Below are 57,671 nucleotides of genomic sequence, written 5' to 3' on the forward strand. Positions count from 1 at the left end.
CGGAGGGGAACCACCCGTTCCCATCCCGAACACGGAAGTTAAGCCCTCCAGCGCCGATGGTACTAGGGAGTATTCCCTGGGAGAGCAGGTCACTGCCAGAATTAATTTTTAAGTCCAGTTACAAGAGTAGCTGGACTTTTTGAATTTAAACGTGTTAAGTTATAATTTAAAAGTTATGTGAACTGAGTCATCTTTATAGATACTGTAAATCGATTTTACTTATTTTAATGAGTTATTTAGAAAAAAAAGAAAATAATAAATTTAATTTAAGAAAATTATATGGTAAAATCTAAAGAACAAAAGCTGTATAGGAGATTTATTATGAAAATAGCAGTTGTAGATGGTCAAGGTGGGGGTATTGGAAAAATTATTACAGAAAAGATTAGACAAGAATTTGGAGATTTAATTGAAATAATTGCTTTAGGTACAAATGCATTGGCAACTTCTCAGATGCTAAGGGCTGGTGCAAACGATGGTGCTTCAGGTGAAAATGCAATTGTTTTAAATGTCCATAAGGTTGAAATAATTATAGGGTCAGTAGCTATTTTAGCAGCTAATTCTATGTTAGGTGAATTAACCCCTAATATAGCAAAGGCGATTGGGGAGAGTAGTGCCCACAAATTATTATTACCTATAAATAGATGTAATATTGATATAGTTGGCGTAGTTGCTGAACCTTTACCTCATCAAATAGAGCAACTAATAGAGAAATTAAAGAAAATTGTATTAAATCCAAAGTAATATTGGAGGGTGTAATGGATTATTTAAAAATAACTAACACAATTGTTTCTTGGATTAAGGAAAAAGTTGAAAAGGCAAAAGCAGAAGGTGTTTTAGTAGGATTATCCGGCGGTATTGATTCTGCTGTGGTCATGGCCTTATGTCAAAAAGCATTTCCGAATAATTGTATAGGAATTATTATGCCATGCTATAGTAACCCGAAGGATGAAATGGATGCCAAAATTTTGGCTGAACATCTTCAGGTTCCTTACCAAATTATTAATTTGGGAAAAGTATACGATAGTTTGTTGCAAGAAGTAACAAAAGCTGACAAATTGAAAAATGTAATGGCTTTAGCAAATATTAAACCAAGATTAAGGATGACGACTCTCTATTACGAGGCTGCGTTGAGAAATTATTTAGTTGCTGGCACGGGGAATAAAAGTGAAATTGAAATTGGTTATTATACAAAATATGGTGATGGAGGAGTTGATTTTGAGCCAATTGGCGAATTGGTAAAAACTCAGGTTCGTGAACTAGCAAAGTATTTGCAAATTCCTGGTGAAATTATTAATAAAGCTCCGTCAGCAGGACTTTGGACAAATCAAACTGATGAATCAGAAATGGGATTTACTTATGAAGAATTAGATAATTATATCTTAACTGGTCAAGCTGAACCTAATATAAAAGTTAAGATTGAAAATCTGAAAAAAATAAGCGAACATAAAAGACATTTGCCGCCTTGTGCTACATTAAATTAAAAATAAAATCTCAATATGGCAAATAACATAAAGATATGCTTAAATGGCAGAGGATTTAATATGGGAAGGGTGTTATTATGTCTGGACATTCAAAATGGGCAAATATTAAACATAAAAAAGCTAAAATGGACGAAAAAAAGGGCAAGATATTTACAAAGATTGGCCGTGAAATTATTGTTGCAGTTAAGCACGGTGGGTCTGACCCTAATACAAATTTACTGTTGAAGAATATTATTCAAAAGGCTAAAGAAAATAACATGCCAAACGATAATATTCAGAGAGTTATCCAAAAGGCCTCTGGAAACTTGGACGGACAAAATTATGAAGAATTAGTTTATGAGGGATATGGTCCAGCCGGAACAGCTATTTTGTTAGATATTATGACGGATAATCGTAATCGAACGGCTGGTGAAATTAGACATATATTTTCGAAAAACGGGGGCAGCTTAGGTGAAACTGGCTGTGTAGCCTGGATGTTTGAAGCTAAAGGTTTATTTGTTGTTGATATTACTCAATTTGCTAAAGATGAAGACGAACTTATGTTATTGGCAATTGAAGCCGGAGCTGAAGATGTCACTGTTGAGGGGGAAGAAATGCTGATATACACTGCTAAAGTGGACTTTGATATGGTAAAGGATAACATGCTAAGCTTCGGCATAACTTTTAGTTCAGCAGAAATTACAAAAATACCCAAGAATTCAGTTGTTATTAGTGATTTGGAACAAGCACAAAAAATCATAAAATTAATAGATTTACTTGAGGATAATGATGATGTGCAGGCAGTATATTCAAATTTTGAAATAGATGATTCTATAGCTGACCAAATATAAAAGAATAATAAGTATATAATCTCTCTTTTTTGGAAATATTAGACAATTAGAAGTAAATGGAGGGATTATATATATGAAATTAAAAAAATATAAGCAATTATATGTTTTTTTGGGGTTGGTATTTTTTACTAGTTTTTTACTCGTTTATTTGATTACTTCAGTTTTTCAAGGACTTGATTTGAAAAGACAAAAGTCTACTCAGGCGAAAGCTGAGGCCAATAACCTAATTGCTGAAGTTGAAGTTTTTAAAAATTATTTGCTATGTAATCATGTCGTTAAAGAAAATGAATTTCCATTAAGAATTGATGATGCTAACATGGCTCTTTTAAGCAAGCAATATCCAGTTAAACAAGGATGGAAAATAAATGTTGAAAAAAGTAACAAAATAAATATTACACAGGATTTAAAAAAACTTTGCCCGGAAGATGAGGAAAAAAGGTATTTGGCCGTACATAATAATTATTTAGCAATTTATAAGGGCCCTATGGGCTATGGAACCCTAGAAAAAATCACAGAAATTAAAGTTACTACTTTGCCAAAAGAATGGCAGGAAAAAGCTTACAGAGGTGAGCTTGTGTTTGCAAATGAAGCTGAGTTATTAGAAGCATTAGATAGCTTAGACGAATATGAATAAGCTGTGGCCACAGTTGGTTACAGCTTTTTATTATGCTAGTTACGACATTAAAAGGTTATGCCTAAAAGCAGGTATCCTGTTTAATGCGTCGAATAGGTTTGACGAAAGGGGCTGCTATATTATGTTGATTATAGGTATTGATCCAGGAACAGCCATAATAGGTTTCGGAATAATTGAATTAACTGGTAACCATTTTGAAGTTGTGCATTATGGCAGTATTCAAACTAGTAAAAAGGAATCTTTAGCAAATAGACTGCAAAAATTGTATGTTGATTTAGAGAAACTAATTATAGAGTATAAACCTGATCATCTAGCTGTAGAAGAACTTTTTTTTAATAAAAATAGCAAAACAGTACTTGCTGTTGGACAGGCAAGAGGCGTGGTATTATTGGCAGGAGCAAATTATGGTTTAACAATTGGTGAGTATACTCCGTTGCAAGTGAAGCAGTCAGTTGTGGGTTATGGAAGAGCGGAAAAGAGGCAAGTGCAGGAAATGGTGCGGGTAGTATTAAATTTGCCTAATATTCCTAAACCAGACGATGTAGCTGATGCACTTGCAGTAGCTATTTGTCATGGACATTCTTTTAAAATACAAAAGCTATTGCGGGAAAAAGGTGAAATAAATTGATTGCTTTTGTAATTGGAGAAATTTACGCTGTTCAGCAAGATATAGTTTATGTTAATGTTAATGGTATTGGCTACAAAATATTTATCCCTGCTAATGCGCTGTCAAAGCTTCCTCCGCTCGGAGAAAAAGTTTTTTTGCACACTGTATTTTACTTACGTGAAGATCAAGTGCAACTTTATGGCTTTTTAGATGTAGAGGATAAAGAATTATTTCAAATACTTATCGAGGTTAGCGGAATAGGTCCAAAGCTGGCTTTAGGTATTTTGTCGGCTACTTCTAGAATTGACTTAGTCAACGCTATATTAAATGAAAAAATCAGTGTTCTAACTTCATTACCAGGAGTAGGTAAAAAAACTGCACAAAGATTAATATACGAACTAAAAGATAAGTTAGAAAAACTTAATCTAAATGGCAGTCTATTATGTACAAATATTGAACCAGGGATAGGCGGCGGCGAATATGAAGAAGCATTGGAAGCTTTGGTAAGTCTGGGTTACAACCGCAAGGAAATTGAACAAATTCTTTATAAAGTATACAATGAATTAGAAAAAAGATCTTCTAGTGAAGAATTAATTAAAATAGTTTTAAAGAAAATGAGCAAGTAATAAGGGTGTTTGAAATGGATGAAGAAAGATTGTTATCAAGTAGCATTAGAGTCGAGGATTGTGAGATCGAGGGTAGTTTACGGCCACATACACTTAAAGAGTATATTGGACAGTCTAAAATTAAAGAGAATTTAATGGTTTTTATCGAAGCAGCTAAACAACGACATGAAGCGTTAGACCATATATTGCTATATGGTCCTCCTGGCTTAGGGAAAACGACATTGGCCGGTATTATCGCTGCTGAATTAGGCGTACAAATCAGGATTACATCGGGCCCAGCCATTGAAAGAGCCGGGGATTTGGCAGCTATTTTGACTAATTTACAGCAAAATGATGTATTGTTCATTGATGAAATTCATAGATTAAATAGAAGTGTTGAAGAAGTACTATACCCTGCTATGGAAGATTTTGCTTTAGATATTTTAATTGGTAAGGGACCTAGCGCTCGTTCTATTCGTTTAGATTTACCTAAGTTTACATTAATTGGTGCAACTACTAGGGCAGGTTTGCTGACTTCGCCCTTGAGGGATAGGTTCGGAGTCATAAGCAGATTAGAGTATTATCAAAATAGTGAGTTGCTAAAGATCGTGCAGAGAACAGCTGGTATTTTACGTGTGCCCATTGCTGAAGATGGAGCCAGGGAAATTGCTTCAAGATCAAGGGGAACCCCCCGAATTGCTAATCGTTTACTTAAACGAGTTAGGGATTTTGCACAGGTAAAAGGACAAGGAATAATAGATTTAGATATAGCGGAAAGTGCCCTAAACTTACTGGAGGTTGATTCTCTCGGCTTGGATGGTACAGACCGAAAAATGCTTTTAGCTCTCATCCAAAAATTTGGTGGCGGACCTGTTGGTATCGAAACCTTGGCTGCAGCAATCGGCGAGGAACCAGGAACTATTGAGGATGTCTATGAACCGTACTTACTTCAGATAGGTTTTTTAAATCGAACACCTAGAGGACGAATAGCCACAGAGTTTGCCTATAAGCATTTTGGGATACAATACCATTCAGAGTAACAGTTTCTACTAAGCAAAAAAGGGTGATAGTATGGATTTTGGTGGTATGGGAAAAACAATAATTATTATGGGAGTGGTTTTAGTTTTTATTGGCCTTTTGCTAATTGGAGCAGGGAAAATTCCTTTTTTGGGAAAACTACCTGGAGATTTTTTCTGGCATAAAGGTAGTTATACTTTTTATTTTCCTTTAGCTACTTCAATTCTAATCAGCCTTTTACTAACTATTCTGTTGAACATATTTTTTAGAAAATGATCATAAAATGGGCCAGCCCTGCCGAGCAGGATTTTATCTTTAAAATGTCGAAATTAGATTAAGTTTTGCAAAAAAGAGGGTGTAGCTTTTGAAAAGAATATCTTTATTAGTTAGTTTTAGCTTTTTATTTGTTTTCTTATTAATTAACTGTGCTTTCGCCGAGGAAGGTACGAAAATTAAAGTAGGGCTGGCAAGTAGTTTAAATCAAGCCGAATTTAAAGTGGTAGAGGGAAATTACCAACTGATTGATGTAGCTACAGGGTTGGTCATTGCTCGCCCTAATGCCGGTGAAAAGTGGGTGGTTTCCAAAGAAGGACTTGGGCTTAAGGTTTTGAAAGATAATGTAGCTTTCGAAATGCCTTATCAGGGCCCTCTTTTATTAAATCCTGAGAATACTAAACAAAAAAATGTTTTTTTATTTAAAAAAGTGCAATATAGTGATCAATTATTTTTACAAAGCGAAGATAAAGGTATTTTAGCCGTAAATATACTTGACATTGAGAAGTATTTATATGGAGTTGTAGGAATGGAAATAGGGAATTCAGCTCCTTTAGAAGCCTTAAAAGCCCAGGCAGTTGTATCTCGGACTTATGCCTTAGCACAGAAGGGAAAAAGTACGAGGTACGATGTAGGTATTGATACTGCTACACAGGTTTACGGTGGATATAGTGCCCAAAGCGGGTCAGGATGGAGTAGGGTAAAAGAAGCCGTTGACGATACAAAAGGTTTAGTGATTTACTACAATTCAAGTATAATAAAAGCTTTTTTTCACGCCAATTCCGGTGGCTATACGGAAAATTGTGAAAATGTTTTTGTGGAAAATTTGCCTTATTTAAAAGGCGTGCCAGCCCCTGAGGATGAGTATGCTTTGAGTTATGCGCATCAATCAAACGGTTGGCCTGCTAGTACTTATAAGTGGGAAAAAACAATTTCAAGAACTGATCTAAAAAAACAAGTCGATGCTTGGAATAATAAATCCTCAAATAAAATAAATGTTGGAGAAATAATTGATTTTACGCTTTCGCGAACACAACAAAATAGTACAGCCAAAACAGTATCTAATAGGGTAACGCAATTTGACTTTGTTGGAACAAATGGCACTAAATCATTTTATAAAGATAGTATTCGCAGCGTTTTAGGTCTTAAAAGCACTTTGTTTGATTTGCAGCTTGATTCTACTATTACAGTTCTTGATGGTAATGGTAAAAAGAAAACATATAATTACGCAAACAACTTACAAACTGTTAGTGCTAATGGTACTACTGCATTTATTAACGAAGCAGAAAATTATTATTGGGTTCAAGGTAGCCAAGCTCAGAAAAATATTCCAAAAGTTTTCCAAACAGTAGTTATTAATGGTAAAGGTTATGGGCACGGTCTAGGAATGAGCCAATGGGGAGCTTGGGGTCTAGCAAGTCAAGGGTATAATTATATTTCTATCATAAAACACTATTATAACCAGGATAAAAATGACGGACATTTGACCATTGCTCAGTATCGTTAAGGAGATTTGTGATGAGAGTAGAAGATTTTGACTACCAATTGCCGCAAGAATTGATTGCACAGATTCCTGCTGAACCAAGAGATTCATCTAGGTTAATGATTATCAGCAAAAAGGATGCTGCAATAGAACACAGTAACTTTAAAAATGTCTTAGACTATTTAAACCCAGGCGATGTCTTGGTATTGAACAATACCAAGGTTTTACCAGCAAGATTATTTGGAGAAAAAATGAATACTGGAGCGCGTATCGAAATTGTACTATTAAAGCGTTTGAATTATACGCAATGGGAAGTCCTAGCTAAGCCAGGGAAAAGGATAAAGCCTGGGGCAATTATAAATTTTGGCAATGGTGCTTTAGAAGCAAAAGTTGTGCAAGAAACTGAAGCTGGAGGGAAAATTTTAGACTTTAGATTTCAAGGTATATTTGAGGAAATTTTACAGCGTTTAGGGAAAATGCCACTGCCCCCTTATATTAAAGCAGAGTTGTCTGATCAAGAGCGATACCAAACAGTTTATGCTGAACACGATGGGTCAGCAGCAGCTCCCACAGCAGGACTACACTTTACTGAAGATTTGTTAAAACAAATTGCAAGAAAAGGTGTAAAAATTTGTTACATTACTTTACATGTAGGGTTAGGAACTTTTAGACCTGTACAAGTAGATATAATTGAAAATCATAAAATGCATGCCGAATATTACGAGATAACTCAAGACACTGCACAAATCCTAGATAAAGCCTTAAAGGAAGATCAAAGAATTATAGCAGTGGGAACAACTTCGGTACGTACTTTAGAAACAGTGGCTTCTAAATTTGGTAGAATAGTGCCAACTAGTGGCTGGACTGATATCTTTATATATCCAGGTTATGAGTTTAAAGTTGTCCAAGGTTTATTGACGAATTTTCATTTGCCAAAGTCAACTTTAATTATGTTAGTAAGTGCGTTGCTTGGTACTGACTTAACATTGCATGCCTACAAGGTTGCTGTGCAGGAGAAATACAGATTTTTTAGTTTTGGTGATGCTATGCTTATATTGCCATAAATATTTTTGGCAAATTAGGAGTGATTTTTATTGAGTATCAGTTTCGAAGTGGTTAAAGAGAGTTCGAAAAATAAAGCCCGACTAGGTAAGCTTACTACAATTCACGGTACTATAGAAACTCCAATTTTTATGCCCGTAGGTACCCAAGCTACAGTAAAGACTATGTCTGCTCAAGAACTTTTAAATATAAATGCGCAAATTATTTTAAGCAATACCTACCATTTATATTTAAGACCTGGACACGACTTAATTGCTGAAGCCGGAGGATTACATAGTTTTATGAATTGGCCGAAACCCATCTTAACTGATAGTGGCGGTTTCCAGGTATTTAGCCTTGCTAATTTACGCGAAATAACTGATGATGGCGTTGCTTTTAGATCCCATCTTGATGGATCCAAGCATTTCTTCAACCCTGAAAAATCTATGGAAATTCAAATGGCTCTGGGTTCCGATATTGCTATGGCTTTTGATGAATGTGCTCCATATCCCTGTTCTTATGAAGAAGCTGATAAAGCTTTGGAAAGAACAACACGTTGGGCAGAAAGATGTAAACAATTTCACAACCATCCTTATCAAGTAGTTTTTGGAATAGTGCAAGGAAGTGTATTTGCCGATTTGAGAAAAAAGAGCGCTCAGCAAATAACTGAATTAGATTTCCCAGGTTACGCCATTGGTGGGTTAAGTGTTGGTGAACCAAAGCCTGTTATGTATGATATGCTGGAACACACTATCCCTTACTTACCTAATAATAAGCCAAGATATTTAATGGGAGTCGGTTCTCCTGATTGTCTAATAGAAGGAGTGCTGAGAGGAGTTGATATGTTCGATTGTGTTCTACCTACTAGAATCGCTAGAAATGGCACAGTTATGACGAGTCATGGAAAGTTAGTAATTAGAAATGCACAATACGCTAGAGATTTTTCTCCTCTTGATCCAGAGTGTGATTGTCATGCTTGCCGTAATTATTCTAGAGCATATATTAGGCACTTATTAAAAGCTGAAGAAATATTAGGCATTAGGTTAACCACAATTCATAATTTAACATTTCTAATAAATTTAATGAAACAGATTAGACAAGCTATTAGTGTTGACAACCTAGAAGATTTTGCGGCGGAATTCTATGCAAAGTATAATTCTTAGAAAGGGTTTTACAGGAAATGTGTAGAATAGGCATTCAACAATACTATATGAAAGGCGAGTGGAACATATGCAACAATATACGACTCTAATTATTTATGTTGTTTTTATTTTTGGTTTATTTTATTTTTTAATGTACAAGCCTCAGCAAAAACAAAAAAAGGCGCGTCAAGAGTTAATGCAAAATCTAAAGGTAAACGCACACGTTGTAACAATTGGTGGATTGCATGGCAAAATTATGAAAATAAAAGATAGAAGTGTTATTCTAAGGATAGCTGATAAAGTTGAAGTCGAATTTGAAAAATCAGCTATTTCCTATATTGCAGGCAAAGAAAGCTAAAGCTCGCCATTGCGAGCTTTTTTTATGGCACAAAATTATGAAAATTGTTGTTAATTGCAATTTAAAATAAAGAGGTTTATAATTTATTAGTATGTATGTAGTAAATAAAGGAGGAGAAAAAATGAGATGGGGGAACATATTTAAACTGCTTCTAGTACTCGTAATTATTATTGCTGGAAGCATTTTGGCTTTTAACCCACTGCTTAAAAAGATAGATTTAGGTCTAGATTTGCAGGGTGGGGTTCATGTGTTAATGGAGGCCCAAGAAACGGCTGCACATAAGGTTACTGATGATGATATGAAGCAACTGGAATCAGTTATGAGGCAGCGTGTAGATGAGCTAGGTGTTAGCGAACCTATTATTCAAAGAATAGGCGGCAAAAGGTTAGCAGTTGAATTGGCAGGAATTAAAAATCCTGAAGAAGCAGTTGAAATTATTGGAAAAACAGCTTTGCTAGAATTTAAGACTGCAGACGGTAAAACTGTTCTAACTGGTAAAGATTTAAAAGATGCCAAAGCTACTATGGATAATACTTCTGGGGAACCAGAAATAGGGCTACAATTTAACGACGCGGGAGCTAAAACTTTTGCCAATATTACTGGGCAATTAGCAAGTTTTCCACAGGGTGATCCCCAAAGAAGAATTGCTATTTACCTGGATAATGAGTTACTTACTGCCCCCGAAGTTTCCGGACCAATTCCCAATGGGCAAGCAAGAATTACAGGTGGGTTCAAATCATATGATGATGCAGCTAATACTGCGGCATTGTTAAGAGGAGGTTCATTGCCTGTAAGTACTAAAATTATTGAAAAAAGAACTGTTGGACCAACTTTAGGTTTGGATTCTTTAGAAAAAAGTAAACAAGCTGTTATAATTGGCCTACTTGCCGTAGCTATTTTTATGCTGGTAGTATATAGGCTTCCTGGTATAATCGCTGATATTTCTTTACTGGTATTTATTATATTAATACTTTGTGGCTTAATTAGTGTCAAGGCTGTTTTGACGTTACCTGGTATTGCAGCACTCCTTCTAACAGTTGGTATGGCCGCCGATGCAAACATAATTATTTATGAAAGAATCAAAGACGAATTGCGTAATGGTAAAACTACTAGAGCTGCCGTAGAAGCAGGTTTTAAAAGAGCTTTTGGGACAATTTTTGACTCCAATTTAACTACAATTATTACTGCGGTAGTGCTTTTTTACCTAGGCATAGGATCAGTGAGAGGATTTGCTTTGAACCTAATTATTGGTATTTTACTTAATATGTTTACGGCTCTTACGTTGACCAGGTTCCTCTTAAGATTATTTATTAAAATTCCTGGCTTAAATAATAAGAAACTATATGGAGTAAGGGGGGGAGCCAAGTGAAATTTGATTTTATTCGTAGAAGAAAGATTTGGTATATAATATCTTTATTAATTATTATTCCTGGGATCATTTCCTTTTTTACTAGAGGTTTAAACTTGGGAATTGACTTCAAGGGTGGCAATATTCTTGATGTTCATTTTACTCAAAACGTCACTATTGCTCAGTTGCGTTCAACTTTAGATGAATTAAAAATAGAAGGTTTGCCGCAAGAAGCTGGAAAAAATAATTTTATCATCCGTACTAGTGAATTGTCTGAAGAACAAAACAAATCTTTGATTAAGAATTTATCTGATAAACTTGGGGAAATGAAGGTTAATAGAAACGAAAAAGTCAGTGGTACAGTAGGAAAGGAACTGACTCAAAAAGCTATTTACTCTATAATTATCGCTTCAATTTTAATGGTTGTTTATATTACCTTTAGGTTTGAATTTTACTTTGGTCTTGCTGCTGTACTTGCGCTCATTCACGATGTGTTAGTAGTTGTAGGTGTTTTCTCTTTATTTCAAATTGAAGTCGATGGTACATTTGTTGCCGCTTTATTAACTATTATTGGTTATTCAATTAATGATACCATTGTTATTTTTGATAGAATTAGAGAAAATTTACGTTTTTATAAAAAAGAATCAAACATTGACGTTGCCAACATGAGTATAAACCAAACACTCTTTCGCTCTATTTCAACTGTCTTAACTGTTATAATGTGTTTGGTAGCAATTCTTGTGTTCGGCGGTGAAACAACCCGGATCTTTGCTCTAGCTATGCTAATAGGAACGATTACTGGATGTTATTCATCTATATTTAATGCAAGTCCATTATGGATTGATTTTAAAAGCTTATCCCAAAAAAAACATAAAAATCCAGTGGCAGCCAATAAATAAGCCAAAAATAAAGCTAGTTTTGTGCATAGCAGCTATTACTTTAACACATAAGGTAATAGCTGCTTTCTTAATTTGCCCGGCATTTTTGCTGAGCCGATGGGCTGAAAGAAACCCTATCGCCTAACCGGCAGGAAAATAACTCGTATGCAAGGGCGTCACTGGTAACTGCGGGGTCTGAAGGAAGCCGAAGGAAAAAGTGGGAAAGACCAAAAGCCGGATAAACTGATTAGTTAGGACGGATGCGTTCAAGTTCAGGTAAGGAAACCTAACCGGGGAAGCACGAAAATATCAAGACATTGCTGCCAAAATACTGAAAACGAACTCAAACTAACCGTTAACAAAGACAAAACCCACCTTACAGAAGTAAGTAAGGATGTATCCTATCCGGGCTTCATTATCTACAGGAAAATAGTCGCAGTCCCCCCTAAGAAAATAAAGAGACTTAAGGAAAAAATAAGGCAATTGACACCACGGAACAAAGGTAACTCGATTTGGTTTCTATTTGCTAGTAATTTTCGTTTATTAACGACTTAAAAATTTTTCATTGGAAAAGATATTTATATTACGATTACGCCTGGTAAACGGGGTGGTTTAATGGAAATATTTTTTAATACATTGCTACTTATAATTGGACTATTAATAACCTTATTGATAGGAGTTAAGGGTTTTATGATAAATTCATTATTATTGTTGGTAATTATACTTTCAAATAATAATTTTGTACCATTGGTATTTATATTAAATTTTTTTATATTAGTATTAGCTGCAATTATATCTTTGGCATTAGATAAGTACAGTAGAAGAAAATTTGATCCGTTGCCTATACGAGAAATTATTATCGGCAGTTCTGCCTTGGGAATAACGATTGGTATGCTATTTTCACCAATCTGGCTTGGAGAAATTTTTGCTCTATTTATGGGTACGCCACTGTTACGTAGATATGCACTTCTAGGTCGGAAAGCTATATTATTAACATGTGCAGGTTGGTTAATTAGAAATTTTACAATATGGGTTCTAACTATTTGGCATATAGTTGAATTAATTTAAATCGATTAACCCATAAAAAATGGAATTCCTTTTAAAAAGAGGGTTCCTTTTTTTGTTTCAATTTTTTTTTGCAGGAAAGATGCGATTAAAGTCGAAATAAAATCAGTCAGATATAGTTTATTTTTAATCTAAAAACAATAGGGGAGAGGCTTAATGTTTTTGATCCCTAAAGAATGGGAATTTGTTGAGCCAGATGGGGATTTATGCAAGCATTTGAGCCACGAACTCAATATACCAAGCATAGTTGCCCAAATATTAATCAATAGAGGAATAAAAACAATTGCAGAAGCACAAAAACTTTTTTATCCTGCTTTTACAGACTTAACAACTCCCGATCAGCTACCGGATATGCAAAAAGCTGTTAAAAGAATAAATACTGCAATAAAACAAAGAAAAAGAATTATAGTCTATGGGGACTACGATGTAGACGGAATTACCAGTACAGCCTTAATGGTTACTACTTTACATAGCTTGGGGGGAAATGTTGATTATTATATTCCAAATCGCCTAAAGGAAGGATACGGATTAAATACAACTGCTTTACAAAAAATTAAGAATGCAAAAGCTGATTTAGTTATAACAGTGGATTGCGGAATAACTTCAATTGATGAAGTGGATTTTGCTAAAAAAATTGGTTTAGATATTATAATAACTGATCACCACGAGCCAGGCTCTGAAATACCTTCAGCTTTTGCAGTAATAAATCCGAAGCTAAGCAATGTGGACTCTATTCAGCATTTAGCGGGAGTAGGTGTTGCATTTAAATTATCCCAAGCACTTTACATGTCTGTAGATTTATCGCCAAATGTTAATTCAGATTGTTTTGCTGAGAGTATTTTGGATCTTGCAACTTTAGGTACCATAGCAGATTTAGTACCTTTAACTGGTGATAATAGAATTATAGTAAAATATGGTTTACCTCTTTTATCTTCGTCTAAAAGGCCGGGGTTAAGGGCTTTGATTGAAGTAGTTGGTTTGATAGGAAAAAAAATAACTACAAATCAGGTAGCATTTAATTTAGCTCCTAAACTCAATGCTGCGGGGCGCTTAGGAAGTGCAGAACCAGCTCTTGAACTATTACTTACGGAATCGGAGCAAAGAGCCAAAGAACTAGCAGTAAAACTAAATCGAAAAAATGAAGAAAGACAGTTAATAGAGTCCCAAATTTATAATGAAGCATGTTCTAAAATTGAAGAGGAAGTTGATTTTTCTAAACATAAAGTTATTGTTTTAGCATCTCCTTTTTGGCATCAAGGTATTATTGGTATAGTTGCTTCAAAAATTGTTGAGCGTTTTTACAGGCCTGTTATTTTATTAAGTATTGAAGGTGATAAAGCTAGGGGCTCCGGCCGGAGTATTAAGGGTTTTGACCTTTATAATGCGCTTAAATTCTGCGAAGATTTTTTGTTAAAATATGGTGGTCATAACCAAGCAGCTGGCATGTCTTTGATGGTTAGGGATATAAGGGCTTTTACAAATGCAATTAATAAGTATGCAGAAGAAAAAATTACAGAGGAAATGCTTCAACCAATTTTAAAAATAGATAGTTCAATAAGCTTAGAAGATATTGATTATGGGTTATTTGAACACCTGGAAAAACTAGCGCCATTTGGCTTTGGCAATCCTGAACCTGTATTATGTTGTAGTCAGGTGCAACTTGGAAACTGGAAAAGAGTAGGGAAAAACAATAATCATTTAAAAACTAAAGTTTTTCAAAATAACAAGGAATTTGATGCTATTGGGTTTAATCTTGCAGCTAAAATAAACAACTTTGATTCCCATATTAAAATGTCAACAGATATTGCCTTCGTCTTAGAACAAAACGAATGGAATGGGAATATAAATTTACAGTTAAATTTAAAAGATTTAGAGATAATTAACAATAATTGTGGATTTTATTCAATATTAGGGAGAAATTATCAAAATCTACTTGATAGATTGCTTAAAAGTATGCAAAATAGTGATTTTTTTATTATAAAAACGCCTCTAAGGAGAATGAACACGGGGTATTATGATTTCTTTGAAAGCTTTTTGCAAAATAAGGGTCTTCTTACTATGAGTATTGATAGTAGGCATTTTAGTTTAGAACATGACTATTCAAAATATAAGGTTATCTTTATGACTAATGTTTTCTGGCAAAAATATGGGGCTTATTTTTACAACTCAAATTCAAGGATTATTGATCTAAATGATATATTAGAGTGTGATCTTAAGGCAGCAAATGTTATTGATAGTAGGGGCATAAATAAATTAACAATGTTGGAAAAACTATTTTTAACAGGGCGTAGTCTGATAGTTTATCTTAATTATAAAAAGAATGCGCTGGAATTAGAAAATTATTTTACACAAAGATACCCTAGTTTTAAGGGACAAGTAAAAGTACTATTTAAAATAGATGAAGGCACGGATCTAAATTTACTGGATAATAATTTTAAACTAATAATAACTAACCAATTCTTGGATTTTTGTCATTGGTCTCAGAAGTGGGATAAGGTGATATATGAACCGCCATTTAGTCCGGATGAACTAAAATTTAGAGTTGCTCATAGTGAAAACATGAATGTATATTTATTATGGAATGAGCAGGATTTAAAAGTAAATGATGATATGTTGAAAATTATGTTTCCGAATAAGTTGTTTTTAGAAGGGCTTATGAATAGAATTTATGGATTTTCGCCCCATCAGAGGATAGATTATAAAGAGCTGATGGGAGATTTAAATTTAGCTGCAGAAAGCGCTTCCATAAATAAGCTTAAAATAGGTTTGGATATACTTAGGGAACTAAAAGTAGTATACTTTAAAAATGGGGCATTTTTTTTAAATACACATGACTCCAAAGTAGATCTTGAAAATTCTGCTTGCTTTAAAGAAGGACAATTAGAACTAAGTGCTCAACTACAATTTAAAAAATTTGTATCTATTGCTGATTTTGAAAGTGAGGTAGGGTAATGGATTTAGCAGCCAAGGTAAGGGTAATACCTGATTTTCCGAAAAAAGGGATTAGTTTTAAGGATATCACGACATTATTAAGAGATGGTGAAGCTTTTAAATATGCTATTGATAAGCTTGCAGATAAATGTAAAGAAAAAAGAATAGATTTAATCGTTGGTCCCGAAGCTAGGGGATTTATGATAGGAGCTCCTTTAGCTTATGCTTTAGGGGTAGGATTTATTCCTATCCGTAAGCCAGGTAAATTGCCGGGAGAAACTTTGTATGGAGAATATGAATTAGAGTATGGGACTGATAGACTAGAAATGCATATTGACGCTATAAAGCATGGTCATAATGTTTTAATTGTTGATGACTTACTAGCTACAGGAGGCACTATCTCAACTACTTTGAAACTAATTGAAAAATCTGGTGGGAAAGTAGTTGGTGCTGCATTTTTAATTGAACTAACAGAGCTTAAAGGTCGAAGCCTTTTAGAAGGTTACGATGTAATTTCTTTAATACAGTATCCATATTAATAATATTATTAGGTTTGTGTCTAAAAGCAGATTTTTTAAGAGGTGAAATTATGACCTTGGAGGATTTAGAAAACGAGGTATTATCTTATTACCCGTCTGTAAACATTAATTTAATAAGAAAAGCCTTTTATTATGCTTCCAAGGCACATGAAGGCCAAAAGCGTAAATCTGGCGAGGCATATATTATTCACCCCTTAGCAGTAGCTATTATCTTAGCTCAGCTTCATTTAGATGTGTCTACAATTATAGCTGGTCTTCTACATGATGTGGTAGAGGATACAAATGCTACCCTTGCAGAAATATCTGATACTTTTGGGCCAGAGATTGCTATGCTAGTCGATGGTGTGACTAAGTTGTCGAGAATAGAATATAAATCTAAAGAAGAGCAGCAAGTAGAAAGTTTACGCAAAATGTTTTTAGCTATGGCTAAAGATATTAGAGTGATTCTTATTAAATTGGCTGACCGTTTGCATAATATGCGGACATTAAAACATCAGGCAGAAGCAAAACAAAAAGAAATAGCTGAAGAAACACTGGAGATATTTGCTCCTTTGGCTCATCGATTAGGTATATTTAGGCTTAAATGGGAGCTGGAAGACTTAGCTTTACGTTATTTAGCCCCGGAAAAATATTATGAGCTTGTTCAAAATATATCAATGAAGCGCCAGGAAAGAGAAGCCTACATTAATCAGGTAATTAAAATACTTGAAGATAAACTTAAAGTAATGGGAATTAAGGTTGATATTCAAGGACGCCCTAAACATTTTTATAGTATCTATAATAAAATGGTAAAACAAGGTAAGGAACTTAGTGAAATATACGATTTGATTGCCGTTAGAGTAATTGTTGATAATGTGAAAGATTGTTATGGTGTCCTAGGAATTGTGCATACACTTTGGAAGCCAATCCCTGGCAGGTTTAAAGATTACATTGCAATGCCAAAGCCAAACATGTATCAGTCCCTGCATACAACTGTCATTGGGCCTATGGGTGAACCTTTTGAAGTTCAAATTCGTACTTGGGAAATGCATCGAACATCTGAGTATGGAATTGCAGCTCACTGGAGATATAAGGAAGGTAAAACAGGCGATAAGGATTTTGATCAAAAACTTTCTTGGCTTAGACAACTTTTAGAGTGGCAAAGAGATTTGGGAGATGCTAGGGAATTTGTTGATACATTAAAAACAGACCTTTTTTCAGATAGAGTATATGTGTTCACTCCCAAGGGAGATGTTGTAGAGTTGCCTGCCGGGTCAATACCAATTGATTTTGCTTATCGGGTACACACTGCTGTAGGCCATAATTGTGTAGGTGCTAAAATCAATGGAAGGATAGTGCCCTTAGATTATCAGCTGAAAACTGGAGATATTATTGAAATATTAACCTCAAAAAGTAGTCGGCCAAGCAGAGACTGGCTTAAGCTAGTTCAAACTTCTCAAGCTAAAAATCGTATTCGCCAATGGTTTAAAAAAGAAAATAGAGAGGAAAATATTGCTAAGGGACGTGAATTATTAGAGAAAGAAGCAAAAAAACAAGGTTTAGATGTGGAACTGTTAAAGCAAAGCAATTTACAAGAAGTTGCAAAGAAGTTTAATTTAAACATAGATGATTTATATGCTTCTTTATGTGATACCGGTGGTCCTACATCCTTACAAGTTATTACTAAATTAAAAGAACTATCGTTAAATAAAAGCGAAAAAGAAAAGGGACAAGAGCAATTAGCAATTGCAGTAAAGGATTGGCAAGGATACAGTAAACCTTCTCAAGGGATAAGGGTTAAGGGCGTAGAAAATATTATGGTTCGTTTATCAAAGTGTTGTAATCCTTTACCTGGTGATCCTATTTTTGGTTATATTACTAGAGGCAGAGGTGTATCCATTCACCGCCAAGATTGCCCTAATATTGTACACCATCAAGAAAATGAACATGAGCGAATTATTGAGGTTGCCTGGGATACGGAAACAGAAGCAGTATACCAAGTACAAATAGAGGCCGTAGCTATTGATCGCCCGAGATTAACTATGGATATAATTGCCACAATCGCAGATACTAAAACAAAAATCAACGCCGTTAATGCTAGATCCACAAAGAATAATTTAGCTACAATTAATTTAAAAATTCAAATCAGGAGTTTGGATCATCTTTATTTCATAATGGATAAGGTGAAAAAAGTAGCAGATGTTCTAGAAGTAAAAAGGATTACACCTCATAGCCAATAGGGGGTTGATAATATGCGCGCTGTAATTCAAAGGGTTACTAAAGGAAAGGTAAGTGTACAAGACGAAATCGTTGGTCAAATTGGGAAAGGATATGTTATTCTCCTGGGAATAGAAAGTTCAGATTCAGTTGATGATGTAGTGTATTTAACTAATAAGGTTGTTAATTTACGTATTTTTTCGGATCAGGAAGGTAAAATGAATCTATCCATACGCGATGTTCAAGGTGAAATACTGGTCATTTCCCAATTTACTCTTCTTGGCGATTGTAGGAAAGGTCGCAGACCCAGCTTCGGACAAGCAGCTCCGCCTCAGATGGCAGACGAATTATATCGGCATTTTGTACAATCTTTGAAAAGCGAAAGCTTAAAAGTTGAGACAGGTTGTTTTCAAACGGATATGTTAGTGGAAATATATAATGATGGACCTGTTACAATGCTTTTGGATAGCAAAAAGGTATTTTGATTTTTAAAATTGACGGGAGGGTTATAATTGTTTTTTAAATCTATTAAGGTTGGGCCCATCGCGACCAATTGTTACATACTTGGCTGTCAGGTTACCAAGGAAGCAGCAGTAATAGATCCTGGTTTTGACAGCGATGTTATCTTACAATGCATAGATGAAGAAGATTTGCACGTGAAGTATATAATTAATACTCATGGTCATGCCGATCACGTAGGTGCTAATGCAGAAATAAAGAAAGTTACAGGAGCTGAAATTTTAATTTACGAGGATGACCGAAGTTTTTTGCTTGATCCCAGCAAGAATCTTTCCATATATATGGGAATGGAAATTACAGGCCCCCCTGCGGACAAAATACTGCAAGAGGGAGATATCATTAATATAGGAAAAACTATTAATTTAGAAGTATTGCACACACCTGGTCATACCCCTGGAGGTATAAGTCTTAAAGGAGATACCTTTATTATGACAGGAGATACCCTTTTTGCTGGTTCTATTGGAAGAACAGATTTGCCTGGTGGTTCTTATGAGAGCCTCTTGGAAGGAATTAAGAATAAACTTTTGCCACTGAAGGAAGATTATATTATTTACCCTGGTCATGGTCAAAGCACAACTTTACAGAAAGAAAGAACCAGCAATCAATTTATATTTGATTTACTATAATTTTATTTAGTTTAGGGGGTAGAAAATGCTTACCACACGTCCTAGAGGAACAAATGATATTTTACCTGGTGATGTTGAGCATTGGCGTTACCTAGAAAGTGTTGTCCATAATTTATGCAGTATGTATAACTATCATGAAATTAGAACTCCAATATTTGAGCATACGGAGCTTTTTGCTCGGGGAGTTGGAAATACAACTGATATTGTAGAAAAAGAGATGTATAGTTTTCAGGATCGTGGAGAAAGGAATATTACTTTAAGACCGGAAGGAACTGCTCCAACTGTGAGGGCATTTTTAGAAAATAAAATTTATTCCGGCCCACAACCAACTAAATTCTATTACATGGGTCCAATGTTTCGTTATGGACGTCCTCAAGCCGGTAGATTTAGACAATTCCACCAATTTGGTGTGGAAGTTCTTGGCTCTCAGGATCCTAGTCTAGATGCAGAAGTTATTGCTTTAGCTATGGATTATTACAAACGTTTAGAATTAAAAGGTTTGGAGTTACATATAAATAGCGTTGGCTGTCCAGAATGTAGATCTGTACATAAAGAAAAGTTAAAAGAATTTTTACAACCAAACATTGATCTTTTATGCTCTACATGTCGACAGCGCTATGAAAAAAATCCATTAAGAATTTTTGACTGTAAAAGCGAAGACTGTCAAAAATTAATTGACAAAGCCCCGACTATTACAGATTGCTTATGCGAAGACTGTTCTGAGCATTTTTTTAAGCTGCAAAGTTATTTAAAAGCATTAAATATAGATTTTATTCTAGACTCAAGGTTGGTTAGGGGGCTGGATTATTATACTAAAACTGCCTTTGAAGTAATGGTACAAGGAATTGGAGCCCAAAGTTCCATTGGAGGCGGTGGTAGGTATGATCATTTAGTAGAAATATGTGGCGGTTCGCCTACTCCGGGGATTGGTTTTGCTGTTGGTTTAGAAAGAATACTACTTACTATGGAACAGCAAGGATTACTAAACCATTCTGTTAAAAAGAAAGGTACTTTTATTGCAACAACAGCTTCAGGTCAAGAAATTGTGGCAGTGAAATTATTGCACCAATTAAGAAATTTAGGTATTAGTGCTGAAAAAGATTACTTAGGGCGCAGTTTAAAAGCACAATTAAAATATGCTTATAAGTTAGACTATGAATTTGTTCTTATCTTGGGCGAAGAAGAGCTTACAAGAGGTTGTGTAGTGCTTAAAACAATGGAAACAGGTCAGCAAAAGGAAATCAAGTTGGAAAATGTAAGTACTTATATAGTGAATGTTAATGGGGGAAACGAGAATGCTTAATAAAGTTGAACCAATGAATGAAATAACTAGAACCCATCGATGTGGTCAATTAAATCTAAAAAATATAAATGAAGAAGTTGTGATAATGGGTTGGGTCCATAAGCGTCGTGATCATGGTGGCCTGATTTTTATAGATTTAAGAGACCGTTATGGAGTTGTACAAGTAGTTGTAAATCCGGAATTATCTATCGAAGCTTTTAAAAAGGCAGAAGAAGTTCGCAGCGAGTATGTATTGGCCGTTCGTGGAAAAGTATTTTCTCGGCCGGAAGGAACAATTAATCAAAACTTAGTTACTGGTGAGATAGAAATATATGCTGAAGAACTTAGAATTTTAAATAGGGCTAAAACACCTCCCTTTAGTATTGAGGAAAATATTGAAGTTGATGAATTAGTTCGCTTACGTTATCGGTATCTAGACTTACGCCGCACAGATATGCAAGAGGCTCTTAAGCTAAGACATAAAACAACCAAGGCAATGCGCGATTTCCTAGATCAAAATGATTTTTTAGAAATTGAAACTCCAATGTTAACCAAGAGCTCTCCTGAAGGTGCACGGGATTATTTGGTTCCCAGTAGGGTACATCCTGGAGAATTTTTCGCATTACCTCAATCGCCACAATTATTCAAGCAAATTTTAATGGTTGCAGGAATGGATCGCTATTTTCAAATTGTACGTTGCTTTCGCGACGAAGATTTACGGGCTGACAGACAGCCTGAGTTTACTCAATTAGACATGGAAATGTCTTTTATGCATCGGGATCAGATTTTAGAACTGGTTGAGAAAATGATAGGATACATTTTTGAAAAAGCTTTAGGAATAAAAGTACCAGAGTCCTTTCCGAGAATAGGTTATAAAGAGGCTATGGATAGGTTTGGTTCGGACAAACCAGATTTAAGATTCGGTTTAGAATTAAATGATGTATCAACAATTGTTGCACAATCTGGATTTAAGGTTTTTAGTGATGCCATTGCTTCTGGTGGGCAAGTAAAGGGAATAAATGCTAAAGGGTGTGCTCATTACTCCAGGAGAGATATAGATGAACTGATGAAGTTAACTGCAGTATATGGAGCGAAAGGTTTAGCTTGGATAGAATTAACTTCTGAGGGGCTTAAATCTCCAATAGCAAAATTCTTTACGGATGAGGAATTAGAAAAAATAATAGCTCAGATGGAAGCTGAAACAGGAGATTTGTTACTATTTGTAGCAGACACACCTGCTATTGTAGCAGATGCTCTCGGACATTTACGCTTAGAGTTTGGTAAGCGTTTGAATTTAATAGATAATACAGAATTTAATTTATGTTGGTTAGTTGACTTCCCACTTTTGGAGTGGGATGCTGAAGAGAAAAGATATGTTGCTATTCATCATCCGTTTACGGCTCCAGTTATGGAAGATTTACCACTTTTAGATTCTGAACCTGCAAAGGTGAGAGCCCAAGCATATGATTTAATACTAAACGGAGTAGAATTAGGTGGGGGAAGTATTAGGATCCATAGGAGAGATATTCAGGAAAAAATGTTTAGTTTAATTGGGCTAAGCCCAGAAGAAGCTAATGATAAATTTGGTTACCTTCTAGAAGCCTTTGAATATGGGACTCCACCTCACGGAGGAATTGCATTCGGGCTAGATAGAATGATAATGTTAATGAGCGGCAAAGATACTATAAGGGATGTTATTGCTTTTCCTAAAACACAAAGTGCTACCGATTTAATGACTAAGGCACCATCGGCTGTAGCTGACAAACAGCTGAAAGAATTACATATTAAACTTAATGTTCTAGGTAAAAAAGTAGTTTTATAGCCATAGGCGGATGTATTATGCAAAATGAATTTTCCAGAACAGAATTACTCATAGGTCAGGCCGGATTACAGTCAAATATAAACCGTCAACTTCATGCACTTCATTCTACAATAGGGAGACCTAAGGTAGAAGTTATGAAGGAGCGTTTACTAGATATTAATCCTGAACTTGAAATTGATGCTATTCGCGCTTTTTATAGTTCTGAAAACAGAGAAGAACTAATAACCGCGGATTTAGATTATGTTGTAGATGCTATAGATACGGTACCGGTAAAGTAGATTTAATTTCATATTGTCTAGACAAAAAAATACCTGTAGTAGCTAGTATGGGAGCGGGGAATAGGTTAGATCCCACATCCTTTATAGTGGCTGATATTTCAGAAACAAAGACTTGTCCTTTAGCAAAAGTTGTGCGAAAAGAATTAAGAAAAAGGGGAATTGAAAAAGGAGTTACAGTAGTCTATTCACCTCAGCCTGCTTTAAAATATAAACATGCATCCGAAGAAACCTTTACTAAAGATGAACATATTAGTTCAGTTCAGGGTAGGACAGTACCTGGAAGTATTTCTTTTGTACCTTCTGTGGTAGGTTTGCACCTAGCTAGCATAGTGGTTAATCATCTCCTTAGTAAGTAATATAAATTATGATAAAGTTACGGCGGTTATTTATAACCGTCGTTTGTTCTAATATGTTTCTCCTAAAGGAGGTAGAGTTTATTGAATTTATTTGATTTAGCCAGTCAGGAAAAACAAAAGAAAAGCGCTCCGTTAGCTGTAAGGATGCGTCCAAAAAGTTTAGAAGAGTATATAGGTCAAAAACATATTGTTGGACCTGGCAAATTACTGCGCCGAGCAATATTAGCTGATCAACTTTCCTCACTAATTTTTTATGGGCCTCCCGGAACTGGAAAAACAGCCTTGGCGCAAGTCATAGCTGAAAATACCAAAGGTGACTTTATAAGATTAAATGCAGTAACTGCTGGAGCCAGTGATTTAAAAAATATTATTCAGACTGCCAAAGATAATTTGACATTATACGCTAAAAAAACAATAGTATTTATTGATGAAATTCATCGCTTTAACAAAGCTCAACAGGATATTTTACTACCCTATGTGGAAGATGGAACAATTGTCTTAATTGGAGCAACAACTGAAAACCCTTATTTTGAAGTAAATTCTGCCCTTTTATCAAGATCTAAAATCTTTAAATTATTTCCACTGGAGCCAGATGAAATCAAAGCAATTATTAGTACTGCGTTAAAAGACAAAGAGCGTGGCTTAGGTAATTTGCCAGTTAAAATAACTGCAGATGCTATGGAGCATTTTGTTCATACTTCCGGTGGAGATGCTAGAAAAGCATTGAATGCCATTGAACTAGCGGTATTAACTTCTGTGCCAAATAAGGAAGGTATTATTGAGATAGATTTAGAAGTAGCTGAGGAGTCAATTCAAGAAAAGGCAATCCTCTACGATAAGAACGGTGATCAACACTACGACGTAGTTTCAGCTTTTATTAAGAGTATGCGTGGTTCAGATCCCAATGCAAGCTTGCATTGGCTAGCAAGGATGCTTGCAGCAGGAGAAGATCCCCGCTTTATTGCCAGACGTATGATTATCTTAGCAGCCGAAGATATAGGTTTGGCCGATCCTCAAGCACTGGCAATTGCTATAAATGCTGCTCAAGCTCTAGATTATATTGGTTTACCTGAAGCTAGAATTCCCTTGGCAGAGGCATGTATTTACTTAGCTTGTGCTCCTAAAAGTAATTCGGTTTATGTTGCTATAGATAAAGCATTAAATGATGTAAAAAAAAACATTGGGAGCGTGCCACTACATTTAAAAGATGGGCACTACCCAGGGGCAAAGTCTCTGAACTATGGAGCAAAATATTTGTACCCTCATGACTATCCCGGCAACCATGTTAAACAAGAGTACTTACCAGATAAATTAGCAGGAATAGAATATTATTATCCTAGTGATAATGGTAAGGAGCAAAAAATAAAAAGTTATTTACTGGAAATAAAGGAGAAAAACAATGAAAAATAAGGGCAATTAGCAACTATTTAACATTAAATTAGTTGCCAATAAAAATAAACTAAAATACCAGTAAATCTATGATAATTATTGTATATACCAATAATTGTGCTATAATAACAACAAGAATATTTTTAGTTTAGGTAAGGAGGGATAAAGATTAATTTTGTCTAGTTTGGACAAAATAGACAATGAAATCTATATAAAGAAATGTTTTTAAGCATTGCTACTTATTGTTTTATAAATTTTAAGTAATATTATTTTATTTAAGAAGGAGTTTTTGGGATGCGTAAAGTATATCTTGATCATAGTGCTACTACGCCTGTCAGACCAGAGGTAGCTGAAATAGTTAATACATATTTAACAACACATTTTGGTAACCCTTCAAGTATTCATAGTTTCGGTAGAGAAGCTAAAAAAGCTGTTGACATTGCCAGAGAACAAGTAGCCACTTTTTTAGGTGCTAAAACTGACGAAATATTTTTTACAAGTGGGGGAACGGAAGCTGACAACTGGGCTATTGTAGGGTCAGCTTATGCAAATAAAGAAAAAGGGAAACATCTTATTACTTCTTCCATAGAGCATCATGCTGTACTTGATACTTTTAAATCTTTAGAAAAACAAGGTTTTAATGTAACTTATCTTCCTGTAAACAACGAGGGCTTAGTGCAAATTGAAGATTTTAAGGCCGCTTTAACAGAAGACACTATTTTGGTTAGCATTATGCACGTAAATAATGAAGTAGGTACAATACAGCCTATTGCTGAAATAGGTAACATAACAAGAGAAAGAGGAATAATTTTCCATACAGATGCAGTTCAAAGTGTTGGTAAAATTCCCGTAGATGTGAACCAACTGAAGGTAGATTTATTATCGGCATCAAGTCATAAAATCTATGGTCCTAAAGGTATAGGCTGCCTTTATATAAGGAAAGGTGTGCAACTTAATCCTTTACTTTTTGGTGGCGGACAGGAAAGAAAGAGGCGCCCTGGTACAGAAAATGTTCCTGGAATTGCAGGCTTCGGCAAGGCTTGTGAATTAGCACGTGTTGAATTAGGCGATGAAATGAGTAAGCTGACTTCTTTAAGAGATAAACTGATTGAGGGTATTATGCAAAAAATACCCGACATCCAATTAAATGGAAGTAAAAAAGATCGAATACCCAATAATGTGAACATAAGCGTAAAGCATATAGAAGGTGAATCACTTCTTCTAAGCTTGGATATGCAAGGAATTGCTGCTTCCAGTGGTTCAGCTTGTACATCGGGCTCTTTGGATCCATCTCATGTTCTTTTAGCTATGGGTATTCCTCACGAAATTGCTCATGGCTCCTTACGGATGACTTTAGGAAGAGAAAATACTGAAGAAGATATTAATTATGTCTTAGACGTTTTGCCTTCTATAGTAGAACGTTTAAGAGCCATGTCTCCTTTATATCAAGCAAACTCAAGTGAAAGCAAGGGGGAATAGATCATGTATACAGAAAAGGTAATGGATCATTTTACTAATCCAAGAAATGTTGGTGAATTAGAAAATCCTAGCGGGTCTGGGCAGGTAGGTAATCCTGTTTGCGGAGATATTATGAAAATTACGATTGAAGTAGATAATGACATTATTACTGATGTAAAATTCAAGACCTTTGGCTGTGGGGCAGCAATTGCTACCAGCAGTATGGTTACTGAAATGGTTAAAGGTAAAACGATTGATGAGGCATTAAAAATTACCAATCAGCAAGTGGCTGAAGCCTTAGGTGGGTTGCCGCCTGTAAAAATGCACTGCTCAAATTTGGCTGCGGACGCATTGCATGAAGCAATAAAAGACTATAAAAATAAAAATAAAAATAAATAAAGGGTTGTTATTATTATAGGGGTTGAAATCTAAATGCAAAAAAAACGAAAAGTATTAATGGCCATGAGCGGAGGGGTTGATAGTTCGGTAGCGGCAGCTCTATTGTTACGTGCTGGTTATGAAGTAGTAGGTGTTACAATGCAGCTTTGGACCTCAGATGAACAGGCTATCTCATCTGAAACTGCCTGTTGTTCCCTAAGTGCTGTTGAGGATGCTCGTAGAGTTGCCCAAAAACTTGGTATTCCCTATTATGTCCTTAATTTTAAAGGTTTATTTCAGGAGAAAGTTATAGACTACTTTATTGACGAATACCTTTTGGGTAAAACACCAAATCCTTGTATAGCATGTAACAAATATGTAAAATTTGATGCACTTTTGACCAAAGCAAGGGCCCTTGAACTAGATTACGTAGCTACAGGTCATTATGCTAAAGTTTTTTTTGATGAGAGCAAGCAGCGTTATATGATTGCTAAAGCTAAAGATAAGAATAAGGACCAGACTTATGTCTTATATAATCTAACTCAAGATCAGTTACAACATACTTTAATGCCCTTAGGCAATTACACTAAACCGGAAATACGTCAGATTGCAGCTGAACTAGGTTTTAGCGTAGCAAATAAGCCTGAAAGCCAGGAAATTTGTTTTGTTAGTGATAATAATTACCGCCGCTTTATCAAAGAAAATTCAGCGGAAGAAATTAAACCGGGATTTTTTTATGATACAAAAGGAAATGTTTTGGGGCAACATCAAGGGATACCTTTTTATACAATTGGGCAACGTAAGGGTCTAGGAATAGCCCTAGGTTATCCAGTATATGTTATTGATATTGTACCTGAAAAAAACGCTATTATCTTAGGTAAATTAGAAGAGTTAGAAGGTAATAGACTAATCTCCGAAAATAACAACTTTATTCTTTTCGATCAATTAAGGGATACTATGCAGGTAACAGCTAAAGTAAGATATAAAGCTGAAGAGGTTAAGGCAACTATCTCACCCGGCGAAAATGAAGGTCAAGTAGAAGTAATACTTCATGAACCACAATTTGCTATTACACCCGGACAAGCAGTGGTTTTTTATAATAATGAATTGGTTGTCGGTGGTGGTACGATTAAAAAAAAGCTTGGCTAATGTGCGCACAATTTGTGCGCTTTTTTATTTTTAGGTATTATTTTTTAGTCAAGTGTCAATAATACCTGATAGACTTCAGACCCTTTTAAGCACTGGGGGTAATAAATTGTACAAAGGAAGAGAAGTTTTAGGCTTGCCCGTAATTAGAAAAGCAAATGGTGAAAATTTAGGAAAAATAAGTGATCTTTTTTGTAGTAAAGATCTAAATTATGTTAAAGCTCTACAAGTATTGGCAAATAATGATAAGGATGTAAAAGTGTGTCAGTTGCAAATGGTATTGAGTCTCGGAAGAGATGCAATTATTATAAATTCCAATGAGTTAGAAAATGTTGAAGTAGGGGATGATTTTGGAAGTAGTTGGCAAAAAATTAAAGGTACTAAAGTTATTTGTGGCAAAGGTAATGAACTTGGCTGCGTTGAAGATATTGTTTTTGAATTCCCAAGTGGCCAAATAACAGCATTAGAAGTGTCAGAAGGGTTTATTGGAGATATAATTTCCGGAAGACATATTGTAAGTCAGGAAGCAATTCAAACAACAGGTAATAATACCATTATTGTAGATTTTTAAGGAGGAAGAAAAGATGTTATGTCCTTTATGTGGCAGTCGAGAAGTTGGTAAAATTGGACCAGATCAGTTTTACTGCTGGAACTGTTGTGTAGAATATGACGATAGGAATCAGGTTTTCGAATTGGCTGAGGATGGTAGTATTGAATCGTCATACAAGCTGGAGTAGTCGGATTTGAAACTTAAAATTGATAAAAAGATCCTTAGACGTTTATTAATGCTTTTCTTTTTATTTATTGTCTTTGTTTTTCTTTACGCAGTACGAAATATATTATTCCCTTTTGTTTTAGCAATTGTACTTGCTTATATTCTAAATCCCTTAGTAGAAAAATTGGAAAAGCATAATATTAAACGTCTTTATGGTATAACAATTGTATATATTGTGGTTTTTGGAGTGCTATTTTTAGCTTGTTTTTATGGTTTTCCAGTTATTTTAAAACAGCTTACAGCGTTTGTTGAAAAGATTCCCTTATACACTAATGAGATACAAAACAGGTTACAAAATTTTTACCATTTGTATCAAAGATTTACTATTCCCTATAGCTTACGTGAAAGCATTGATCACAACATACTATGGTTTCAGAATTTGCTTATCACTAGCCTGAGTAATCTAGTTAGTAGTATTTTTAGCTTATTTTCAGAAATATTTAGTTTTATTGTTGCTCCAATCTTAACTTTTTATCTTTTAAAAGATAAAGAAGAAATATGCCGTTTGATTGTCCAAAATTTGCCTTTAAATAAACGCTCTGAAATTTTGTCCATATGGTCTGAAATTGATTTAGCACTATTAAAATTTATTCAAGGCAATCTCTTAGTGGCATTGATAGTTGGAATTGCTACTTCAATTGGTTTAACTATTGTAGGAATGGATTTTCCTTTACTATTCGGAATTATTTCGGGAATTACAAACATTATTCCTTATTTTGGTCCAATTATAGGTGCTATACCTGCTGTTTCCTTAGCGCTATTAAAATCGCAGTCTTTAGCATTGTATGTGATTTTAGTAATGCTAATTGTGCAACAGTTGGAAAGTAATTTTATTTCCCCTAAAATTTTAGGGAATAGTATAGGGGTACATCCTTTGTTAGTTATTTTTGTTCTTTTAGCTGGAGGTCAGTTATGGGGGATAGCAGGAATGTTGGTGGCAGTCCCACTAACAGCCATTTTAAAAATCATTATACGTTACTTATTTTTAAAACTTATTGTTTAATTGACAAAGGTTTAAAACTTTATGTATAATGTAGAAAATTCTAATATTTTAACAAGATATCCCTCGTCTTCGACTGAAGGAGTTAAGACGAGGTTTTTTGGCGTATATTCCAAAAATTAAAGAAGGAGCAATAATAATGCAAGGTAGTGATTTGAGAAAGAAATTTTTACAATTTTTTGAGAGTAAAGGTCATACGGTTGTTCCTAGTTCATCTTTAATACCACATAACGACCCTACATTACTGTTTACCAATGCTGGAATGGTTCAATTTAAAGATGTTTTTTTAGGTCTAGATAAACGGCCATATAGCAGAGCTACAACAGCTCAAAAATGTGTTCGCGCAGGAGGAAAACATAACGACTTAGATACTGTTGGCAGAACAGCTCGTCATCATACCTTCTTTGAAATGATGGGTAATTTTTCTTTTGGAGATTACTTTAAAGATGATGCAATTCATTTTGCATGGGAATTTCTAACGAAAGTTATTCAACTGCCAAAAGAAAAACTTTGGATTACTATTTATCTTGATGATGATGAGGCATATAAAATTTGGCATGAAAAAGTTGGTGTACCTACTGAGCGAATTATTCGCTTAGGAGAAAAAGATAATTTTTGGTCAATGGGTGATACTGGACCCTGTGGGCCTTGCAGTGAAATTTTATATGATCGTGGCGAAGATTTTCGCTGTACAGAAAAGGAATGTGGCATTGGTAAATGTGATTGCGATCGTTGGCTAGAAATATGGAATTTAGTATTTATGCAATATGATCGCGATGAAAATGGAAAACTAACACCACTTCCTAAACCAAGCATTGACACAGGCATGGGTTTAGAACGAGTAAGTTCCATTTTACAGGGCGTAAATAGTAATTATGATACGGATTTGATTAAACCGCTAATTCAAGAAGTTGAGAATATCACCGGCCTTACATATAATCAGGATGATCGCGGCTTTCCCTTCCGAGTTATTGCTGATCACGCAAAATCTTGTACATTTTTAATTTTAGATGGAGTCCTTCCTAGTAATGAAGGACGTGGTTATGTGTTGCGTAGAATTTTAAGAAGAGCTGTACGTTTTGGAAAAGTTCTAGGAATTGAACGCCCTTTCCTTTTTGAACTAGTACCAATCGTTCGCAAGATAATGGAAGATGCTTATCCAGAAATAAAAACTAATGAAGATCATATCAAAAAGGTAATTCAAAGAGAAGAAGAGCGGTTTAGGGAAACTCTTAATGATGGTTTAAAAGTAGTAAATGAATTAATAAGAAAATTAAAAAATGAGAATACCAAGATTATTAAAGGCAAGGAAGCTTTTACATTATATGATACTTATGGCTTTCCATTAGATCTAATGGAAGATATTGCTGAAGAATATGGCTTAGTGGTTGATAAAGATGGATTCAATAGTGCTATGGAAGAGCAGCGAAACAGAGCAAGAGAGGCAAGAGATGATTCAAAGGCATGGAATTTTGCTATATCTTTAACTAACAGTTTAAATGATATTAGTCCAACCAGATTTGTTGGATATGAGCATTTGGTAGCGGAAGCAAGTATACTAGCTTTAGTTCATGAAAAAGGGAAAAAGAACAAAGCAGATGCAGGACTGGAATTATACCTAGTTACAGATACGACTCCTTGTTATGCTGAAAGCGGTGGACAAGTAGGAGATAAAGGGATTGTTAAAGGTTTAAATGGTTGGGGTAGTATTTTGGATACACAAAAATTGCCTGATGGTAAGTATATTCATTCGATGAAAATTGAAGAAGGATTTTTTAAAGTCGGGGATCAAGTATCAATTACAGTTGATGAAGAACGTAGGTTAGCAATTAAAAGGAATCACTCCGCAACTCATTTATTACATAAAGCTCTAAAAGAAGTTTTGGGGGAACATGTCAACCAGGCTGGTTCCTTAGTTTTACCAGAAAGGCTACGCTTTGATTTTACTCATTTTACTGCCTTAGATGAAAAAGAAATTTTCGCAGTTGAACGTAAAGTAAATGAGCAAATACTAGCAAGTCTACCGATTACTGTTTTGGAAACATCTTTTGACGAAGCAACAGAACTTGGTGCAACGGCTCTTTTTGGTGAAAAGTATGGCGATCGTGTGCGTGTAGTAAAAATGGGCGATTATAGCATGGAATTATGTGGAGGAACCCATTTAGAAAACACTAGTAGTGCGTGCATTTTTAAAATTCTAAGTGAAAGTGGTGTAGGGACAGGCTTTCGAAGAATTGAAGCAGCCACGGGCTTAGCAGCTTTAGAATATTTAAATGATAAAGAAAAAAGACTGGAACAACTAGCTGAAGTTTTAAAAACGCCTGTTAATCAAGTTGCTCAAAGGGTAGAAACAGTGCTTAAAGAAATGCGGGAAAAAGAACGTGAAATAGAAAAACTTAGCGCAAAGCTTGCATTGTATCAAACTGACCATTTGCTAAGCCAAGTGCAAAAAATTGCTGATATATCTGTTTTAGCCGCCGAAGTTCAGGTTTCAGATATGGAAGGACTGCGGAATATGGCCGACCTATTAAAGGACAAATTAGGTTCAGGGGTTATTATTTTGGGAACAAAGATTGAAGACAAAGTTAATTTCGTGGCTGCTGTAACTAAAGACCTAGTACCTAAAGGTATACATGCTGGTAAAATTATCAAAGAAGTAGCCAAGGTTGCAGGAGGAAGCGGTGGTGGAAGGCCTGATATGGCGCAAGCAGGGGGTAAAGATGCAGCTAAGCTAAAAGAAGCTTTAGGTTTTTGTAATGAAATAATTAGTAAAATGTATAACATAAAACAGTATTAAAAATTATCATTTTAATTAAAGGATAATAGTTATTTAATAGCGAAGTATAAATTAAGTTTGTTCAATGGGGGTGTGGATATGACCCAGGATAATCTTGAGCATACCGTGATGTTTAAGGTTGAAAAAGAAGAGGTTCCTAAAGCTAAAGAAGTTTTATTGCTGGTCTATGAGGCATTGCAGAAGAAGGGTTATAATCCTATTAATCAGCTAGTGGGATACTTATTGTCTGGAGACCCTGCTTATATTACTAGCCATAATAATGCTCGTAATTTAATCCGGCGTTTAGAGCGGGATGAATTAATGGAGGAACTACTTATGAGCTACCTGGGTCAGAAGTAGCCAGGTATGAAAAAAAGCCTATATCCTTTACCAGGATATGGGCTTTTATAGTGGTGCGCCCGGCATGGGCGCTTGAGAAGAAGGACAAGAATGTGTTTTGGAAGCAGGCGAATAGCCAATAGCCCAATCCTTGCAAGAACACTCACTAATGAATACCTGAGAAAAATAGGTTTAAAGTCAATAAGTGAAAAATATTCATTAGTGCATTAATTCTATTGAACCGCCGTATACCGAACGGTACGTACGGTGGTGGTGTGCTGTGAAAGTTGCAGCAGAGATGAAGAAAGGCCCTTCGATGAGGATTGTACAGGCAAACTCATCAAACAACCCTAATGCTGCTGTGGTAAAGAGCTATGGTAGTGAGCGATTAGGGAAACGGCTTAAACAAAAATAGTCATGTGAATCGAGAGATTCACGTACGGTTCTGTGAGAGCCTTTGGGTGAAACTCCCAAGGGCTACTCGACTGAGAGACGCTGAATAAAATAATTACTCAGCTCCTAATCGATTTAATAAAGGTGAAAGTATGCTATATTCTCAGATGGGGAATACTGGGTTAGTAGAGTAGGTGAAAAAATGCGAATTCTTGGATTAGATGTTGGTGACAAGAAAATTGGTGTGGCTTTAAGTGATCCTTTAGGCTTGACAGCCCAAGGAATTGACACAGTTAAATGCACGGGAGAAATAAAAAAAGATATCGAATATATTCTTAAAATAATTAATTTAAATGAGGTTGAACAGATAGTTGTTGGCTTACCTAAAAATATGAATGGTTCTATAGGTCCTCAGGCTAAGAAAGTAATTGATTTTGCTGAAGCATTAGGTGAAAAAAGTAATTTACCAATTATTTTCTGGGATGAAAGGTTAACTACTGTAGCAGCAGAAAAAACTCTCCTTGCTGCAGACGTTTCACGTAAAAAAAGAAAATTGGTTATTGATAAAATTGCTGCTACTGTAATTTTACAGAGTTATTTAGATAATAAAAATTAGCCTAACTGGTTATACTTGTAATAATTACCTTTACAAAAAATATTAAATCAGTTATTATTAGCCTATTAAAAGAGAGAAAGGTGTGTTTTTAATGGTTGACGAAAAGCACCATGATTGTGGTTGCGAAGAAGATTGTGAGTGTGAGGATATTATTGTTTTACAGGACGAAGAAGGCAATGACCATGAATTCAGCATTGTTGACGTGTTGGAAATGGATGAAAATAAATACGCTATTCTTATGCCGGCTAGTGAAAACGACGAATCAGATGAGGCTATTATATTAAAAATAGCGGCAGATGAAAATGGCGATGAATTTTTAGCTGAAATTGAAAATGATGATGAATGGGAGTCTGTAGCTCGTGCCTGGGAAGAAATGATTGATGAGGAAGAATTTTAAAAGTCGCAAAAATTGCGGCTTTTATTTTTAGTTTGACCGGCATGTTTGCTGAGCCGATGGGCTGAAAGAAACCCTATCGCCTAACCGGCAGGAAGATAACTCGTAAGCAAGGGCGTCACTGGCAACTGTGGGGTCTGAAGGAAGCCGAAGGGGGAAATTGGAACATAGCGCAAGCAAACCGAGGTTGGCTAGTCAGGCGGGTAATCTTGCAAAAAGTGGGAAAGCCCAAAAGCCGGATAACCTGATTAGTTAGGACGGATGCGTTCAAGTTCAGGTAAGCAAACCTAACGGGGAAGCCCGGGACTATCTTAACTGCCGGAGTATTAAAAGACGGAGTATACACAGGGACAGAAGTCGGGAGCCCCGGGGCGGCGTTATTTCACCCCTGTTAACTAATATCTACTTGGATAGATTTAACCAAAAGAAGAAACAGCAGGAAATACGGATAATACGCTATGCCGGTGACATTTTGGTATTTGCAAAGACGCATAGAGAAGCCCGAAAATATCAAGACATTGCTGCCAAAATACTGAAAACGAACTCAAACTAACCGTTAACAAAGACAAAACCCACCATACAGAAGTAAGTAAGGATGTATCCTATCCGGGCTTCATTATCCACAGGAAAATAGTCGCAGTCCACCCTAAGAAAATAAAGAGACTTAAGGAAAAGATAAGGCAATTGACACCACGGAACTTACTCAATTTAAGCTTAAATATCTTATGTATCTTTCCCTCCGGTTTGAATAAAAATAGTTATGTGAAAAAGAGGAGGGAAAACATTGAAACGCTGGATTCTAGCTATTTTAATGTTTCTAGGTACATTAATTCTAGTTAATCTGTTTATCCCTAAAATAATCTATAAAAACTATACTTATCCCGGACTACGTTTAGAAGGTTACAATATTGGCAAAAAGCCTTCAGCCCAATTAAATGAAGAAATCGAAAAAATTGCAAAACAGATTAGCCAATACAAAGTTGAGGTTAAATATAAAAACTATCTGAAAAAATTTTCCTATACTGAATTAGGTATTAATCCTGATATTGAGGAAACAAGAAAAAGGGTAATGAATTATGGTAGAGAAAAATATTTTTGGCAAAGATGGGCTTCCTATTACAAATTATTTTCAAAAAGTTCAGACCTTAAAATTGTATTAAAATTGGACAAGAACAAGGTTAATAGTTCGTTGAATAATTTTCTTACTCCATTTATAGTAAAACCAATTGATGCTCAATTTGTTTTAAACGATAAGGATCAACTTACTATACAGTCTGCTATTTGGGGTGACGAAGGGAACATAAATGCTGTAATAAAAAACATTGAGCAAACAATTGTATATTCTCAAGGTCAACGCAATACTTCCTTAATTATCCCAGAAATTAAAAAAAGGCCAAAATTGTTAACTGAAGATTTGGCAAATATGCATATTGACATGAAGCTTTCGGAAACTATAACTTATTTTGATCCACAAAAAAAAGAACGAGCTAATAATATTAAAGTAGCTGCAGGAAAATTAGATAATGTATTAATACCATCAGGCAAGTATTTCTCTTTTAACGAATCTGTGGGGCCAAGAACAAAGGAAGCAGGTTACCAAGAAGCATTAGTAATAGTTGAAAATGAATTTGAAAATGGCTTAGGAGGCGGGGTATGTCAAGTTTCCTCAACTCTTTATAATGCCGTATTAAGAGCCAATTTCCCTATAATAGAAAGAAGGCGTCATAGTTTACCAATAAAATATGTTTCTTTAGGTTTAGACGCAACAGTAAACTATGGTACTATAGATTTTAAATTTTTAAATAATACAGCTAACTACATTTTAATTAAGACAAAAGTGGTTGAAAATGCCTTAGTGGTTAAAATTTTTGGCCATGTTACGAATAAACCCAATGTTCAGATTGTTAGGTCTGAGAAAATAATTAGTCCTAGTATACAAACAATTAAGGACCCTAACTTACCATTAGGTAAGGCAGTTTTAGTCGAAAGTGGAAAAGATGGGTATATCGTAGAAGTGTACCGAATTATAAAAGATGATATGAAAAATATTATAACAAAAGAATTTATTTCTAAAGATATATATCAACCAAAAAACCGAATTGTTCGTATTGGATCTAAAGTAAGCACAAGTATGATGGTAAAACCTAACGTAAGAATCAATACCCGATAAATCCCCAAAAAATTAGATCAAAAAGAAGCTTTATAAGCTCCTATTGTTAATATCTGTACTAGAGGTTATAATTTAAGAGCAGAAAAAAATCAAATAGGAGCATTATATGGGCAAAAAAGTTGTAAAAGGCAGAATTATGTTTTATGTTTTTTCTATAATGTTGTTTATTTTTATAATTTTTAATTCTTTAGGCCCCGCAGCAAAATATCATAAGGAAATATTGGTACATATTCCAAAAGGTAGTTCTACATTAGAAATTGCTATCCTTTTAGAAAAAAAACAAGTGATTAAAAGTAATATTGCCTTTGTTGCTTATTATAAAATTTTTGGCAAAGACAAAAAGCTTAAAGCTGGTTATTATATGTTAGATAGCCGAAGTTCGACTCCTCAAATTATTGATAAACTTAATAGTGGAGATATTAGCGTAATCAACGTTACAATTCCAGAGGGATATAATGTTAAACAAATTTCAGATGTTTTTTCTGCCAAGGGAATTATTAACAAAAGTAAATTTCTAACTTTAGCTAAAAATGGAGATTTCAAATACCCGTTTTTGCCTACAAAGAATAATAAAAATTCTTATCGTTTGGAAGGTTTTTTATTTCCCGATACATATCAGATTAAAGTAGGTAGTACGGAAAAAGAGATAATTGAAATGATGCTAGACAGATTTGCTGAGGTATTTACTAAAAAAGATCAAGAAAAAGCTGCAAGAATGAATTTGTCAAGTGTAAAAATAATAACTTTAGCATCTATAATTGAAAAGGAAGCTAAGCTTGCAGTTGACCGGCCTGTTATTTCAAGTGTTTTTCATAATAGATTAAATAAAGGAATGCGCTTAGAATCTTGTGCTACGATTCAGTACTTATTAGGAAAGCCCAAAACTAAACTTTCTTATGATGACCTAAAAATAGTTTCTCCTTATAACACTTATTTACATAAAGGTTTGCCTCCAGGCCCAATTGCTTCACCTGGCAAGGCAGCTATTAGAGCTGCTTTATACCCAGCAAGAACAGATTATTTATATTTTTTGGCTAAAAGTAATGGTGCACATGTATTTAGTAAAACATTAGAAGAGCATGTACTTGCGAAGGAAAAGTATATAAAATAGTATTAATACAGCCAATTTGTCATTATAATGACAAATTGCTATTTTAAAATCTTCAATATAAGTAAAAATTTTATCTTTAGCACTTACCTAATTAAGGGGGGGTTTTTTGACTAAAAAAGTAGAATTATTAGCCCCGGCAGGAAATCTTGAAAAGTTAAAAATAGCATTGTTGTATGGAGCTGATGCTGTTTATTTAGGTGGACAGCAATTTGGGTTACGCGCGTCAGCCGGCAATTTCAGTCTAGATGAGTTGGAGAAGGGTATAAAAATAGCTCATAATTTAAACAAAAAAGTTTATGTGACAATAAATATTTATGCACATAACGATGATTTAACTCAATTATCTGGATATTTGACTGAATTGCAACACCTTAGCATAGATGGCTTACTTATCTCCGATCCTGGTGTTTTTTTACTGGCTAAGGAGTTTGCTCCTCAATTTAAGATACATATTAGCACACAGGCCAATACAACTAATTGGGTCAGCTGCAAGTTTTGGCAAGATTTAGGTGCTGAACGTATTGTTTTAGCTAGGGAATTAAGTCTAGCTGAAATTAGTGAAATACATGCTCGGGTACCAATAACATTAGAAGCTTTTGTTCATGGGGCCATGTGTATGGCCTATTCTGGTAGATGTATGTTAAGCAGCTTTTTAGCAGAGCGTAGTGCAAATAGAGGCGAGTGTACTCATCCTTGTCGTTGGAAATATCATTTAGTTGAGGAAAAAAGGCCAGGCGAATATATGTCTATTGAAGAGGATGAACATGGCTCATATATTTTAAATTCAAAGGATTTATGTATGATTGAACACTTGCCTCTTTTAATTAAGGCTGGCGTTAGCAGCTTAAAAATTGAAGGCAGAATGAAAAGTATTCATTATGTTGCAACTGTAGTTAAAGCCTATAGACAAGCTATTGATGCCTATTATAAGGGATTTCCTTTTGACATGTCTTGGCTTGAAGAATTAGAAAAGGTTAGTGAGCGCGAGTATACAACTGGTTTTTATTTTAGTAAACCTGGAAAGGAAGATCATAATTATATTAGCACCAAAACAAGTAAGAATTACGAATTTGTTGGTATGGTTTTAAATTGCGAAAATGATAAAGATTTAGTATTAGTTGAACAGCGTAATAAATTTTCTTTAGGAGATGATATAGAAGTTTTTGGGCCAAATACTAGTCCTAAAAGCTTTGTAGTAACTGAAATGTACGATGAAGATGGTAATGCAATTGCGACAGCACCTCATCCCAAACAAAAGTTATATATAAAAATAAAATTTCCAATAGAAAAATTTTCTCTACTTAGAAGGAAAAAATAATATTATGACTAATAATTTAGCCACCTTTTGCTAAACCTAAAATAGGTTTATAAAAAGGTGGCTTTATTAATGAATAAATCAATATTTAATAGATATAAGTGTATTTTTGTAATTTTTATTTTGCTTTTTGGAATATTACTTGAACAGCTTGTCAGGCTACAAATTTTAGATGGCAAAAAGCTAACTGTAATGGCAGATAAAATGCGCATGCAAATTGTAGTTGGAACTGAATATCCGAGAGGGGATATTCTAGACTATAAAAAAAGGTCCTTACTTGATAGCCAAAAGAAAAAAACACTAATTGTTTTTCCGGCAGTTGTTAAAAAAAATGATTCTCTTATACGAGAATTGAGCTCTATTTTACATATATCTTATGGAAATATAGTTAACCAAATAGGGTTAATGCAAAAAAATTATGGCAACAGACCTTTTGTATTAAAGTCTAATTTGAATATAGAGGAAGAGTTAAAAATAAATAATTTAAAAGCCAAGGGTATTTATATAGTTCCAATTGAAGGCAGATATGGTTCTCATAGTTTAGCGGTTCATTTAATAGGTCATGTTGGTCAAATTGATAACAATAGCTGGCAAAAATTAAAAAAACATTATGCTTCCGAAGATGAACTAAATAGCTATAAAAAGAATACGATCATTGGTGTTAAAGGTTTAGAAGCTATTTATGACAGGTATCTTAGAGAAACCGAACCTGATCATTATATAGCAGCCGCTGTAGATGCCAAGGGTAACGTACTAGACGGCTTAGGTTTTAGAAAGATTGCTAATGTTACGACCAATAAACAAAAAAATAATTTAGTACTGACTTTGGATAAGGATATACAAAGGATAGTTGAAGATGTTTTAGATCATCAGGTTAAAAAAGGTGCAGTAGTTATCTTACGGATTTCCACTGGTGAAGTAGTGGCCATGGCTAGCAGGCCATCTTTCAAACAAGATGCAGTTTTTCAATATATACAAAATGATAAAGTATCAGCTGAGTTTACCAATAGATCATTGGAACATTATTATCCTGGTTCAGTTTTTAAAATAGTAATAGCTGCAGCATCTTTGGAAGAAGGTTTGGTTAAACCAAATGATTTTTTTAATTGTGTAGAAAAATTTGTTTTTGCAAATGGGGAGACAATACCATGTTGGAAAAAAGGCGGCCACGGAAAAATAAGTTTTAGCGAGGCCTTTGCCCAATCATGCAATTCAACTTTTATTCAATTGGCTCTACGACTTGGCAGTGACAAAATACAAGATTATGCAAATCGCTTTGGTTTAACAGAAGATTATTTAATTGGCTATAAAAATGAACAATTTCAATCAATTAATATACCTAAAAACAATGATGTTGCCATTGGTAATGCATCTTTAGGGCAGCAAGGAATTATGCTCACACCTTTGCAAATAGCCGGGATTATAAGCACAATTGCTAATAATGGCGTTATGCATAAACCAAGAGTTGCAAATAGTATTGAGAACAATGATCATAAAATAATAAAACAATGGTTTACCCCTAAAGGTCAACGTGTGATTTCAAAAAAAACAGCGTTGCTTATGCAATCCTTGTTGAAAGATACAGCTTTAACAGGAACGGGTAAAAAGGCTTGGATTAGTGGTTGGGGTTCAGCGGGAAAAACTGGTTCGGCTCAAACAGGTAATTATGCCGCAAATGGCAAGGAAATATTAAACACATGGTTCGCAGGATATGCACCTTTAGAAAAGCCTGAATATGCCGTTACGGTTTTGGTTGAAAACGGTACTGCTGGAGGTGTTGATGCAGCACCAATATTTAAAAAAATAATGGAGCAGATTTTAGCTTTAAAATATGCTTCCCCAAAATAGAAAGGCACAAAATATGGAAAGTAAAAAAATTACAAAACAAGGTGAATTATTAATTATTGGAGCATTCCTATAACGCAAGAAAATGAGCTTTGCAAAAAAGAAAACCTCACGCTAAAATTTGAAAGGGCTGTTGGCCAACAGAATCCAATCAAAAATAGCGGAGGTTATCCAAATGAATTGTACTCAAAACGAAAAGTTAAATCAAGTGTCAGAGAAAAGTATTGTTATCGGCGTGGACATTGTCAGTGAGTTGCATTATGCCAGAGCATTTGACTGGCGCGGCGTTGAGTTGGGCAAGGTGGTTAGATTCGAGAACGATCAGGAAGGGCTCCGGAGCTTCATCAGTTGGATTGGAAGGCTAAGGGGCGTAAAGACAATCTGCGGGAGATTGCGGCACGGATTGGTGCCATGAGGACAGTTAGATACTGTATGATAATGTCTGATACGACAACCGATTACCTTCGTTCCATTGCAAATGGTACACGGAACGTCGTGAAAGAATAAGTGAGACAAGCTGAATGACTGGCTGTTTGGAGCATCCATCAGGATGAATTTAAAGGATGTGACAAGGAGTTCTTATCCATGTTTAAAGAGGTGGTGAGAGCTAAATCAGAGGTACAACTCCAAAAGTTCATAGTGGAAAATCGGCTGTGAATTAGCAAATTAAAATAGCTCCTCATTTTCATCATAAATTAGGGTAAAATGCAAAAATAAGTAACAAAAATTTCATTTTGTATTAGCCTACAGTAAAACAGATTTCACATTGTCACGCTTTTTTAGGATAAAAAATTAACCGGGAAATACCCGTTTTTAGTTTAAATACCTACTTCCTGAGCGGACTTAATAACCGCCTTTTCATCAATACCTTCCATTCTTTTCCGGCATCCATAAAGCAGGCAGTTAGTGGCTAAATTGTTGATTAGCCTTGGACAACCCCTGGAACGGGTGGCAATAGCTTCTACAGCTGCAGGAGAAAATATTTCAAATTTAGCACCTTAGGCTTTAATCCTTTAAAACCACATCTGCGATATGCCCTAACCCAAAATTCTATTGTCTTGGGGGCAAATTCTTTTAAGCCGTAGTGAGGCACATCGTGGGGGTGACTGGCGATTTGGGCGAGATTAAAGACTTGATGGAGGTTACCGAGTTGTCACGCTCTGTTTTTACCAAACCCCATATACGAAAACTTTTGGCCGACAATGGAATAGGTAATGCAGCAATGGAACTTTCAGTGTCAGTACTTCCGGTATCCCGAAGCAATCTCAGATAGCCAACCTGAAAGAGAAACTTGCCCAAAAGGATGAGTACATCGCGAAAATGACGGAAGAAAACCAAGCATTAAAAAGCGAATGTGAATTACTTCAATGGAGATTGTTTTTACTAATGCAAAGACAGTCAATGGAGCAAAAATTTGATTAAAATGACTAACACGATTAATATAATTTTGATGGAAATAAGATATTGATTATATGAAATATTTATGGGATAATCTTCTGAAACATACGATACACTTAGTAAACTGTATCGATACAATTGGAGGATTTTGATATGAATGAAAGATATGAATTGAACAAAAACCTTGCTCAGATGTTAAAAGGCGGAGTAATAATGGACGTAACCAATGCGAAGGAGGCTGAAATTGCACAGACGGCTGGAGCTGTAGCGGTAATGGCTCTGGAAAGAGTACCTTCAGATATTAGGAAGCAAGGCGGAGTTGCAAGGATGTCCGATCCGAAAATAATAAAAGAAATTAAAAATACAGTAACCATTCCTGTAATGGCAAAGGCAAGGATCGGACACTTTGTAGAAGCTCAAATCCTTGAAGCACTTGGTATTGATTATATCGATGAAAGTGAAGTTCTTACTCCGGCTGATGAGATGTTCCATATAGACAAGCAACTGTTTAAAATTCCCTTTGTTTGTGGGGCAAGAAACCTTGGGGAAGCACTTAGGAGGATAGGTGAAGGTGCAGCTATGATCAGGACAAAAGGGGAAGCCGGGACAGGTAATGTTGTGGAAGCTGTAAGACATATGAGGACAATAATGGCTGATATAAGAAGACTTAAGGGACTACCGAAAGAGGAGCTTATGATGGTAGCTAAGGAGATGGGAGCGCCATATGAACTTATTTTAAAGGTCGCAGAAGAAGGAAAGCTACCCGTGGTTAATTTTGCGGCCGGAGGCATAGCCACACCAGCCGATGCAGCCCTTATGATGCAGCTTGGAAGCGAAGGGGTGTTTGTAGGTTCTGGTATATTTAAATCATCGAATCCAGAAAAAACCGCTAAAGCAATTGTTAAGGCTACTACTTATTACAATAAGCCTGAAATTATTGCCGAGGTATCTGAAGACTTGGGGGAAGCAATGAAAGGAATAGAGATATCTCAAATTGCACCTGAAAATGTTCTTGCAACCCGGGGGTGGTAATAATGGTTCGCATAGGAGTGCTCGCTTTACAGGGATCTGTAGCAGAGCATATGAAAATGTTATCCAGGATTGAAGGTTTAACTCCATGCGAGATTAGAAGACCTGAAGAGATTGAGACTACCTCCGGAATTATATTACCGGGCGGTGAAAGCACTACAATTGGAAAGCTGCTAAAGGAGTTTAATCTTTCAAATATAATAATTGAAAAAGCAAGGAATGGAACGCCAGTTTGGGGAACGTGTGCAGGTATGATTCTCCTTGCGAAGGAAATTGTTGGAGAAAATTATGTACATCTTGGTCTCATGGATATTTCCGTAAGGAGAAACGCCTATGGAAGCCAATTAGACAGCTTCTTTACAAAGTGTAAAATTCCTGATGTATCAGACATTGAGATTCCACTTGTGTTTATAAGGGCACCATGGGTTGAATGGTTATCTAAAAATGTAAAAGTGCTTGCCCATATTAACGGAAAAGCGATCGCTGTACGACAGGATAATATACTAGCAACTTCCTTTCACCCTGAATTGACTGATGACTTATCTTTTCATAGATACTTTGCTAAAATGGTTTTAAGCAGAATGGAGAAAGACAGTAGATCTTAGAAACATTATAGCTCATGGATATGGTGAATTATAGATGAAACTCGTTTGGAACCTGTCGCAGAAAGAAGTTCCTCTGCTGCTAAAACAGTTAGAGAGCTTGGTTAAAGAAGGTTAAAAGTTTAGTCTACATAATTAACACGATTGAACATAATAGTTTAGTCGTGTTTTTTGTATGCTCTTAAATCTAAGAAAGGTAGGTAAAATCAGGGGTTGAGGTCAGGGAGATATTATCGTTGCTAGCTAATTTGTATATTGACAACCTTGGATTACAGCTGTAATATTTAATTATACTTACAAATGTAATCCAATAGAGGTGATTTTGTATGAAAACAATTCCTCAAATATCGGAAGCTGAGTTAGAAGTTATGAAAATACTATGGGAGATTGGTCATGCAACGAGTTCGCAGATCATAGACAGACTGACCAAAATGACGGAATGGAAGCCCAAAACTATTCAGACACTTATTACCCGTCTTGTGGTAAAAGGGGCGGTAAAAGCTGAAAAGACAGGAAGCAAAGCGTTTATGTATTTTCCTCTTATTAGTGAAGATGAGTTCAAGGCTTATGCTAGTAAATCATTTTTGCAAAAATTATTTAACGGCTCTTTAAATCTCATGATTGCAAGCTTTATTAAGGAGCAGAAGATGTCAAGGGAAGAAATTGAAAGTCTAAAAAAATTGCTGGATGAGGAGGTGTGATTATGACAGAGATTTTTAAAATCGTCTTTATGACCTCTCTCTATGCATCTTTTGTTGGGCTTATCATTATTTTTTTTAAATGGATATTAAAAGATAGAATAAGTTCAGAATGGCATTATATTATATGGGTTGTTCTTATCCTTAAGCTTATTGTTCCTTTTGGTCCTGAAAGTGCTGTCAGCTTATTTAATGCTGTCCCAATAGTAGCTCAAAATACAAATTTAACACAAGCTACTGAGCAGTTTCATAAATCAACGGCGGTTATGCAACAAGAAAACCCGCATGCTCTAACGGCCTGGAAAGTACAAGATACATCCCTATCTATTATAACAATTGTTGAAAGGTATATGCCGTATTTTTGGCTGTTTGGTGCAATTCTGTTATCGATATGGTTGTTATACATAAATTATTCATTGAACAGAAAGATAAAAAAAAGAGGAATTATTGCGTCTGAATCAATAAATCTGATTTTTGAAGAATGCAAAAATAGAATGGGAGTTAAAAGAAATATTCAAATTATCAGACAGGATGTCATAGACACCCCAGCACTTTTTGGTGTTTTTAAACCGAAAATCCTACTCTCACCTGCAATCTTAAACTTAAATGATAAAGATATTTCATATATATTGTTGCACGAACTTGCCCATTACAAAAGAAAAGATTTGCTTGCAAACTATCTATTGCTTGTGTTGCAGATAATACACTGGTTTAATCCGGTAATATGGTACTGTTTTAAAAGAATCCGTCAGGATATGGAAGTTGCTGCTGATCAGAGGGTTTTGGCTGTATTGGAAGGTGGCGAACAAAAGGAATATGGGAAGACGCTTTTGGTTGTGCTCGAAAGTTTTAGCTTACCAAGCCTTGCTCCAAGGCTTATCGGAATGATTGATGACAGAAAAAATATGGAGAGGAGGATAAGAATGATACGGATGGCTGAATTTTTTAAAAGCAAGAGAAGACTGTTTATGGTCACCGGAATACTTTTTGTTGTTATACTATGTGGAGTATTATTAACAAACCCTTTAACAAAACAAGTTTCTTTTGAGATAGGGAATTATACTCTAAAAGTTCCCTCTGACTGGAAAGTAAAGTCAGTAAAGCTGAACTGATATTTCACAAAAACAACATTACTATTGGTGGAGTACAAATAGTTGGTTATGAGCGCGATCAACCGCTTTTCTTGCCCAATCACTCAGAAACAAAGCGGCAAAAAGATATCAAAGGACTAGTCACAAAAGCGGTTTTGGTAAATCTTGATTTAACGCAGCCAGCGGCATCTGGGGATACCTCTATTAAAAACGAAAATCATTTGTATTTATTATTTGCAAATGAAAAAATTGCTTATGACATCTATGCAAACACTAAGTATGTTAATGAGTCGCAGCTTATTAAAATCGCCAAAAGTTTTAGACGCATGAATAATAAAGAAACCAAAGAATATAATGTAGATGTACTGTTGAGATTTAAGAATAAATATGGGGGAGACCATGTCAAGGTAATCAATCTTATTGACAACTTGCTATATGCTGATTTGCGCAGGGAAGTTTTACTCCAAACTAAGAATACACCCTATGGAATCACTGTAAAGTATGACTTTAGTGCAGCTGGTACTGATGTGGGCCAGGCTGAAATCACCTTACGAAATAACGCTGTCATAATGTTTGCGCTCATAGACAATGTCGATATTATTAATTTCAATTTAAAAACAGACAAGGAAGAAAAAAAATATCAGTACACAAGGGCACAGATCCAGCAAAGTTTTGATAAAGACCTAAGGGAGTACGCAAAGGATATAAGGAAATTTGAAACTCTGTTGAACAGTTTTAGCCACTCTCAATCCAGAAATCCGAAATCAATTGATGAAGCTGTGAGCATTACAATTAAAAATCGAGGGGAAAATAGTTACCTTGACGGAGAAGTAGCAACAGAGGGACATTTAATCCTTGATACTGAGGAAAAAAACGGAAACATAAAAGTATATACCATTTCAAGTTTTGGTTATTTTGGCTTTGAAAACGGAATTTTTACCAAGATTAGCGGTAGTGGTGCTATTCCTACGGTTATTACTTTTTCTTGCTGACTTGAAACGTTATGGACACGCCACGAGCCCTTCCGATTTTGAGGCGCAAGCGCGTTTTTTCTGGATGATGAATTTCATCGCCAAATACTGGGGTCACAACAGATCGGCCTTGCTTACTATCTTTGTGTCGCCGCGGAATCATTGGCAAAAAAGTGATTCGTCACTCCAGCTCCATGTTGACCAAACATTTGGTGGTTAATAGCCTGTATCTATACACACATTTTGGAAAGGCAGCCTGGCGGGGCTGCTTTTTCATTTTCCCAACCAGACCCAAATATGGTTTAACAAATACAGGGTGAATATAAGCTTTCGGGACCTGCCATTAAGATAAATATTTTCGGGACTTTATCAGCAGGCGAATAACCAATAAATAAATCAACGCATATGATGATAAAAACAGAGTTCTAGCGGGAGGTGTTATATTTTATGTCAGATGCTTTTGTGACACGGTCGCTTGATGAAATACGATTTTGGTCACGGATCATGAAAGAACATTCCCTCTTTCTTAAATTGGGTTTTAGATGCGAGGATACTCAGTTGATTAATGAAGCAAATCACTTTTATGCGGTTTTCGAAGCCATTGAAAACAGATCACACAGATTATCATTTGATACAGATCCCCAGATTATCAGAAGGTTTAATTCGGAAGTTCATAATGCGGTTTCCCATATCTGGGCTTTCAAAAGAAGGGTATTGGGCTTGATTCTACGTTGCCAACTTCCGGGGGCAAATAATTTTCCATTGTTAGTTGATCATGTTAGCAGAGAAGCAAATTACTTCAGAAAACGGTTAGAAGAATTAAATTCTGGAAGGCTTGAGCCATTACCTGATACTATCATTGAGGAGAATGTATTTTTCTTGCGTATCATGGCAGACCATGCTAAATTTATCAGCCATTTGCTTGATCCATCTGAACGTCAATTGATTGAACAAGCACGGCGTTTTAGCCACGATTTTGACCAACTGTTATTTCAAGCAAAAGACTTGAAATCCATGCGTCCCCAGTCTCAAACAACTCCTCTTCTGGATCAATTTTTGGATCAAAACAAGGTGTCGGTAAAATCATTACGCGACTTTAAGCAAACAGCACGCGACTTAATTAATTCCTGCCGGATAAAAAGTATTATTCACCCACTATTAGCGGATCATGTGCTTCGCGAAGCTGAAAGGTTCCTCTTTATCATTGATATGTTAGAACAGCATTTAACCAGCGGTAATGTCCCGATGCAATAACTAAGTAAGCGTCAAATAAACCCCACTCTTATCCAAGGTGGGGTTTATTTGACGTTTACTTATCGATAAACTCCCATCGCATGAATACGATTATGATGACCCTGGCCACCGTTACATCCATTTTTATACCAACAACATTTATTGCAGGGATTTATGGAATGAATTTTGAGTATATGCCGGAGTTTACATGGCGTTACGGCTATTTCATATTGTCGGGAATTATGGCTACCGCTGGTTTCGGCATATTCTTATGGTTTAAGCGCAGAGGCTGGTTTGACATTTATAAATAAAATTAAAAAATCCGTCATTGAAGTATTCAAGAAAACAATAGTATTCGGTGAGAAACCATGAAATAACACGATACAATAAGAATACTGTTTTAAAATATCTCTGATTGTTAATTTAGAAGTAAAAAATGATTTTTTACGAAAAAACCGTTGGTGCAACCATCTGGACTTCGGAGTATAATCATATCAATAATTGAATACATGGCCTAATTCCGAGTCATCGGAAGCGGAGGAACCAATCAATTGGGGTTAATCCTGATTTATCAGGAGGGATGAGGACGCACTTCTCTGCCATCCTACCCGTCAGCTAACTTCGTCGGCTAAAGCAGGGAAGGTCCAGAAGACCTACCGACATTTCTTTACAGAGGTCTTTTTCTTTTGCCTTTGTATTCGAGTATAGGTAGGTGAGAGTCTGGGTAGACAACATGCAGGGGTATTTCGAGATATACTTGGGCATGCGGTAGACCGGTGTAGACTTTTTTCTTTGGAACTTCAGTTCTTGAGAGAAAATAAATATCGGTCTTTTTTTTTTACCGCCGCTTCGAAAGCAGATTGTCAGCGCATACCTGAAGAATTGCATGAATGATAGGCACACCGGAAATGCTCCAGTGGAAAACGAAGAATAAGGGGTAAGTGATGATGCCACAATACAGCAAAAACAAGATGGAAGCAGATATAAGCGAGTCTTATATCAAATTACAAAGAGAGATCCTGGGACGCGGACCGCAGGAGACAAAGACGTACATTATCCGGGATATGGTAATCGTAAGGCTCAAAGGCGTCTTGACCCACGAAGAGGAACATCTTGTGAAGACGGAAAAGGGCAGACAGATCGTGAAAGCAATGCGCCGTATTCTGCGGCAGCAGTACAGTATGGAAACAGAAGGAATCATCTCGAAAATTACCGGCTGTCAGGTCATTTCCAGCCACAGTGATATCAGTACAAAAATGGGCGAACAAATAGAAACGTTCATCCTGGATTGTGACCTGGAGAAAAAATTTAAAGAATAACCCAATCAATAATCTTTTGCAGGAAGACTGAATATCGGGAACTCATTTTGATGAGGGCCAATTATTACGTAAGCCTGCGGGTTCTTATTGGATTCCGATGCCACTCTGGGTGAAGGCATGGGGAACATATGGGAATCTGCAGGCTTTTTGTATATACCGGCAATTCCATGACTCACGTTAGGAGGAAGATACCATGACTAAGAATCATCCACCCGTTTACATTTACGGTTCAACGCTTCAGGCAGAGAGCATGCGAGCGTCATTAAAACAACGAGAAGTGCCGATCTTGGAAATAGATGCAAATTCTGATGAATTTGCTCATTGTAAACAAGCGTTTTTATTCGTACAAAACTTATCTGAAGCGGAAGAGGCATTACGTCCTGTACGCGATAGACGCATGAAAAAAATTATGCTTGTTACGGATCGAGATTTGTATTCAGTCAGCAGGAGCTGGACGTCGATCTGGTAATCCTGACTTGCAAAGAGGCAAAGAAGTTTGACTGGTTGTTGATCGAAAAACCATAATGGAAGGGTAATAAAAACGATAAAATAGAGAGAAAGGGTGAGATTCAGAAAAATAAACCTTTTTTTCGAATGATTTGCTGTCAAAGACATGTGAAATTCGCCAATAACCGATCGTGCAAGAACAGGTTGACAGGAGTAATATGGGTTTGACAACAGAATACGGCCTAATCTTGGTGCACCAAGAACGGAGGAACCAATCAACTGGGGTTAATTCTACTTTGGGAGAAGGGATGAGAGTCTCTCTTGCCATCCTACCCGTCAGCTAACTTCGTCGGCTAAAGCGAGGGAGGTCGTAAGACCGCCTAAAACGGGGTGACTGTACATCCCGGTTTTGAAGAGGTCTTTTTTCATTTTCTCAAAACTGAAAATCACTGTGTCTTGAAAACAAGCAGGCAGGAGACCGAGCGCAAGGAGAGCCTATGGCTGGCTGGGCGCTAGGTAGACTGATGCTTGCTTATTCTCCGGCAGTTGAATCGTGGCATTCGGTCAGGTCGTAAAGTGACGATCCCAACCGGGTGCTTCGCTTGGGAATTAATTCAGCCGGGAGATAAGCGGGCATCAGTCTATTTATTGCTTTGGAATAATTGATTCAAGTCATGGAAAACTATGGGGGGTGATTCTATCGAAACTGCCGCACATTCGCAAGATCTGTAAATTTTTACGATAAACAAATCAGGAATGGGGGATCAAAATGGACTTTGTTTCACTTGGACTGGTAGCCGTATCTTTCCTGATGTTTTACGGCTTTGTGGTTTTCTGTGACAGAGTAGTTGGTGGGCAGGAGGGTGAAAGACGATGATCTTGTTGTTGATATTAACGGGAGCCCTCGCATTGTACCTGATTCATGCCCTGATTTATCCAGAAAAATACTGATGGAATGGATTGAGGATGCTCGATTCGTGAATTGGAGGGAAACGTTGTGGATTTCATTCAAATCGCATTGGTGCTGGCACTCTTAATCTTGCTGGCCATACCAATGGGGCGTTATATCGCAAATGCTTTTTCGCTGGAAAAGACTAGACTAGACCGCGTATTTGGCGGAGTCGAAAAAGGAATTTTTAAATTATCGGGAATTCATGAAACAGACATGAATTGGAAGCAATACGCAAAAGCGATGCTGCTCAGCAACTTGATCATGTTCGGGATTGGCTACTTGATCTTACGATTGCAAGGAATACTCCCGGCTAATCCAAGCGGCATTGCCGCAATGGAACCGCTGCTGTCTTTCAATACGGTATCCAGCTTTTTGACAAACACAAACTTGCAGCATTACAGCGGTGAGTCAGGACTTTCTTACCTTTCCCAAATGGTGGTCATCATATATCTTATGTTTACGACTCCTGCTACCGGGATCGCTGTTGCGATAGCTTTCATGCGAGGTCTTAGCGGGAAGAAGATAGGTAACTTTTACGTAGACCTAGTTCGTGCGCATACACGAATATTGATTCCGCTTGCACTTCTTGTAGGTCTTCTTCTGGTTGGGCAAGGAGTTCCGCAAACGTTGGAGCCAATTGCAACTGCGACGACGCTGGAAGGAGCCGAACAACAAATCGCTCGCGGACCGGTTGCCGCTTTAGAGTCAATTAAGCACTTGGGGACAAACGGTGGTGGATTCTTTGGAGTTAACTCCGCACATCCGTTTGAAAACCCAACTCCTGTCAGCAACGTAATCGAAATATTGTCGATGTTTTTGATTCCGGCAGCGCTGCCGTTCACATTCGGGTATATGGTGCGAAACCGCAAGCAGGGATGGATCCTCTTTGCAACTATGGGAGTAATGTTCCTTGGTTTCTTGACCATTTGTTATTTCAATGAACTAAATGGAAACCCTGCCCTTGCAAAAGTTGGCCTTTCACAGGACTTTGGCAGTATGGAAGGTAAAGAAGTGCGTTTTGGGATAGCTCAAAGTGCGCTATTTACAACGGTTACTACTGCGGCAACGACAGGTTCTGTAAATAACATGCATGATACATTAACACCTCTTGGCGGTCTGGTGCCGCTTGGCGAAATGATGCTCAACTGCGTATTTGGCGGGGATGGTGTTGGTTTTATAAATATCTTAATGTACTCGATTCTCGCTGTTTTCCTAGCAGGATTAATGGTCGGACGCACTCCTGAATTCCTTGGGCGGAAGATTGAGAGCAAGGAAATGAAGTTAATTGCCATCATCATTTTGATTCATCCGCTAATAATCTTGGCTCCGTCTGCAATTGCTTTGGCGACGGAAATGGGAACTGTTGCGATCTCGAACCCAGGTTTCCATGGTATTTCACAAGTTGTATATGAATTTATTTCATCAGCAGCCAATAACGGGTCCGGGTTTGAAGGTCTGATAGACAACACACCGTTCTGGAACATTTCAACGGGCTTGGTCATGTTGTTCGGTCGATACTTTTCCATGATCGCCATGCTGGCGGTAACCGGTTCCTTGCAGGCAAAAACGCCGGTTCCGGCCACTCTGGGTACTTTTAAAGCGGACAACAGTTTGTTTCTTGTGATTTTGTTGGCCACAGTCCTCATCGTGGGAGCCCTCACGTTCTTCCCGGTGATTGCGCTTGGGCCTGTAGCGGAATGGTTAACCATCCGTTAACTTAGCACGGAAAGAAGGAGTTATCAATATGAGTATGAACACGCGCGCAACGTTGAATCGCGAAATCATGAAACGGGCTATTGTTGATTCGTTTAAGAAATTGGACCCGCGTTACATGATCAAAAATCCGGTCATGTTTGTGGTGGAAGTCGGGTTCATAGTAACGTTAATCATGACTTTCGCGCCCGGGGTGTTCGGTGGGGAGCCGGACCCGGTCTTTAATGGAATGGTCAGTTTCATTCTGTTCATCACCATTCTGTTTGCCAACTTTGCCGAAGCCCTGGCAGAGGGACGCGGAAAAGCGCAAGCGGATACCTTGAAAAAGACAAAGCAGGATGTAAAGGCCAAACTGGTGCAAAAAGACGGTTCCATCAAACTGGTCAACTCTTCTGAGCTGCGGAAGGGCGATGTCGTGATTGTGGAAGCGGACGAATTGATACCTGGTGACGGAGAGATCATTGAAGGCATTGCGGCCATTGACGAGTCGGCCATTACGGGGGAATCGGCCCCGGTCATCAAAGAGGCGGGCGGTGACTTCAGCTCGGTAACGGGCGGCACTCGCGTAAAGAGCAACCAGATCAAAGTTCGCATTACAGCAGATCCCGGCGAGTCTTTCCTGGAGCGAATGATTAACCTGGTGGAAGGCGCCAAACGGCAAAAGACCCCCAACGAGATTGCGCTGCACACGGTGCTTGTGAGCTTGACCCTGATTTTCTTGATTGTTTGTGTGACATTGGTACCGATTGCTTCCTATGTTAACGTTACACTTTCTGTTGCAACGCTGGTGGCATTGTTGGTATGCCTCATGCCGACTACGATCGGGGGCCTGCTGTCGGCGATCGGGATTGCCGGCATGGACCGGGTTACCAAGTTTAATGTCATTGCGATGTCAGGAAAAGCGGTGGAAGCATCCGGCGACATTAACACGATTATTCTCGACAAAACGGGAACTATCACGTTTGGGAACCGGATGGCTTCCGTCTTTACCCCAGTCGACGGAATTCAGCAAGATGAACTGAAGCGTGCGGCGCTGCATAGTTCCATGCACGATAAAACTCCGGAAGGCCGTTCCATCGTAGAATTGGCCCGCAAGTTGGGAGTGCCGGAGAAGGAAATGGAAGCGCCCGGCTCCGAAGGCATTGAATTTAAAGCGGAAACTCGTATCAGCGGTACCATTTTTGCAGATGGCCGGGAAGTTCGCAAAGGGGCTGTTGACGCGATCAAGAAGTTTGTGTCTGAAAAAGGGGGAACCATCCCAGCTGACCTTGACCAAAAAGCAGAAACAATTGCCAGGGAAGGCGGTACGCCTCTTGTTGTGGCGGAGGGAACCCGAATTCTGGGCCTCATCTATCTGAAAGATACAGTGAAGCCGGGTATGCGGGAACGTTTTGAGGAACTCCGAAAAATGGGAATCCGCACGGTCATGTGTACGGGAGATAATCCGTTGACATCGGCTACCATTGCACGTGAAGCTGGCGTGGATGACTTTGTTGCGGAAGCCAAGCCGGAAGACAAGATTGCTTTAATTCGAAAAGAACAAGCAGAAGGAAAACTGGTGGCGATGACTGGGGACGGTACCAACGACGCTCCCGCGCTTGCCCAAGCGGACGTGGGATTGGCGATGAATACCGGGACGGCTGCTGCGAAAGAGGCGGCCAACATGGTCGATCTGGATTCTGACCCGACCAAGATTCTTGAAGTGGTAGCAATCGGGAAGCAGCTTTTGATGACACGCGGTGCACTTACCACTTTCAGTATCGCTAACGACGTGGCAAAGTATTTCGCCATAATTCCCGCGATGTTCATGACCGCGATTCCGCAAATGAAGGCATTAAACATCATGAATTTGGCAACTCCCAATAGTGCAATTCTGTCGGCGTTGATTTTTAACGCGATTATCATTCCGCTCTTGATTCCACTGGCGATGAAAGGGATAAAATACAAGCCGATGGGCGCTTCCCAACTGCTCAGCCGCAACCTTTTCATTTACGGATTGGGCGGAATTGTGGCCCCGTTTGTCGGAATCAAGATTATCGATATGATCCTGGGTTTGTTCAATCTTAAGTAAGTTTCGAAATCATTGATGAAAGCAAAGGTGACTTGGTATGATAAAAGCTTTGCGGCTTAGCCTTGTACTGTTGGTGATTTGCGGGCTTCTCTATCCGTTAGGAATGACGGGAATTGCCCAACTGTTGATGCCCTATCAGGCGGACGGAAGTTTAATGAAGGATGCAAACGGAAATGTGGTTGGTTCGGAACTGATTGGACAGTCTTTTAAGGATCCGAGATATTTTACCGGTCGTGTTTCTTCGATTGATTATAATGCGGCAGGATCCGGTTCCGGCAACCTGGCCCCCTCCAATCCCGCACTTATTGAACGGGTTCAGAAAGACATTGACGCGTTCTTGGCAGCCAACCCTGGTGCGAAGAAGGAAGACATCCCGGGAGATTTGCTCACCAACTCCGGTTCCGGTTTGGACCCGCATATTTCACCCTTGGCGGCAAAAATTCAGGTTCCGAGAATTTCACGGGCTCGCGGAATCCCTGAGGAACGCTTGAATGCCTTGATTGATGTGCACACGGAAGGACGACAGCTGGGAGTTTTCGGGCAGCCGCGTGTCAATGTGGTAAAGTTAAATCAAGCTTTGGATGCAATCCGATAGCTGGTTTCGAGGAGCGGCGAATTCGCCACTCCTTATTTCCCTGTTCGGAAAGGAGACAAGGACATGGCGGAAGAGTTTCGCAGAAAAACCCCGGAAGAAATCCTTCAATCAATCAAGGACATGCAACGGGGACGGCTAAAAATTATCCTGGGGGTCGTAAGCGGTTCCGGCAAAACCTACCATATGCTGTATGAAGGCTACTCCCTGAAAAAAAAGGGATTGCATGTGGTAATCGGGGTGGTGAGCCCGACTATTACCGCAAAAATACTGGAACAAATGCAGGACTTGGAAGTGGTTCCGCCAATTGAATGGCATCATAAGGGAGAAATTCGAAGGGATTTGGATGTGGAGACCATTTTGTCCAAACATCCGGATGTGGTATTGGTCGATGATTTGGCGCATCGCAACCGTCCAAACGCACCCCGCCCAACCCGCTTAGATGACGTACTCTATCTAATTGATCAAGGCATCAGCGTCATTACCACAGTGAACATCTATGAACTGAAAGGGATTCACCATGTGGCGAAAGAACTGACCGGGGTGAAGGTGCAGGTTGAAAACTGCGTTCCCGCCGATACCTTGTCTCTGGCAGATGAAGTGAAGCTGCTGGATGTGACGCCGGAAGCCATTTTGCAGCGGATCCAGGAGGAAAAAATTCAAACCAACAAGCTTTACCAACTGGATAACCTTGTAGTCTTGCGGGAACTGGCTTTGCGTATTGTGGCGGAAGAAGTCAATGAAGACTTGGCCGAGTATCGGGAAACCCACGGGATGGTGGGCGCTTCCGGCGCAACGGAACGAATTTTGGTCACGGTTCAATATCACTTGACCGGATCAATTTTGATACGTCGGGGACAACAAATCGCGAAACGGCTGGGTGGAGACTTGTTGGCAGTATGTTTCCGCAACCCGAACAAAACCTTGTCGAAAGAAGAAGCCACTTTTAAACGTTCGATCAAAAAATTGGTCGAGAAGATAGGAGGTACCTTCGAAGAAGTGTCGATTTCCTCCGACGATGAGGTAGCTGAAGGGATCGTCCGCTATGCCACCCAACATAACGTGACGCGAATCGTCTTGGGACAATCGAAGCGCACCCGTTGGGAAGAGATTTTGAAAGGTTCCATCATAAACCAGATCCTGCGGAAGACGAAAAATATCGACATCTTTATCATGGCTGACCGGGCCGAGAAGAAAGGGGAGCGTATTCTTCCAGCCCGCCGCGTTCGGAAAAAATCGCCCCATCCTTACCACAAACTGACACCGGAAGAGATGGAGAAGGAGATCGGCAAAATCAAGCGCGGCAAACTCAAAGTGTATATCGGGGCAGCGCCCGGTGTCGGAAAAACGTATACAATGCTGCGTGAAGCGAACGAATTAAAGAAAAAAGGAATTGACGTGGTTATAGGACTGCTTGAAACCCACGGTCGAAAAGAAACTTGGGAGCAGGTGGGGGATCTGGAAATCATCCCGCGCAAAAAAATTCAATACCGCAACGTAATACTTGAGGAAATGGACACTGATGCGATCATCAAACGCAACCCGGAAGTGGTGCTGGTTGATGAATTGGCCCACACCAACGTGTCAGGCAGCAAGTATCAGAAGCGGTACCAGGGTGTAGAGCAAATCCTAAATGCGGGAATCTCAGTTATCTCTACTATGAATATCCAGCACTTGGAGAGTCTAAACGACGCGGTGGAACAAATCACCGGCATCCGGGTGCGGGAAACGGTACCGGATCATGTTCTTCATTCTGCCGATGAGATTGAGCTGATCGACATATCGCCCAAAGCCCTACGGGAGCGAATGAGGGAAGGAAATATTTATCCTATGGAGAAAGTCGAGCAATCACTAAATAATTTTTTCAGGACGGGAAACTTGATTGCCTTACGAGAATTGGCCTTGCGGGAGGTTGCCGATGAAGTGGATGAACGGCTCGAATCCTGGGATCGTCGAACGCTGCGGGGGCATTTGAGACAGCAAGAGGCAATTGTTGTTTGCGTCAACTTACAGCCTGACAGTGATCGTCTGATTCGGCGGGGGTTCCGCATCGCGTATCGCTTGAAGGCTGAATGGTACGTTGTGTACGTCAAAGACCAAGCACTGACACCAGAGGAAGAGCAGCGACTGCAAAAGTTGAAAGAACTGACAGAGCGTTTGGGCGGAAAATTTGAAATCCACCAGGCGGCCGAGCGGCGCAAAGTCTTCCGTAAACTGGTGGAGGTACTGAATCAAAAAGAAGCTACACAAGTGGTTATTGGCCACTCTGCCCGTACACGTTGGGAAGAAATCTGGAAAGGAGCTGTAGTACAAAAACTTCTTCGTGCAGTACGCCATCTGGACGTCCTGGTTGTAGCTGATCCTGCTTTACATTAACTTCAACTTCGCCAGAGGAACAAACATCAATAAATGGTAAAAAATAATACGGATTTTCGCAATGTTTTGGCTGGCATAGCATTTAGTCTGAGAATTTTTGAGATTACAAAACCTTTCAGTATTACTGTACAGCCAGACCTTTCAAGTGAAAAAGTATTTAGGGAAATAGCCCGAAAATGAATGTTGTAGCAAAACCAATATTTATCCTACTGGATTTTGTTGAAGGAACATGTAGCGACGATTTTGCCAAAAATATGATAGACTTTCTTGAAAGCTTCCGTTTTGAATATGTGCATCTAATTGTTCTGGGACAGGAAAGTATTTTTCGTAGACTATCCGTCCTGCAACGTGAATCTCTTAAAATTCCTGCACCAATCTATATGACCGGCTGGTCAATATTTCGCAAGTGGAACAATAGACGACATGAAGCGATGGGTAACGAAGCCGCCGGATCAAATTATGGAGGAGGCAGATAGAAACAGATATCAACGTATTTCAGAAAGATTACGGGCAACTGCCGATAAAATCATATGTTTTGCATTGCCATTCAGTATTGAAGAGGCAAAAATAGTCTTTCCTAATGACTATGTTGAAACCATTCGCGAAATGCTGAGATATGGTCTTTTACGTCATCACGACGAGCAGCTTCTCGAAATGCACGAAACAATCCGGTCAGGTCTGGAAGAGTTTGTCCTGCCGATGATTAGGCATAAAACTCATGATGTTTTGGCTAATTATTATTTTTCCGCTGCTTGAAATGTTT

Annotated in this window: 54 protein-coding genes, 1 rRNA gene, 2 pseudogenes and 2 riboswitches; all 57 genes and pseudogenes read left to right on the forward strand. The window is 37.3% G+C overall.

Going from position 1 to position 57,671, the window contains the following annotated elements; genetic code table 11:
• Positions 1 to 101 (forward strand): 5S ribosomal RNA (gene rrf, locus RDV78_05735); the annotation flags it as partial.
• 220 nt (positions 102 to 321) lie between these two features.
• Positions 322 to 741 carry a DUF3842 family protein gene (locus tag RDV78_05740; protein MDS1029996.1) on the forward strand — a complete coding sequence of 140 codons (420 nt, stop codon included), beginning with the start codon at positions 322 to 324 and terminating at the stop codon, positions 739 to 741.
• A 14-nt stretch (positions 742 to 755) separates the two neighbouring features.
• Positions 756 to 1,481 (forward strand): NAD(+) synthase, encoded by a 726-nt coding sequence (gene nadE, locus RDV78_05745; GenBank protein MDS1029997.1) that lies wholly within the window; start codon positions 756 to 758, stop codon positions 1,479 to 1,481.
• Positions 1,482 to 1,558: 77 nt separating this feature from the next.
• Positions 1,559 to 2,311: a YebC/PmpR family DNA-binding transcriptional regulator gene (locus RDV78_05750; protein MDS1029998.1), complete on the forward strand. Its 753-nt coding sequence runs from the start codon at positions 1,559 to 1,561 to the stop codon at positions 2,309 to 2,311.
• Positions 2,312 to 2,384: 73 nt separating this feature from the next.
• Positions 2,385 to 2,945, forward strand: a complete 561-nt coding sequence (locus RDV78_05755) for a hypothetical protein (GenBank protein MDS1029999.1) — start codon at positions 2,385 to 2,387, stop codon at positions 2,943 to 2,945.
• A 121-nt stretch (positions 2,946 to 3,066) separates the two neighbouring features.
• Positions 3,067 to 3,573 (forward strand): crossover junction endodeoxyribonuclease RuvC, encoded by a 507-nt coding sequence (gene ruvC / locus RDV78_05760; GenBank protein ID MDS1030000.1) that lies wholly within the window; start codon positions 3,067 to 3,069, stop codon positions 3,571 to 3,573.
• Positions 3,570 to 4,178, forward strand: a complete 609-nt coding sequence (gene ruvA, locus RDV78_05765; protein MDS1030001.1) for a Holliday junction branch migration protein RuvA — start codon at positions 3,570 to 3,572, stop codon at positions 4,176 to 4,178. The genes ruvC and ruvA overlap by 4 nt, the downstream gene beginning before the upstream one ends.
• A gap of 14 nt (positions 4,179 to 4,192) precedes the next feature.
• Entirely contained in the window at positions 4,193 to 5,197 is a 1,005-nt protein-coding gene (gene ruvB, locus RDV78_05770; protein ID MDS1030002.1) for a Holliday junction branch migration DNA helicase RuvB, read from the forward strand.
• Between the two features lie 31 nt (positions 5,198 to 5,228).
• Positions 5,229 to 5,450, forward strand: a complete 222-nt coding sequence (locus RDV78_05775) for a DUF2905 domain-containing protein (GenBank protein MDS1030003.1) — start codon at positions 5,229 to 5,231, stop codon at positions 5,448 to 5,450.
• A gap of 88 nt (positions 5,451 to 5,538) precedes the next feature.
• Positions 5,539 to 6,954, forward strand: a complete 1,416-nt coding sequence (locus tag RDV78_05780; protein MDS1030004.1) for a SpoIID/LytB domain-containing protein — start codon at positions 5,539 to 5,541, stop codon at positions 6,952 to 6,954.
• A gap of 11 nt (positions 6,955 to 6,965) precedes the next feature.
• The gene (gene queA / locus RDV78_05785) at positions 6,966 to 7,994 is read left to right on the forward strand and encodes a tRNA preQ1(34) S-adenosylmethionine ribosyltransferase-isomerase QueA (GenBank protein MDS1030005.1); all 1,029 of its coding nucleotides are present in this window, start codon (positions 6,966 to 6,968) and stop codon (positions 7,992 to 7,994) included.
• A 30-nt stretch (positions 7,995 to 8,024) separates the two neighbouring features.
• Positions 8,025 to 9,134 (forward strand): tRNA guanosine(34) transglycosylase Tgt, encoded by a 1,110-nt coding sequence (tgt, locus tag RDV78_05790; GenBank protein ID MDS1030006.1) that lies wholly within the window; start codon positions 8,025 to 8,027, stop codon positions 9,132 to 9,134.
• Positions 9,135 to 9,201: 67 nt separating this feature from the next.
• Positions 9,202 to 9,471: a preprotein translocase subunit YajC gene (gene yajC, locus RDV78_05795; GenBank protein ID MDS1030007.1), complete on the forward strand. Its 270-nt coding sequence runs from the start codon at positions 9,202 to 9,204 to the stop codon at positions 9,469 to 9,471.
• A 121-nt stretch (positions 9,472 to 9,592) separates the two neighbouring features.
• Positions 9,593 to 10,840, forward strand: a complete 1,248-nt coding sequence (secD, locus tag RDV78_05800; protein MDS1030008.1) for a protein translocase subunit SecD — start codon at positions 9,593 to 9,595, stop codon at positions 10,838 to 10,840.
• Positions 10,837 to 11,718, forward strand: coding sequence for a protein translocase subunit SecF (gene secF, locus RDV78_05805; protein ID MDS1030009.1), 882 nt, complete (start codon positions 10,837 to 10,839; stop codon positions 11,716 to 11,718). Before secD ends, secF begins: the two co-directional genes overlap by 4 nt.
• Before the next feature lie 594 nt (positions 11,719 to 12,312).
• Positions 12,313 to 12,765, forward strand: a complete 453-nt coding sequence (locus RDV78_05810) for a hypothetical protein (GenBank protein MDS1030010.1) — start codon at positions 12,313 to 12,315, stop codon at positions 12,763 to 12,765.
• Between the two features lie 153 nt (positions 12,766 to 12,918).
• Positions 12,919 to 15,714, forward strand: a complete 2,796-nt coding sequence (gene recJ, locus RDV78_05815) for a single-stranded-DNA-specific exonuclease RecJ (GenBank protein ID MDS1030011.1) — start codon at positions 12,919 to 12,921, stop codon at positions 15,712 to 15,714.
• Positions 15,714 to 16,232, forward strand: coding sequence for an adenine phosphoribosyltransferase (locus RDV78_05820; GenBank protein MDS1030012.1), 519 nt, complete (start codon positions 15,714 to 15,716; stop codon positions 16,230 to 16,232). The genes recJ and RDV78_05820 overlap by 1 nt, the downstream gene beginning before the upstream one ends.
• Before the next feature lie 50 nt (positions 16,233 to 16,282).
• Positions 16,283 to 18,451, forward strand: coding sequence for a bifunctional (p)ppGpp synthetase/guanosine-3',5'-bis(diphosphate) 3'-pyrophosphohydrolase (locus RDV78_05825; GenBank protein MDS1030013.1), 2,169 nt, complete (start codon positions 16,283 to 16,285; stop codon positions 18,449 to 18,451).
• 12 nt (positions 18,452 to 18,463) lie between these two features.
• Positions 18,464 to 18,913 (forward strand): D-aminoacyl-tRNA deacylase, encoded by a 450-nt coding sequence (gene dtd / locus RDV78_05830; GenBank protein ID MDS1030014.1) that lies wholly within the window; start codon positions 18,464 to 18,466, stop codon positions 18,911 to 18,913.
• A 27-nt stretch (positions 18,914 to 18,940) separates the two neighbouring features.
• Positions 18,941 to 19,573, forward strand: coding sequence for an MBL fold metallo-hydrolase (locus RDV78_05835; protein ID MDS1030015.1), 633 nt, complete (start codon positions 18,941 to 18,943; stop codon positions 19,571 to 19,573).
• A 25-nt stretch (positions 19,574 to 19,598) separates the two neighbouring features.
• Complete coding sequence (hisS, locus tag RDV78_05840; GenBank protein MDS1030016.1) at positions 19,599 to 20,876, forward strand: histidine--tRNA ligase; 1,278 nt, start codon at positions 19,599 to 19,601, stop codon at positions 20,874 to 20,876.
• Positions 20,869 to 22,677 (forward strand): aspartate--tRNA ligase, encoded by a 1,809-nt coding sequence (gene aspS / locus RDV78_05845; protein MDS1030017.1) that lies wholly within the window; start codon positions 20,869 to 20,871, stop codon positions 22,675 to 22,677. Before hisS ends, aspS begins: the two co-directional genes overlap by 8 nt.
• A gap of 17 nt (positions 22,678 to 22,694) precedes the next feature.
• A pseudogene (locus tag RDV78_05850) lies at positions 22,695 to 23,311 on the forward strand (tRNA threonylcarbamoyladenosine dehydratase).
• Positions 23,312 to 23,392: 81 nt separating this feature from the next.
• On the forward strand, positions 23,393 to 24,721 hold the full coding sequence (locus RDV78_05855; GenBank protein ID MDS1030018.1) for a replication-associated recombination protein A: 1,329 nt from the start codon (positions 23,393 to 23,395) through the stop codon (positions 24,719 to 24,721).
• 273 nt (positions 24,722 to 24,994) lie between these two features.
• Positions 24,995 to 26,179: a cysteine desulfurase NifS gene (gene nifS, locus RDV78_05860; GenBank protein MDS1030019.1), complete on the forward strand. Its 1,185-nt coding sequence runs from the start codon at positions 24,995 to 24,997 to the stop codon at positions 26,177 to 26,179.
• A 3-nt stretch (positions 26,180 to 26,182) separates the two neighbouring features.
• Positions 26,183 to 26,557 carry a Fe-S cluster assembly scaffold protein NifU gene (gene nifU, locus RDV78_05865; protein ID MDS1030020.1) on the forward strand — a complete coding sequence of 125 codons (375 nt, stop codon included), beginning with the start codon at positions 26,183 to 26,185 and terminating at the stop codon, positions 26,555 to 26,557.
• Between the two features lie 33 nt (positions 26,558 to 26,590).
• Positions 26,591 to 27,685, forward strand: coding sequence for a tRNA 2-thiouridine(34) synthase MnmA (gene mnmA / locus RDV78_05870; GenBank protein ID MDS1030021.1), 1,095 nt, complete (start codon positions 26,591 to 26,593; stop codon positions 27,683 to 27,685).
• Positions 27,686 to 27,791: 106 nt separating this feature from the next.
• A complete protein-coding gene (locus tag RDV78_05875) occupies positions 27,792 to 28,253 on the forward strand; it encodes a PRC-barrel domain-containing protein (protein ID MDS1030022.1) in 462 nt (153 codons plus the stop codon).
• Between the two features lie 13 nt (positions 28,254 to 28,266).
• A complete protein-coding gene (locus RDV78_05880; protein ID MDS1030023.1) occupies positions 28,267 to 28,419 on the forward strand; it encodes a hypothetical protein in 153 nt (50 codons plus the stop codon).
• Between the two features lie 6 nt (positions 28,420 to 28,425).
• Positions 28,426 to 29,460: an AI-2E family transporter gene (locus RDV78_05885; protein MDS1030024.1), complete on the forward strand. Its 1,035-nt coding sequence runs from the start codon at positions 28,426 to 28,428 to the stop codon at positions 29,458 to 29,460.
• A gap of 136 nt (positions 29,461 to 29,596) precedes the next feature.
• Complete coding sequence (gene alaS / locus RDV78_05890; GenBank protein MDS1030025.1) at positions 29,597 to 32,254, forward strand: alanine--tRNA ligase; 2,658 nt, start codon at positions 29,597 to 29,599, stop codon at positions 32,252 to 32,254.
• Between the two features lie 78 nt (positions 32,255 to 32,332).
• Entirely contained in the window at positions 32,333 to 32,593 is a 261-nt protein-coding gene (locus tag RDV78_05895; GenBank protein MDS1030026.1) for an IreB family regulatory phosphoprotein, read from the forward strand.
• Positions 32,594 to 32,852: 259 nt separating this feature from the next.
• Positions 32,853 to 32,987, forward strand: coding sequence for a hypothetical protein (locus RDV78_05900; GenBank protein ID MDS1030027.1), 135 nt, complete (start codon positions 32,853 to 32,855; stop codon positions 32,985 to 32,987).
• Between the two features lie 180 nt (positions 32,988 to 33,167).
• Positions 33,168 to 33,581 carry a Holliday junction resolvase RuvX gene (ruvX, locus tag RDV78_05905; GenBank protein MDS1030028.1) on the forward strand — a complete coding sequence of 138 codons (414 nt, stop codon included), beginning with the start codon at positions 33,168 to 33,170 and terminating at the stop codon, positions 33,579 to 33,581.
• 91 nt (positions 33,582 to 33,672) lie between these two features.
• On the forward strand, positions 33,673 to 33,978 hold the full coding sequence (locus tag RDV78_05910) for a DUF1292 domain-containing protein (GenBank protein ID MDS1030029.1): 306 nt from the start codon (positions 33,673 to 33,675) through the stop codon (positions 33,976 to 33,978).
• Positions 33,979 to 34,381: 403 nt separating this feature from the next.
• Positions 34,382 to 34,528 carry a hypothetical protein gene (locus RDV78_05915; protein MDS1030030.1) on the forward strand — a complete coding sequence of 49 codons (147 nt, stop codon included), beginning with the start codon at positions 34,382 to 34,384 and terminating at the stop codon, positions 34,526 to 34,528.
• Positions 34,529 to 34,759: 231 nt separating this feature from the next.
• Positions 34,760 to 36,145 carry a VanW family protein gene (locus tag RDV78_05920; GenBank protein ID MDS1030031.1) on the forward strand — a complete coding sequence of 462 codons (1,386 nt, stop codon included), beginning with the start codon at positions 34,760 to 34,762 and terminating at the stop codon, positions 36,143 to 36,145.
• 136 nt (positions 36,146 to 36,281) lie between these two features.
• Positions 36,282 to 37,256 carry an endolytic transglycosylase MltG gene (gene mltG, locus RDV78_05925; GenBank protein MDS1030032.1) on the forward strand — a complete coding sequence of 325 codons (975 nt, stop codon included), beginning with the start codon at positions 36,282 to 36,284 and terminating at the stop codon, positions 37,254 to 37,256.
• Positions 37,257 to 37,362: 106 nt separating this feature from the next.
• Positions 37,363 to 38,574: a U32 family peptidase gene (locus RDV78_05930; protein MDS1030033.1), complete on the forward strand. Its 1,212-nt coding sequence runs from the start codon at positions 37,363 to 37,365 to the stop codon at positions 38,572 to 38,574.
• Between the two features lie 69 nt (positions 38,575 to 38,643).
• Complete coding sequence (locus RDV78_05935; GenBank protein MDS1030034.1) at positions 38,644 to 40,419, forward strand: penicillin-binding transpeptidase domain-containing protein; 1,776 nt, start codon at positions 38,644 to 38,646, stop codon at positions 40,417 to 40,419.
• Positions 40,420 to 40,591: 172 nt separating this feature from the next.
• Positions 40,592 to 40,831: a hypothetical protein gene (locus tag RDV78_05940; GenBank protein ID MDS1030035.1), complete on the forward strand. Its 240-nt coding sequence runs from the start codon at positions 40,592 to 40,594 to the stop codon at positions 40,829 to 40,831.
• A 1,136-nt stretch (positions 40,832 to 41,967) separates the two neighbouring features.
• Positions 41,968 to 42,846 (forward strand): pyridoxal 5'-phosphate synthase lyase subunit PdxS, encoded by an 879-nt coding sequence (pdxS, locus tag RDV78_05945; protein ID MDS1030036.1) that lies wholly within the window; start codon positions 41,968 to 41,970, stop codon positions 42,844 to 42,846.
• Positions 42,847 to 42,848: 2 nt separating this feature from the next.
• On the forward strand, positions 42,849 to 43,448 hold the full coding sequence (gene pdxT / locus RDV78_05950; GenBank protein MDS1030037.1) for a pyridoxal 5'-phosphate synthase glutaminase subunit PdxT: 600 nt from the start codon (positions 42,849 to 42,851) through the stop codon (positions 43,446 to 43,448).
• Between the two features lie 323 nt (positions 43,449 to 43,771).
• Complete coding sequence (locus RDV78_05955) at positions 43,772 to 44,146, forward strand: BlaI/MecI/CopY family transcriptional regulator (GenBank protein MDS1030038.1); 375 nt, start codon at positions 43,772 to 43,774, stop codon at positions 44,144 to 44,146.
• Between the two features lie 2 nt (positions 44,147 to 44,148).
• Entirely contained in the window at positions 44,149 to 45,255 is a 1,107-nt protein-coding gene (locus RDV78_05960) for a M56 family metallopeptidase (GenBank protein ID MDS1030039.1), read from the forward strand.
• Between the two features lie 71 nt (positions 45,256 to 45,326).
• Complete coding sequence (locus RDV78_05965) at positions 45,327 to 46,226, forward strand: DUF4825 domain-containing protein (GenBank protein MDS1030040.1); 900 nt, start codon at positions 45,327 to 45,329, stop codon at positions 46,224 to 46,226.
• A gap of 426 nt (positions 46,227 to 46,652) precedes the next feature.
• On the forward strand, positions 46,653 to 47,459 hold the full coding sequence (locus RDV78_05970) for a DUF2935 domain-containing protein (GenBank protein MDS1030041.1): 807 nt from the start codon (positions 46,653 to 46,655) through the stop codon (positions 47,457 to 47,459).
• Positions 47,460 to 47,503: 44 nt separating this feature from the next.
• Positions 47,504 to 47,749: pseudogene (locus tag RDV78_05975) on the forward strand (CorA family divalent cation transporter).
• 190 nt (positions 47,750 to 47,939) lie between these two features.
• A riboswitch (cyclic di-AMP (ydaO/yuaA leader) is annotated at positions 47,940 to 48,082 on the forward strand.
• A 303-nt stretch (positions 48,083 to 48,385) separates the two neighbouring features.
• A complete protein-coding gene (locus tag RDV78_05980) occupies positions 48,386 to 48,757 on the forward strand; it encodes a DUF2294 domain-containing protein (GenBank protein ID MDS1030042.1) in 372 nt (123 codons plus the stop codon).
• A 193-nt stretch (positions 48,758 to 48,950) separates the two neighbouring features.
• Positions 48,951 to 49,226, forward strand: coding sequence for a hypothetical protein (locus RDV78_05985; protein MDS1030043.1), 276 nt, complete (start codon positions 48,951 to 48,953; stop codon positions 49,224 to 49,226).
• 207 nt (positions 49,227 to 49,433) lie between these two features.
• Positions 49,434 to 49,574: riboswitch (cyclic di-AMP (ydaO/yuaA leader) on the forward strand.
• Positions 49,575 to 50,201: 627 nt separating this feature from the next.
• Positions 50,202 to 51,872 (forward strand): potassium-transporting ATPase subunit KdpA, encoded by a 1,671-nt coding sequence (gene kdpA / locus RDV78_05990; GenBank protein ID MDS1030044.1) that lies wholly within the window; start codon positions 50,202 to 50,204, stop codon positions 51,870 to 51,872.
• Positions 51,873 to 51,900: 28 nt separating this feature from the next.
• Positions 51,901 to 53,940, forward strand: coding sequence for a potassium-transporting ATPase subunit KdpB (kdpB, locus tag RDV78_05995; protein MDS1030045.1), 2,040 nt, complete (start codon positions 51,901 to 51,903; stop codon positions 53,938 to 53,940).
• Positions 53,941 to 53,977: 37 nt separating this feature from the next.
• Entirely contained in the window at positions 53,978 to 54,535 is a 558-nt protein-coding gene (kdpC, locus tag RDV78_06000) for a potassium-transporting ATPase subunit KdpC (GenBank protein ID MDS1030046.1), read from the forward strand.
• A gap of 63 nt (positions 54,536 to 54,598) precedes the next feature.
• Positions 54,599 to 56,908: a universal stress protein gene (locus tag RDV78_06005; protein ID MDS1030047.1), complete on the forward strand. Its 2,310-nt coding sequence runs from the start codon at positions 54,599 to 54,601 to the stop codon at positions 56,906 to 56,908.
• Between the two features lie 176 nt (positions 56,909 to 57,084).
• Positions 57,085 to 57,384: a hypothetical protein gene (locus tag RDV78_06010; GenBank protein ID MDS1030048.1), complete on the forward strand. Its 300-nt coding sequence runs from the start codon at positions 57,085 to 57,087 to the stop codon at positions 57,382 to 57,384.
• Entirely contained in the window at positions 57,332 to 57,664 is a 333-nt protein-coding gene (locus RDV78_06015; protein ID MDS1030049.1) for a hypothetical protein, read from the forward strand. Before RDV78_06010 ends, RDV78_06015 begins: the two co-directional genes overlap by 53 nt.
• Positions 57,665 to 57,671: the final 7 nt, after the last annotated feature.

The sequence above is a fragment of the Bacillota bacterium LX-D genome, from assembly GCA_031628995.1.
GTDB lineage: Bacteria > Bacillota > DUOV01 > DUOV01 > Zhaonellaceae > JAVLUO01.

What these genes read in the sequence shown, in the direction of transcription:
- RDV78_05740 (MDS1029996.1), top strand. Translation starts at nt 322, where the DNA reads ATGAAAATAGCAGTTGTAGATGGTCAAGGTGGGGGTATTGGAAAAATT.
- nadE (MDS1029997.1), top strand. Translation starts at nt 756, where the DNA reads ATGGATTATTTAAAAATAACTAACACAATTGTTTCTTGGATTAAGGAA.
- RDV78_05750 (MDS1029998.1), top strand. Translation starts at nt 1,559, where the DNA reads ATGTCTGGACATTCAAAATGGGCAAATATTAAACATAAAAAAGCTAAA.
- RDV78_05755 (MDS1029999.1), top strand. Translation starts at nt 2,385, where the DNA reads ATGAAATTAAAAAAATATAAGCAATTATATGTTTTTTTGGGGTTGGTA.
- ruvC (MDS1030000.1), top strand. Translation starts at nt 3,067, where the DNA reads ATGTTGATTATAGGTATTGATCCAGGAACAGCCATAATAGGTTTCGGA.
- ruvB (MDS1030002.1), top strand. Translation starts at nt 4,193, where the DNA reads ATGGATGAAGAAAGATTGTTATCAAGTAGCATTAGAGTCGAGGATTGT.
- RDV78_05775 (MDS1030003.1), top strand. Translation starts at nt 5,229, where the DNA reads ATGGATTTTGGTGGTATGGGAAAAACAATAATTATTATGGGAGTGGTT.
- queA (MDS1030005.1), top strand. Translation starts at nt 6,966, where the DNA reads ATGAGAGTAGAAGATTTTGACTACCAATTGCCGCAAGAATTGATTGCA.
- yajC (MDS1030007.1), top strand. Translation starts at nt 9,202, where the DNA reads ATGCAACAATATACGACTCTAATTATTTATGTTGTTTTTATTTTTGGT.
- secD (MDS1030008.1), top strand. Translation starts at nt 9,593, where the DNA reads ATGAGATGGGGGAACATATTTAAACTGCTTCTAGTACTCGTAATTATT.
- RDV78_05810 (MDS1030010.1), top strand. Translation starts at nt 12,313, where the DNA reads ATGGAAATATTTTTTAATACATTGCTACTTATAATTGGACTATTAATA.
- recJ (MDS1030011.1), top strand. Translation starts at nt 12,919, where the DNA reads ATGTTTTTGATCCCTAAAGAATGGGAATTTGTTGAGCCAGATGGGGAT.
- RDV78_05820 (MDS1030012.1), top strand. Translation starts at nt 15,714, where the DNA reads ATGGATTTAGCAGCCAAGGTAAGGGTAATACCTGATTTTCCGAAAAAA.
- RDV78_05825 (MDS1030013.1), top strand. Translation starts at nt 16,283, where the DNA reads ATGACCTTGGAGGATTTAGAAAACGAGGTATTATCTTATTACCCGTCT.
- dtd (MDS1030014.1), top strand. Translation starts at nt 18,464, where the DNA reads ATGCGCGCTGTAATTCAAAGGGTTACTAAAGGAAAGGTAAGTGTACAA.
- hisS (MDS1030016.1), top strand. Translation starts at nt 19,599, where the DNA reads ATGCTTACCACACGTCCTAGAGGAACAAATGATATTTTACCTGGTGAT.
- aspS (MDS1030017.1), top strand. Translation starts at nt 20,869, where the DNA reads ATGCTTAATAAAGTTGAACCAATGAATGAAATAACTAGAACCCATCGA.
- nifS (MDS1030019.1), top strand. Translation starts at nt 24,995, where the DNA reads ATGCGTAAAGTATATCTTGATCATAGTGCTACTACGCCTGTCAGACCA.
- nifU (MDS1030020.1), top strand. Translation starts at nt 26,183, where the DNA reads ATGTATACAGAAAAGGTAATGGATCATTTTACTAATCCAAGAAATGTT.
- mnmA (MDS1030021.1), top strand. Translation starts at nt 26,591, where the DNA reads ATGCAAAAAAAACGAAAAGTATTAATGGCCATGAGCGGAGGGGTTGAT.
- RDV78_05880 (MDS1030023.1), top strand. Translation starts at nt 28,267, where the DNA reads ATGTTATGTCCTTTATGTGGCAGTCGAGAAGTTGGTAAAATTGGACCA.
- alaS (MDS1030025.1), top strand. Translation starts at nt 29,597, where the DNA reads ATGCAAGGTAGTGATTTGAGAAAGAAATTTTTACAATTTTTTGAGAGT.
- RDV78_05895 (MDS1030026.1), top strand. Translation starts at nt 32,333, where the DNA reads ATGACCCAGGATAATCTTGAGCATACCGTGATGTTTAAGGTTGAAAAA.
- ruvX (MDS1030028.1), top strand. Translation starts at nt 33,168, where the DNA reads ATGCGAATTCTTGGATTAGATGTTGGTGACAAGAAAATTGGTGTGGCT.
- RDV78_05910 (MDS1030029.1), top strand. Translation starts at nt 33,673, where the DNA reads ATGGTTGACGAAAAGCACCATGATTGTGGTTGCGAAGAAGATTGTGAG.
- mltG (MDS1030032.1), top strand. Translation starts at nt 36,282, where the DNA reads ATGTTTTATGTTTTTTCTATAATGTTGTTTATTTTTATAATTTTTAAT.
- RDV78_05935 (MDS1030034.1), top strand. Translation starts at nt 38,644, where the DNA reads ATGAATAAATCAATATTTAATAGATATAAGTGTATTTTTGTAATTTTT.
- RDV78_05940 (MDS1030035.1), top strand. Translation starts at nt 40,592, where the DNA reads ATGAATTGTACTCAAAACGAAAAGTTAAATCAAGTGTCAGAGAAAAGT.
- pdxS (MDS1030036.1), top strand. Translation starts at nt 41,968, where the DNA reads ATGAATGAAAGATATGAATTGAACAAAAACCTTGCTCAGATGTTAAAA.
- pdxT (MDS1030037.1), top strand. Translation starts at nt 42,849, where the DNA reads ATGGTTCGCATAGGAGTGCTCGCTTTACAGGGATCTGTAGCAGAGCAT.
- RDV78_05955 (MDS1030038.1), top strand. Translation starts at nt 43,772, where the DNA reads ATGAAAACAATTCCTCAAATATCGGAAGCTGAGTTAGAAGTTATGAAA.
- RDV78_05960 (MDS1030039.1), top strand. Translation starts at nt 44,149, where the DNA reads ATGACAGAGATTTTTAAAATCGTCTTTATGACCTCTCTCTATGCATCT.
- RDV78_05970 (MDS1030041.1), top strand. Translation starts at nt 46,653, where the DNA reads ATGTCAGATGCTTTTGTGACACGGTCGCTTGATGAAATACGATTTTGG.
- RDV78_05980 (MDS1030042.1), top strand. Translation starts at nt 48,386, where the DNA reads ATGCCACAATACAGCAAAAACAAGATGGAAGCAGATATAAGCGAGTCT.
- RDV78_05985 (MDS1030043.1), top strand. Translation starts at nt 48,951, where the DNA reads ATGACTAAGAATCATCCACCCGTTTACATTTACGGTTCAACGCTTCAG.
- kdpB (MDS1030045.1), top strand. Translation starts at nt 51,901, where the DNA reads ATGAGTATGAACACGCGCGCAACGTTGAATCGCGAAATCATGAAACGG.
- kdpC (MDS1030046.1), top strand. Translation starts at nt 53,978, where the DNA reads ATGATAAAAGCTTTGCGGCTTAGCCTTGTACTGTTGGTGATTTGCGGG.
- RDV78_06005 (MDS1030047.1), top strand. Translation starts at nt 54,599, where the DNA reads ATGGCGGAAGAGTTTCGCAGAAAAACCCCGGAAGAAATCCTTCAATCA.
- RDV78_06010 (MDS1030048.1), top strand. Translation starts at nt 57,085, where the DNA reads ATGAATGTTGTAGCAAAACCAATATTTATCCTACTGGATTTTGTTGAA.
- RDV78_06015 (MDS1030049.1), top strand. Translation starts at nt 57,332, where the DNA reads ATGAAGCGATGGGTAACGAAGCCGCCGGATCAAATTATGGAGGAGGCA.